This is a genomic window from Sphingosinicella sp. (assembly GCF_013911755.1).
Lineage (GTDB): Bacteria > Pseudomonadota > Alphaproteobacteria > Sphingomonadales > Sphingomonadaceae > Sphingosinicella.
On record NZ_JACESP010000001.1, the window covers coordinates 1 to 53,744 of the forward strand.

Sequence of the window (53,744 nt, forward strand, 5' to 3'; positions counted from 1 at the left end):
TGTTCGAGCTGATCTCCCAGCGTTACGAACGCGGCTCCACCTTCATCACCAGCAACCTGCCCTTCGACGAATGGACCGAAACCTTCGGATCTGAGCGTCTCACAGGCGCGCTCCTCGATCGCCTGACCCATCACGTCAGCATCCTCGAGATGAACGGCGAAAGCTATCGCCTCGCGCACAGCCGGGCCCGCAAGGCCAAAACCAGACCCTGAAAATTACACCAATGCCGGGGGGAGTGGCCCTCGGGCTACGCCCTCACGCCACTCCCCCCGGCATGTAACACGATGGCCTGGTTTTACGCCGCCGAATGGCCGACTTTTGCTCCGCCGTTGACATGGTCGAACGTGAGGCCGCAATCGTCGCCGGCAGTCCATACGACTTGGCCGCGCAATTTTTCACCGTGGGCAAGTTCCAACGTGAGGGCGTCGCCCAGCAAGAGGGGTACATTTGGCCTCGGAGAGGCTCCTTGGCCGAAATGATTTGCGGCGAGGGCCAAGGCGTTATCGGCATTCGCGTTTGCACGCCCGGCGTTGAGCGCCGTCTCTCCATGAGGGTTAGCCCGTTGGTGAGAAAATTGCAGAGTATTGACCAGGGTTGGCGGTGTTTGGACGGAATCAGTGAAACGCATGAGTTACTCTCCCCGCGCAATTGAGTTGCACGCAGCAATCGGCAGGGAAATCTGTGGATGCTACGGGGCGCGCGTTAACCAATGCGAAACCTGGCGCGGCGCGGATCAGGACGGCCGAGAACTGCAACGACTCGCGAGAACTTCCAATCGGCACAGTCGCGCAACACGGGTCCCGGAAAGTGGTGACCTGCTCTGGACACGACACGCTCGCTCGCTCCGGCCGGGCGGTGGACCGCAAGTAAAAAGCCCTCAGCTGAACGCTCTTTTTTGCTAATGTTTCAAATCCTTCGGCGCCGTTTGCGCAACATCTTCTTCATTCGCTATCGCTCAACATGGACAACGTTTCTACGGTCGGCTGCTCGTGCATAAGGCCGAGCGTAGGCCGCCCCGCTCCGCCCGCCGCAGCGGAATGTCTCGAGACATCGGGCAGACCGCCCGGACGGCCGCGCCCGTAAGAATGATGCCAGACGGCGTGAAAGTCAAAGATGCACCGAGGCGCCGGCGGGGGCAGGAGGTCCGGACGGCGAAGCGCACGTGTGGCCCCGACCGGATCAGCGCCGGCGCGGCTCGCGAGCGGGATTTAGCTCTCCAGCAGAAAGCGTTCGACGACGGCCAGTAAAGCTTTTTCCCGGAAGGGCTTCGTTAGATATGCATCGTATTTCGGTCTGACCGGCAGGTTCGCTTCGGGAATTGCTGTCGCGAGGACGATCGGCCCTTCGAACCCCCCGTCTCTCAGTTTCTCGATCATCTCCAAACCGTTCATCCGGGGCATCATGTAATCGGTGATAATCAGGTCCGGCTGCTCCTGGCGAGCTATTTTCAATCCTTCTACGCCATCGACCGCTTCCATCACGTGATGGCCGGCCTCTTCCAGTGCGATGCTGGCAACGAGCACAATGAGCGCCTCATCCTCGATGAGCAGAATGCGGAGCACGAGGCTACTTCCTCTCCACTATAGGTTCCGAAAATTCCGGATCCGGCCCGAATTCCACCCCTCTTTCGGTCACGTGGAATTCTGTCGCGCGCGGATCGAAATCGCTTTCGCGGAGCTTGACGATCGACAAGCTGCGGCGAAGCACCTGTTCGCGGCGCAAATACGTCAAAAGCAGGACATTATCCACAATGACGGAAAGCTCATCTGTCGGAAGCACCTCCGGCAAATGCATCTCGCGCACCTCCGACGTGTAGAGAATCGTCGCGCCGGATTTCCGAAGGTAGCCGTTCATCGCATTCATTATATAGGGCAATCTCTCAGGACGGATGAGATTGTCCCTCAGCGCTACCACGCCGTCGACAAACACCCTCTTGGCGCTGATCGATTTGGCCTGTTTCACGACCTCCCAAGCCAATTCGTCCACCAGATTCTCCGATGGAGGGTGCCGGCGAGGCAGAGTCGCAAACAGATGCGCGGCTTTTCGACTCTGGCGGGGTTCGGGGAATTTCGGCCATTCGAAGAGACGAAAATGGCCGGGAGCCGGGCATATGGAACACCGATCGAAGGGCGCGCAGCAGAAGCCCGGCCGCACAAGTCCCTATCTCAACACGCGGCAGGCGGCGTATTATCTGCAGGTCTCGGTCCGCTTTCTTGAACGCCTGCGCAGGCGCGGCGGCGGGCCGCGCTTTCGCCGTCACGGCCGCTTTGTCTTCTACCATCTCGACGATGTCGACGCCTGGTCGCTCGCAAGCGCCGGCGGGGACGGGCGATGACGGATGCGCGGTCGCTCGCGTCCCGTGTCGCGGCGCGTGGTCTGTGCGCGGCGGTCGCGGACCGGCGGCGATGTGCTGCGCTCGCACTCGGCGTTCTCGGCGCCGGCGCGCTGCTCGTGTCGTCGCTCTTTCCGCCAAGGCCGCGGCTCGTCTGGAATACCTCCGAGAGCGCGCCGGTCGGCCTCTACCGCGTCGATGACGCGCGCGTCCTCGCGTCCGGCGACATGGTGCTGGCGCGCGTGCCGTGGCGCTTTCGCCGTCTCGCCGCGGAGCGGCGCTACATTCCCTCCAACGTTCCGCTCGTCAAGCGCGTCGTAGCGGTCCCGGGTGACAGGGTGTGCGGGGTCCGCGGCGCGATCTTCATCAATGGCAAGTTCATTGCCGCGCGCGCGGCGCGCGATGCGCGCGGCCGTCCGATGCCCTGGTGGAACGGCTGCGTGGTCCTTGGGGGCGGCGCCTACTTTCTGCTCATGGAGAGTCCCGCCTCGTTCGATGGTCGCTACTTCGGGCCGACGCGCCGCGCGGACATCATCGGCGAGGCGACACCCCTATGGATGCGCTGAAGGTCCTCCTTACTCTCCTCGTGACGGGTGCTGCGTTGCCCGCCAAGGCCGAGGTGTCCCGCTGGGCGGCCGATATCGAGGCGGCGTCCGCGCGCTTCGACGTGCCCGCCGCATGGATCGCGCGCGTCATGCACGCCGAGAGCCGCGGGCGCACCGAATGGGCCGGGCGGCCGATCACCAGCGCTGCCGGGGCGATGGGCCTCATGCAGCTGATGCCCGGAACCTGGCGCGATATGCGTGAACGGCTGCAACTCGGCGACGACCCGCATCAGCCGCGCGACAACATCCTGGCGGGCGCGTTCTATTTGCGGCTGATGTACGATCGCTTCGGCTATCCCGGCCTGTTCGCCGCCTACAACGCGGGCCCCGCGCGCTACGCGCGGCACCTCCTCACCGGCGAACCGCTGCCCCGCGAGACGCGCGCCTATCTCGCGGACGTCGTTGGTCCGGGCGAGGCAGCGCCGCCAAAGCCGCCAAACTCCCCGCCGTCCGTGCGATTGTTCTTCGCGCTTCAAAGCGAGCCCGTGTCCGGCGGAAAAAGCGTCCGGGCGGACATGTTCGTGCGCTGACGCCGATCTGACGCGCCGGCGGCGCGACGGCGGGAGAGGTCGGCACTGACGGCAGAATTCACCGACCGCGATAAGGCTCGCACGCGATGCCGTCGCCGTCCCTGTCGAGATGCGGCCCATACCCCGGCTCGCCGATGCGGATCGGCGCGGCGCCCGCGGCGCGCGCCTCGCTGCAGTTCCGGTAGGCCCCGTCCGAGGCACCGAACAGCCGCGACGGCGTTGCGGATCGCGGCGATGCGGATGCACGGTGACAATGATAGTCACCGGTCTTGCGGTTGTTATGGCAACCTTCGGCGTTGAGACCGCCCGGATGCGAAAGCGCAGGTGCGGACGTAAGCGCAAGGCAGAGGATCGCGAGATAGCGCATGTCCGCTCCCAATATCGGAAGGGATGAACGTGACTCTGTTCGCATTAAGATCGGGTTTCTTCGTGGTCACTTGACCTTGTCGTGCGCATTTCGGATCGAACCTTGGCCGCGCCCCGATACAAGGCGCACGGGTGGTTATGCTGTCATGATCCGCCTTGTGGCGCGGTGATGCGGCGGGCTGGAGTGGGGCTTGCAGATGGCGTCGGAGATGCTGAGCGACTGGGAGCTCTGGGCCGTCGCGCGGCGGTTCATGGAGGCGCACGGCGATATGGCCGCCGGCTATGCAAGCCTGAAGGCGGCCGAGCTTGATGCGCAGGGCGATGCACGCGGGCGTGCGGTCTTCATGGAGGTGGCGGCGCGAATCAACCGACTGCGGTCGTCCGAAGGGACGCGGCATTAGCCGCTAGTACCCGGCATTCTCGATGCTTGCCGCGCGCGCGCGGATCGCCGCCGTCTTGAATGTTTCCTGTGCGGGCGGCGCAAAGCCGAGCGTGCGCGCGGCGAGCCACAGCTCCAGTCGCCGCGCTTCCTGCACTTCATTTGCAATTGCGGAAAGTAGCGAGGCAACACCACGATCGTATTCGGCAGTCGAAAGGCTCGCGACGTCCGATCGGCCAAAGTGCTCGGCAATGATGGTATCTGCAACCATCGGGCCTCCGCGAGACTTCAATCTCTTATTTTACGCTCCGAGCATATGAACAGCAAGTTAAAGCAGGCCGAGCGTCTTGAAGCTTTTTATGCCGGTCTCGCTGACGACGACGTGATCGTGAAGTTGAAGCCCGAGAACGCGCGCTGCATCGCGAACGTGGTTGGTGAGCCGGATATCGTCGAGGCTTGGGGTCGGATCGCCGGAGGGGTGGTTGTGGACGAGAATAAGCGCGGTTGCGCCGACGTCGAGCGCGCGGTGCATCACCTCGCGCACGTAAACGGGCGCCTGGTTGACCGTACCGACGCCCATCTCCTCGTCCGTAATGAGCGCGTTCCGGGAATTCAGAAACAGCACCCGGAAATGCTCGCGCCGGCTGTGCGCGAGGCTCACATGGAGATAGTCATTCAGCGCCTGCCATCCCGCGAGCACGTTGCCGTGCGTCAGTTCCCGGAAGAGCGCGCGCTCAAGGCTTTGCGCAACGATTGCTAGGATATCGAGGCCTTTGGGCGGAACCCCGAGCTTGATGAGCATCGAAGGCGCGCTCGTCAGCACGCGCGGATAGCTGCCGCGTTCCGCGATCAGCGTTTCGGCGAGCCGGGTCGCCCGCGCGGCCGGCATGACGAAGCCAAGCAAATGCGCGAGCAGCGCCCGATCCGCGTCCGCCGCGCGGTCGCGGGGACATGCACACGGTACGTCCCTGACATCCGATAAACTTCTCACGGCACGTCTCCCAGAATATCCAGGACGCGGCCGCGCAATTGTCGCCCCTCAATACGACTGGATGGATCCAGTTCGTCCCCGGACCCTCTCCAGGCCGGATTTCGTCAATGCGCGGTTTATTCAGTTCCCCGACTGTCAAACCGGTGAGAATTATACTTTGTAACGAAAACCCCTGGACCCTTCGCTTCCCAACGCGGTCCAGGCCATGATCACCAGCATGTTGCGCTCCTCCACTACATTTTTTTGATTTAGCGTTCAGGAGAAGGCGAGATCATAACTCAACCGTATCGATTCGCCAGACGTGAATATAGGTGCGTTGAAGATATGCGGCTTTCGATCGGAAAATCTTGAATGCACAGCTACCGGGATGTCTCTTTGCTTGCTTTGACGGCGGATGTTCTGTGCGATCGTGGCTTTTCTCTCAGCCTGGGGTGATGTCTGCCACAGACAGCCTGTCGAATCCGGTGCGCCATGCGGCGATCCGTACCCGGTGTCCCACAAGCGCCTCGGCGCTGCGCGGTGCGTCGAGCTGCCAGGTGCCGCCGTCATCGCGCCTCAGCACGAGTCCGGTTTCGCTGCGCAGCAGCAGGCCGATTTCGGTGACGCGTCTTGCCATCAGCGTGCGCAGCGCCGGTAGGCGCCTTTTGAGAACCGCGCCCATTCGCGCGCTGCGCCGAGCGCGATCAGGCGGCAGCCGAGATCGCTCCTGTCGGGGAGCCTGCACTGGGCGGCGGTGCGGTTGCCTCCCGCTCCGCCAGAACCTCGTTTTTAGGGGTTCGTAGCCGTCCACCGAGATTGACTTTTTTCCCCTAAAATCTGCAGCTTAGCCGTCAAAACCGTTCGCGACCGTTCGGAGGCCTCCGCTCGTGGCGTGGTCTCAAAACGTGGTCCTGGTGGGTCCAAAACGTGGTCCCAGATCGGAAAAAACGTGGTCCTGGAGATGGCATGCTGAACGAAGCAAAAATCCGCGCCGCAAAGGCGCAGCCCAAGCCTTACAAGCTTACCGACAGCCACCGGCTCTACATGCTGGTGAAACCTGGAGGCTCGAAGCTCTGGAAATGGAGCTACGCCTATGACGGCAAGCAAAAGACGTTGCACCTTGGCATCTACCCTATGGTCAGCCTTCTCGATGCCCGCGCCAAACGCGACGAAGCGCGAGCGCAGCTTCAGGAGGGCCGCGACCCAGCCGTGGTCAGGAAGCTCAAGATCGAGGCGAATCTGGAAGCGGCCCGAACCACCTTCGAGCTTGTTGCTCGCGACTGGCATAGCCTGTCCAAGCCGCAATGGGGCGCGATCCATGCCGACGACGTGCTGCGCAGTCTGGAGCGGGATGTCTTTCCGGAAATCGGACAGCTGCCTATATCGGAGCTGACTCCGCCCATAATCTACGATGTGCTTAAAGACATCGAGGATCGCGGCTCGATAGAAACCGCAAAGCGCATACGCCAGCGAATTTCGGCAGTGTTCGTTTATGCGATCGCGAAAGGCATGGCCGACAACGATCCGGCCGAGAAGCTTGGCGCGGCGCTGAAACCGGTGCGATCGGGACGGCAGCCGGCGATCACCGACCTTCCCCGACTGCGCAAGATGATTTCTGAAGCCGAAGAAGACTATGCCCGGCCCGTCACGCGCCTTGCCTTGCGCCTGCTCGCACTCACCGCCGTTCGGCCGAGCGAGCTGCGCAGCGCTTGTTGGGGAGAGTTTGAAGATCTGAACGGCAAGAAGCCGCTGTGGCGGATTCCGGCCCGACGGATGAAGGGTGGCCTTGACCGCAAAGACGAGACCGATGGCGATCACCTTGTTCCTTTGCCGCCGCAATGCATCGCGGTGCTGCGGGCACTATGGCCGCTTACGGGAAGCTGCGAGTTGCTGTTTCCAGGTAATCGGCACACCCATCAGCCGATGAGCGAGAACGCCCTCGGATATTTACTCAACCGGGCAGGCTACCATGGTCACCACGTTCCTCATGGCTTTCGCGCAGCGTTCTCGACGATCATGAACGAATGGGCCGAACGCCACGGCAAGGAGCACGATCGCAAGGTCATCGACCTCATGCTCGCGCATGTTCCCAAAGAGAAAGTCGAAGGTGCCTACAACCGCGCCGCCTACATGCCGCGGCGGCGCGAACTGGCGAAGGTATGGGCAGACATGCTTACCAAAGGTTTGCCAACACCTGTCGCACTCGTCGAAAGACCGTCCAAAGTGACCGGCGACCATTCGCGGCGGCGCGTACCGAAACCCGTCTCGGCGGATTTCCTGTTTCCGTTGCGGATGCTACCCGCGTGATGAACCGCGCCGGTTTTGCCGGAGGCGTTGGGTGGTGAGTCACGCGGCCATATCGATGTTATCCGCGGCAGCATAATATTGATATCGGCTTAGGCAGGCGGGATGTTGCCGATGAGTTTCAGCGGCCGGCCATGGTTGAACCAGTCGACCCAGTCGAGCGTGGTATACTCGACCGCTTGGAAGCTGCACTGCACACGTCGGTGGATCACCTCGGCCTTGTAGAGGCCGTTGATGGTCTCGGCCAAAGCGTTGTCGTAGCTGTCGCCCACGCTGCCGACCGACGGCTCGATCCCAGCTTCGGCGAGGCGCTCAACCCCATCGAGCGTCTCTTCAACAAGCTCAAGAACTGTCGAAGGGTAGCAACCCGCTGCGACAAACCCCGTGAATCCTACCTTGGCTTCGTCGCACTCGCTTCAATCAAACTGTGGATACCCTTTGTCCTGGAAACCTAGCCGGTTAAGAGCGGGAAACGGAAATCGGCAGGGACGGGATTTGGTATTCGCCTGCGGGAATGGGCTCCCATGTCCCGTGCAGGACGTTCCAGGAGGACGATCGGTGGAGAAAGCTGCGCTGTGAGCATGTCAGCCCAGATCTGCGCCAATTCCCGTCGTCGCGGCAAATAGGCGGCCCGATTGTAAGCGGACTCAACCTTTTCCTTGGGAACATGCGCCAGCATGAGATCGATGATCTTACGATCATGTTCTTTTCCGTGCTGCTCTGCCCACTCGTTCATGATGGTCGAGAAGGCTGCGCGAAATCCGTGAGGCACGTGGCGCCCGTGATAACCGGCGCGGTTGAGCAAATAGCCGATGGCGTTCTCGCTCATCGGGTGGTGGGCATGGCGGGAACTGGGAAACACGAGCGTGCCCGCACCGGTCAGTGGCCATATTGCCTTAAGAACGGCAACCGACTGATGTGCCAGCGGTACGAGGTGATCGCCGCCGATTTCTTCCTTTCGGTCCTGACCACCTTTCATACGGGAAGCAGGAATCCGCCAGAGCGGATTCTTCCCGTTTAGGTCTTCCAACTCGGCCCAGCGAGCGCCTCTGATCTCGTTCGGACGCACAGCCGTGAGCGCAATAAAACGCAGGGCGAGGCGTGTGATTGGACGCGCGTGATCTTCTTCAGCAGCAATGAGCATGCGTTGCAGTTCGGCAAGGTCCGTAATGGCCGGCTGACGGCCTTTCCGGAGCGGTTTCAGGACGACGCCAAGCCGTTCCGATGGATCATGCTGCGCAAGTCCCTGGGCGATCGCATAGACGAAGGCGGCGGATATGCGTTGCCGCACGCGCTTCGCCGTCTCCAGGGCGCCCCGATCCTCGATCCTGCGCAAGACGTCAAGGATGAGCGGCGGGGGAATTTCTGAGACAGGGAGCGGACCAATGGCGGGGAAGACGTCTCGCTCCAGGCTCCGGAGAACGTCGTCAGCATGCACGCGGGCCCACTGGGCTTTCGTAACTTCATGCCACTTTCTGGCGATACGCTCGAACGTGTTTTGCGCAGCCGCCAGATTTTCGTGAATCAGGAGCTTCTTGGCGATGACGGGATCTTTGCCCTGGGCAAGAACGGCGCGCGCTTCATCCCGTTTCTCGCGGGCATCGAGCAGGCTGACCACGGGGTAGGCGCCCAGCGCCATGGTCTTTTGCTTGCCGCCGAACTGGTAGCTCCAGCGCCAGAGCTTTCCGCCCGAAGGCGTGACGAGAAGATAAAGTCGATTGCTGTCGGTGAGCTTGTACGCGTTCGCGCGCGGCTTTGCCGCCCGCAGTTTTGCGTCACTTAGCATGGTCTGCCTCCGTACCACGTTTTCCTCGCGCCCGTACCACGTTTCGTACCACGCTCCGGGTCGGAGGCGTGCGAACGGCTACGGTCCGATCGACTCGCTAAGTCTTCGATTTCAGAGGAAAATTTGCAATCCTGGTGGACTGCTACGGCGCGCTACGGAAGGGGGTCTGGCGGAGAGGGTGGGATTCGAACCCACGGTACGGTTGCCCGCACAACGGTTTTCGAGACCGTCCCAATCGACCACTCTGGCACCTCTCCGCACCTGGTAGCGCCTTGCTTGGGGCAGGCGCCGGATCGACGAAAGCGGGCATATAGGCGAGGTGCCGGTGTTTTGCCAAGCCCGCAATCGTCGGTTTTGTCAGTTCAGCACCACGGTCTGGTTTCCGTTGCCGAGAATGCGGTGTTCGGCGTGCCAGCGGACGGCGCGGGAGAGCACGGAGGCTTCCACCTCGCGGCCGATGGCGACCATTTCCTCGGCGGTTGTGGCGTGGCTCACGCGGCGCACATCCTGCTCGATGATGGGGCCTTCGTCGAGGTCGGCGGTCACATAGTGCGCGGTAGCGCCGATCAGCTTCACGCCGCGAGCCTTCGCTTGGTGGTAGGGCTTCGCGCCCTTGAAGCTCGGCAGGAAGCTGTGGTGGATGTTGATGCAGCGGCCATCCAGCTGCCCCGCGAAGTCGTCCGAGAGGATTTGCATGTAGCGCGCGAGCACCGTGAGTTCGGCGCCGCTCTCTTCGATGATCTCGAGGAAGCGCCGTTCCTGTGCGGCCTTGTCCGAGCGGTCGACGGGGAGGTGGTGGTAAGGGATGTCGTGCCACTCGACGCGTTTGCGCTCCTGCTCGTGATTCGAGACGACACAGACGATGCGTATGGGCAGGGCGCCGATCTCGACCTTGTGAAGGAGATCGACGAGGCAGTGGTTGAACTTCGAGACGGCGATGAGGACGGGCATCGGCTGGGCGATGTCGTGGACTTCCCAATCGAGCCCGAGCGCCGCGACGGCGGGGGCGATGTGCTGCGCGAGGTCTGCGGTGCGGGCGCGGTCGCTCGCCAGTTCCATGCGCGCGAAGAAGGTGGCGGTGTCCGGGTCGCCGTATATGGCGGCTTCGCGGATGTCCCAGCCATTGTTGGTGAGAAGCGGGGCCAATCCCGCGAGGATGCCGGGGCGATCGGGACTGCAGAAGCGCAGGACGCAGCGGGTTCGGTTGGGTTCGGTCATGAAGGATTTCCGATGAGGTGCAGGATGTATCCGGCGTAGCTCTGATCAGCGATGAGCAGGAACGCAGGGTCATCGCCCGTGCGTGCGATGAACATGCCGATGTCGCCGAAGCGGGTGCGGATGGCGGCGCCGGTCGGGAGGTGCTCGGGGCGAAGGTCAAGGGGCGTGAAGGCCGCAAGCCAGTCGCGGCCCGCAGGCCCTTCCAGGCGCAGCGAGAGGCGCCCGTGCGTCAGGTCGATCGCGAGGACGGTTTCATTGGGAAACGCGGCCTCCGCGCGGGTCAGCGCGGCGGCAACGCCGTCCAACGTGCCTGTGAGCAGCCATTCGCCCGGCGCGACCGCGGAAAGCGCGATGTCGCCGTTGCTGGTGAAGCGATTGGGAGCGGGTACGCCGAGACCGAGCGCCGAGGCGAGTTGCTGCGGCGCGTCTTCCGCGCCGGTGATCTGGATCTTGGCGACGGCGAGGTCCGCATCGATGCGGCACCAATCCGGCATCAGGGGTTCAGGCATCGAGCCGGGCTCCTTCGGGGTCATAGCGGCAGAGGCCGGTGATGCGCGCCTCGCGCCACGTGCCGAGGTCCCAGACGCGCACGGTTTCGCCCATCCGCTCCTGCCCGCGTTCGATCAGGGCGAACGCAAGCGGCGCATTGAGTGTCGGCGACCATGTGCTCGACGTGACCCAGCCCTGGCTTGGCTGCTCGCCGGTAGCCGTCGCCGGAAGGACGTGCGCCCCGGTGGCGAGCGGGGCGCTCTTGCCGTCCGTGATCTCAAGACCCACGAGACTGCGCCGGTCGTCCCTCATCCCGTCAGGGCGGAGTGCCGATCGGCGGCCGACGAAATCCTGCTTCTTCTTTTGCATGATGCCGCCAAAACCGATGTCCTGCGGGAGCGTGGTCCCGTCGGTATCGGAGCCGACGTGCAGGAAGCCCTTCTCGATGCGCATTGTCATCAGCGCTTCGACGCCGAACGGGGTCATGCCGTGGGGGGCGCCGGCTTCGACCAGCGCTGTCCAGAGCCGCCCGGCATCGCGCCACGGCACGGCGATCTCGTAGGAGAGTTCGCCCGTGAAGCTGACGCGGGCGATGCGTGCGGGGAGCCCGCAGACATGCCCCGTGCGCGCGCTCATGTGGGGGAAGGCCGTGCTGGAGATATCCATGTCCGGTTCAAGCGCGGCGAGCACGTCGCGCGCCTTCGGCCCGGCGATGTTCGCGACCGCCCAGCAGGTCGTGACATCCTCGACGAGCACCTGCATCGTGATCCATTCGCATTGCAGCCATTCGCGGAAGGCTTCCGCCACGGCCGCTGCGTGGCCGCTCGTTGTGCCGACAAGGAAGTGGTCGTCCGCCAACCGCGTGACGACGCCGTCGTCGAACACCGTGCCGTTCTCGGTCAGCATGATCGCGTAGCGGCAGCGGCCGGGTTTCAGCGTGCTGATCGTGTTCACGTACATACGATCCAGGAACGCGGCGGCGTCGGGGCCTTTCACCTCGATCTTGCCGAGCGGGGAGGCTTCGAACAGGCCGACGCTGCTGCGCACGGCCAGAACCTCGCGGCGGACGGCGGCGTCCTCGCTCTCGCCCGGGCGCGGGTAGGCGGCGGGACGCATCCATCCGCCGTATTCGTCCAGCGCCGCGCCGTGTTCGGTGTGCCAGTCGTGGAGCGCGAGGCGGCGGCGCGGGCGCAGGCCTTCGCCGACACGGTGCCCGGCGAACACGCCGAACGGTGTCGGATCGTAGGGCGGCCGGAACTTCGTGGTGCCGATCGCCTGCATCGACTTGTCCAGCACCGTGCTTAGGATGCCGATGCCGTTTACGTTCGAGGTCTTGCCCTGATCGGAGGCCATGCCGAGCGTCGTGTAGCGCTTCAGATGCTCGACAGAGCGGAAGTTCTCGCGCGCGGCGAGCGCCACGTCTCCGGCGGTCACGTCGTTCTGGAAATCGACCCACGCCTCGGGATCGGGCGCGCCGCTTTCGGAGATCGACCAGAGCGCCGGGATCGGGGAGGGGGGTGCGAAATCGCCCGCCGCGCCGCCGACGCTTCGATGTCCCGCCGCGGCGATGGGCGTGAAGCTGTGAAGGTTGGCATCGAGCGCCAATCGGCCCGCGCCATGCGAATGCAGGTGCACGGCGGGATTCCAGCCGCCCGAAACGAGCAGCGTGTCGCAGCGAAGCGTCTGCGTGGCGCCCCCGATATGTCCGCCCTCTGATACGCGCCCGATCCGCACGCCGCGCAGCGACCGTCCGCCGAGCGCGGCGGCCGGGGCCATGCCGCTATGGATAGGGATGCCGAGGCTCTGCGCGCGTTCGATCAGCGCAGCGGGCGGCGCGCTACGTGCATCGACGATGGCGACCAGATGCGCGCCCGCGTCGGCCAGATCGAAAGCCGCCTGCCATGCGCTGTCGTTGTTCGTCGCGACAACGATGTGCCGCCCGGCGACGACGCCGTAGCGATGCAGATAGGCACGCGCCGCGCCTGCGAGCATCACGCCGGGGCGGTCGTTGCCCCGGAACACGAGCGGGCGTTCGATCGCGCCCGTGGCGAGGATCAGGTCATCGGCGCGAACCCGCCACAGCCGCTGGCGCGGGCCGCTGCGCCGCTCCAGCGGCAGGTGGTCGGTCAGGCGTTCGCACAGCGCGACCATGCCGTGGTCGTAGTGTCCCGTGGCAAGCGTCCGCGCCATCAGCGTGACGTTGGCCATCGTGGCGAGCGTTTGCAGCGTATCTTCGATCCAGACGCCCGCGGGCTTGCCTTCGATCGTGTCGCGGGTTCCGGCAAGCCTGCCGCCCCAATGCGCGCCGCCCGTCACCAGCATCACGGATTTGCCGGTCTGTGCGGCCTGAACCGCTGCCGAAAGCCCGGCAATGCCACCGCCGACGACGAGAACATCGGTATGCGCGGAGGTCTGCGTATACGTGTCCGGGTCGGGAAGCTGCGGCGACGTGCCGAGCCCAGCCGCCTTGCGGATCGCGGGTTCGAACAGCAGCCAATCCGGCCACATGAAGGTCTTGTAGTAGAACGCAGCTGGGATGAAGCGCTTCACGAGGCCGTTCACGGCCAGCAGATCAAAATTGAGGCTCGGCCATGCGTTCACCGGGTTCGCGTTCAGCCCCTCGTAAAGCTCCACGTAGGGCGCCTTGAGGTTCGGGATCGTCTGCGCGCCCTGTTCGAGCTGGACGATGGCGTTGGGCTCGTCGAGCCCGGCGGCGATGAGGCCGCGCGGGCGGTGGTATTTGAAGCTGCGCCCGATCATGCGCACGCCGCTCGCGAGCAGCGCGGAGGCGAGCGTATCGCCCGCGAAGCCTGAATAGCGTTTGCCCTCCCAATGGAAGGTAACGGGACGGCTGCGATCGATGTCACCGCCGGACGCGAGCCGGTAGCCGCTCATGCCTCGTTCTCCAGCGTCGGTCGCGGATCGGTCATGCCGTAAACGGCGAGAATGCGGTGCGAGACGGTATCGCGTGCGATGTTGAACCAGACCCCGCAGCCGAAGCGATGGTGCCAGCGTTCGAAACCGAGACCCTTCACGTTGTCGCGGAAGAACATGTAGTCCGCCCATGCGGTGTCGTCGGTCGCCGCCGGATCGGCGGGGCGGACGATCGGGCTTTCGCCGCCGCAGCGGAATTCGCTTTCGGCGCGCGGGCCACACCAGGGACAATCGATCAGCAGCATGGACGCCTCAATGCGCAATGCCGGAGGCGGCGGCTTCATCGATGAGCGCGCCGGTCCGGAAACGGTCGAGTGAGAAGGCGGCGGCAAGCGGGTGCGCCTCGCCGGTGGCGATGTTATGGGCAAGGCAGAAGCCGCCACCGGGGATCGCCTTGAAGCCGCCGGTGCCCCATCCGCAATTGAGGTACAGGCCCTTCACCGGGCTTTCGCCGAGGATGGGTGTCGAATCCTGGACGACATCGACGATCCCTGCCCACTGCCGGAGCAGCCGGGCACGCGAGAAGTGCGGGAACAGGTCTATGAGACCCGCCGCCGTCTGTTCAAGGACGGGCAGGCTGCCGCGCTGGGCATAGGACGGGAACAGATCGAGCGCGCTCCCCACGACGATCTCGCCCTTGTCGGACTGGCTGAGATAAGTGCCGGTGGACGGCGCCAGCACGACCGTGTCCAGCACCGGTTTCATGGGTTCGGACACGAACGCCTGAAGCGCATAGGACACGATCGGCAGGCGGAAGCCCGCGCGCGCCGCCATCACGCTGCTGTGTCCGGCGACCGCAAGGCCGACGCGATCCACGGCGATATCGCCGAGCGACGTCTCGACGCCCCTGATGCGGCCCTCGCGAATGTCGAAGCCGGTGACATCGCAGTTCTGGATGATATCCACGCCAAGCGCATCGGCGGCGCGGGCATAGCCCCATGCGACGGCATCATGGCGCGCCGTACCGCCGCGCGGCTGCAGCAAACCGGCGAGGATCGGGAAGCGGCCGGAGCGGCTGAGGCCCGGGATGCGCCGAAACACCTCTTCGCCTTCGTGATACTCGGCGTCGGCGCCATTCAGCCGCATGGCATTCGCCGAGCGGCGCAGCATTTCGATGCCGTGGCGGTCGTGCGCGAAGCTCCACATGCCGCGCCGCGAGAACATCACGTTGTAATTGAGTTCGCGCGACAGGCCCTCGTAGAGCGACAGCGAGAAATCGTAAAAGCGCGTGCTTTCCGGGAAGAAATAGTTGGAGCGGATCACGGTGGTATTGCGCCCCGTGTTGCCGCCGCCGATCCAGCCGCGCTCCAGCACGGCGATGTCGCGCAGGCCGTGTTTGCTGGCGAGATAATACGCCGTCGCGAGGCCATGGCCCCCGCCCCCGATGATGACGGCCTGGTAGCTCTTTTTGGGCTTCGCGTCGCGCCACGCGGGCGTCCACGTCCGCTGCCCGGAAAGGCCAGCGCGCAGCAGCGACCACGCCGAATATCGTGTCACCTGCCTGTCGCTCCCCGCTTGTGTCCCATCATGTGGAGGAGATTTACATACAGTTGTGTTTGGAATCAATCCTCCGAAATCTGAGGGAGGCAAAAGGGATGTGTTTCCGAAAGCACAAGCTCTCGGAAGAAAGATACAGGCTTGCACTGGGTTCGGACTAGTTTGCCGCCTTGCGGCCCGCGCGCTTGGCCGGTTGCGCCGTCGCGGCAAGATCGTCGAGCGTTTTCAGCAAATTTTTCGTGGGCTCACGGCCAGTCAGGACGCGATAGTAGAGCGGCACGAGACGCAGCCGTTCCGGATGCGGTTCGCGGAAGCCGAGCGCGTAATAGCCGATCTGGTGGAAGTGGGTGATGCGCGCGCGGACGAGGCTTTCATCGCTGTCGTAGCCGCTCTTCTCGAAAAGCTCCTGCAGCAGCCCGATCCACGCGGCGTCGGCGCGTTCGACCGCTTCGGCGACATCGTTGCTCTTGCGCGCCCAGGCACGCACGGCGACGTCGAAGGACGGGAAGGCGGGGTCCGCTTCCAGCCAGCTCGCCACGACTTCGGTGAGATCGGGCGCGGTCTTCGCCCAGCGCGCGCGGATCTGGGCGATCTCGAAATAGTTGCGGGCTTCCCAGTCGGTGAGCAGCGCATCCAGAAGGTCTTTGCGGTGCTGGAAGTGCCAGTAGAAGCTGCCGCGCGTCACGCGCATCTGCTTCGCCAGCCGATCGACCTTCACGTCATCGACACCGCGTCCAACAAGCGTCTTGCGCGCGCTTGCGATCCAGTCCTCTCGGGTGAGACGGCGCGTCGGGCGCGCCTTTGGCGTACCGGTCATGAGGCGAAGCGATGCGCGCTGGCGCCCGGATTGTCCAGTGCTTCCGTGCGGATGCCGGGCCTCACGCCCAGCCGGCGGTCTGTGCCACCACCCAGAGGCCGATCGCCAGGAACAAGAGCGCGGCGGTGATGTGAACGGCGCGCATCGGCACGCGGCGGATGAGCGCATCTCCGAGGAAAACCGCCGGTACGTTCGCGATCATCATGCCGAGCGTCGTGCCCATCGTTACCGGAATTACGTTCTCGAAACGTGCGCCGAGCGCGATGGTGGCGATCTGCGTCTTGTCGCCCATCTCCACGAGGAAGAAGGCGATGAGCGTGGTGAGGAACGCGCCGAAGCGGGCGGGCTTGTCTTCCACGTCGTCGAGCTTGTCGGGGATCAGCGTCCAGAGCGCCATGGCGATGAACGAGGCGCCGACAGCATAGCGGAACCATGTGCCTTCGAGGATCGAGGCGACCTGGCTGCCGACGAGCGCGGCAAGGAAATGGTTGGCGATCGTGGCGACGAAGATGCCCGCGATGATCGGCAGCGGGCGCTTGAAGCGGGCGGCGAGGACGATGGCGAGCAGCTGCGTCTTGTCGCCGATCTCGGCGAGCGCGACGACGACGGTCGAAACGAACAGGGCTTCCAAGGGATATCTCCGGGGTCGGGCAGTACGCGAATCCAACGACATCGCCTCCCCCGCCCGACCGGACAGGGAAGCGACGTCATTGGTCTCGCCCGAACGGTGGTCCCGTTCCCCTCGCACCATGGCCTCTCGACCAAGTATGTTGACGCGAAGGCCCGCCTCGTCGGCGGCTGGCTACTCCCCAGATGACGCAGTGGTGCTAGCCCGGTTTGCGCGCAGGTGCAAGCGGATCAGCCACAAAGGCTCCAAAACCCCGCGAGCCAGAGCATGGCGCCCTCGCCCTGCCAGAGCGCCCAGCCGGCCGTGGCGGCGAGCGCGCCGACCGCGACCGCCAGCAGGTGCACACGGCGGCTCACGCGGGCTGCAATCGCGCGACCGGCACGGCGCGGATCGGTAGATGGAGAAGCGTGGCGATCACCGCGAGCGCGATCGATGCGCCCCAGGCCGCGTCGTAGTTGCCGGTGATGTCGTAAAGCACGCCCGCCATCCACGCGCCGAAGAAGCTGCCGACCTGATGACTGAGGAAGACGATGCCATAGAGCATCGAGAGGTAGCGCACGCCGAAGATCTGCCCGATGAGGCCGCTCGTCAGCGGCACCGTGCCGAGCCACAGGAAGCCCATGGCAGCGGCGAAAACCAGCGACGAGACCGTGGAGACCGGCAGCAGCAGGTAGACGACGATGACAAGGCCGCGCGCCGCATACAGTCCGCTCAGCAGCAGCTTCTTGGGCGCATGGTCGCCCCACAGGCCGAAGATGTAGGAACCGAAGATGTTGAACAGGCCGACGAGCGCCAGCACCGTCGCGCCGATCGCGGCGCCGAGGCCCTTGTCGGCGAGGTAGGCGGGGAAATGGGTGGCGATGAACGCGATGTGGAAGCCGCAGACGAAGAAGCCCGCCGTCAGCAGCTGGAAGCTGCGGTTCGAAGCGGCCTCGGCGAGTGCGTTTCCGAGCGGCTGATCGCTCTGGGCCGGCTGTGGCTTTCCGGCGACGCCGAACGACAGTGCCACAGCGACGGCGACGAAACCGGCAAGGACCATGAGCGCGATCTGGTAGCCGAAGTTGCCGAGCAGCATCTGGCTGGCGGGTACGATGAGGAACTGGCCAAGCGATCCGCCTGCCGTGACAATCCCGAAAGCGAGCGAGCGCTGGGCTTCCGGCACGACGCGGCCGACCGCGCCCAGCACGACGACGAAGGTCGTCGCGGACTGCGCCATGCCGACGATCACGCCGAACGTGATGTGAAGGCCGAGCGCACTCGATGCCATCGCGGCGCCGATCAGGCCGAGGGCGTAGAGAATCGCGCCGAAGGCAACGACGCGCCCGGCGCCGTGGCGGTCGGCGATCGCGCCGACGAACGGCTGCACGAGCCCGAACAGCAGGTTCTGGAGCGCAAGAGCCAGCCCGAATGTGCCGCGTCCGATATCGAGCGCGGCGCTCATGTCGGGAAGGAACAGCCCGAAGGTCTGGCGGACACCCATGGCGAGTGTGACGATCAGTGCGCCGCAGGCGATGACGACGGCGGGCCGCTTCATGCGTGCGCCGCCGATTCAATGCGGTCGAGAAGCGCGAACAGCGCAGCGGTATCAACCTCGCGTGCCATTTCGGCCTGCGCGCTTTCCCAGAGCGGAGACGCCCGATCGATCGCTGCGCGGCCTGCGTCCGTCAGGGAGACCATGCGTTGGCGCTTGTCAGTGCCGGCGCAGGATCGCACCAGCCCTTCGCGTTCGAGCGCGCCCACGGTGCGGTTCAGCGTTGTCCGGTCATGGCCCGTGGCGGCGCCGAACGCGGTGAGCGAGCAGGTGCCCGTGCGGGCCAGCGTGCGGAGCAGCGCGAACTGCGGTGTGGTGAGGCCGGCGGGTTCGAGCGCGGCGTCGTAGAGGGTGTTCGCGGCGCGCGCGGCGCGGCGCAGACGGGTGCAGACACAGGGGGATGACATAATGCGTGCATATGCACGCATCACCCGTGCCGATCAACCCGCTTTATTTGGCGCCGGGCCCCATCGGCGTGCGGTACAGCAGCGTTACGCTGATGCGCCGGTTGCGCGGATCGTAGGGGTTCGCCTTGTTGAAGGGCTCGCGGTCGGCGACGCCCTCGAGGCGCGAGAAGCGCGTCGGATCGACGCCGGCGGAGGCGAGCGCCGCGCGTGTGGCTTCGGCGCGCTGCGCGGAGAGCACCCAGTTGTTCATGCCGCCGGCCGGCGCGCCGAGCGAGCCGCCGGCATAAGGCAGGCTGTCGGTGTGGCCGCGCATGGCGATCGGGTTTGGCATCGTCTGAACGGCGGTGGCGACGGCGCGCACGAGATCCTGCGCCTGCGGTGAAAGCCGGTTGGTGCCGAGCGAGAACATCGCGAAATCGGCTTCATCGAGAATGTCGATGCGCAGCCCTTCCTCTGTCACCGACAACCGTAGCTGGTCACGCAGCTGCGCCAAGTTCTTGTCGCTTGCCATGCGCTTTTCGAGCGCTTCTGCGGCGGCTTCGAAGCGCTTTACGTCTTCGCGCTGCAGCTGGTCGGCTGCCGCACGTTCCTCTGGCGTTGGCGGCGTCACGCGCGAAAAGCTGGTGACGGGCATCAACCGCTGCGTGCCCTTCGGCACGGCGTGGGGCGCGTTTCCATCGGGGGCCAGCATGGCGCGGCCGCCCATCACGCCGTTCGATCCGCCCGCCTTGGTGTGCTGGACGAGCGTCGGAGAGAAATAATCGGCGATGCCCTTGCGCTGGTCCTCGTTGGTCGCGCCGACGATCCACAGGAGCAGGAAGAACGCCATCATTGCAGTCACGAAGTCGGCATAGGCGACTTTCCACGCGCCGCCGTGGTGGCCACCGTGCGCTTCGATGGTGATCTTCTTGATGATGATCGGCGGCGGGACTTCCGCTTCGGCGACGAGCGGCTTGATCGGTTCGGCACTCATCGGCCGCGCAGCCCGTCAAACACCTCGGCGAAGCCGGGTTGGTTCTTGCTGCTGATGCTGGTGCGCGCGGCCTCGATGACCATGGCGGGCGCATTGCCGTGCAGCGAGGAGATGATGATCGCCTTGGCGACGTGATAGATTTCGCCGTCTTCCTCGAGGATCTGTTCCAGCCGGTTCGCCATCGGCGAGACGATGCCGTAGGCGAGCAGCACGCCGAGGAAGGTGCCGACAAGCGCGGAGCCGATCATGCCGCCAAGCACGGCGGGTGGCTGATCGATCGAACCCATGGTCTTCACGACGCCGAGCACGGCGGCGACGATGCCGAGTGCGGGGAGGGCGTCACCGGTGGATTGCAGCACCTTCACCGGCTTCATCGCGGTGTGGTGGTGCGTTTTCATCGCGTTGTCCATGATCTCCTCGACGGCGTGCACGTTGAGCGTGCCCGAGGAGACGACGACGAGGCGGATGGCGTCCGCCATGAAATCGATGAGGAAGTGGTCCTTGAGCAGCTTGGGATATTCCTGAAAGATGCTGCTCGATTTCGGGTCTTCGATGTGGGCTTCCATGGCGACCGGGCCATCGGTCTTCATGGTCTTCATCAGCTTTGAGGCGAGGAAGATCGCGTCGAGATAATCCTTCCTGTTGTAGGTCGGACCCTTGAAGATCTTGCCGATGCCGCCGCCGACCTGCTTCAGGATGGCGAAGCTGTTGCCGAGCAGCAGCGAGCCCGCCGCCGCGCCGCCGATGATGAGCATCTCGTGCGGAATCGCGTGCATGACCGGCTCGAGATTGCCGCCGGTGATTGCAAATCCACCGAAGACCATCGCGAAAAGGACGACAAGGCCGATCGCAGCGAACATCTAACGCACAACTCCATTGCCTGGCGGCATCACCGGGCCTCGCGATGCCGTCCACCCATTTTGCTTAACGACCTCAGGTGCCGGCCATTTAGGCATCCAAAGGTTGAGAAAGGCTTCCCCCTACTCAGATTTGTTGCGACGCAACACAGCGTTACAAGTAGCTGAAGAGTGACAATTTCTTGATCTGCGCGAAGCTCTGTTGCGACGCATCGAGCAATGTCATCGCGCTTTTCAGCTGGACGATGGCGGCTGCGACGTCGAGGCTTTCGAGATTGCTCTTCGCTGTCGTCATCGTGGTCTCCAGCGCCTTCAGGCGGCCGGTTTCCGTGTCCACCTGCGCCATGCGCGAGCCGAAGGTCGCACGCTGGTCGGCGAGGCGGTCGATGCCTGCCGTCGTGTCGCGTAGCGCCTTCTCCATGCCTGCCGTGAAGGTTGCGGCATCGGCGCCGGGGGCGTCGAGCAGCGCCTTGAATTCACTGAGCGAAGCGAGGATCGTCTGGCGTCCGCCGCTCGTTTCGATCGAAAGCATCGAGAGGCCGTTCGCGCCTGTCGAGACAGCCACGTCGGTGCTGATCGGCACTTTCGGCGCCTCGCCGCTGCCCTGCCACACGATCGCGCCGGTCGCATCGCGCGCGAAGGGCGCCGTGCCGACGGATGCGCCTGAAAACAGATAATTGTCCGCGGCATCACGGCTGTTCGAAAGCGACAGCATCTGGTCGATGATCTGCCCGAGTTCGGTGCTGATCACCTTCCGGTCGGCGTCGGTCAGCGTGCCGTTCGCGGCCTGTACGGCGAGTTCCTTCGCGCGCACCATCTGGTTCGACATGGCGTCCACGGCGCTGTCGGCAAACGAAAGCTGTGTGGTGATCGCATCCATGTTGCGGATGAACTGCTGGTTGTTGTCGATGCTGCGCTGCAGGTCCGCGACGCGGCTCGACCCCAGCGGATCGTCCGACGGATCGAGGATGCGCTTGCCCGACGCGATCTGCGCCTCGAGCTGCGCGAGTGTCGATTGCAGCGAGCCCATGCGGCTCACCTGCGATTGGAAGGACTGGAAGGTGCCGACGCGCATGTTGCGGTTCCTCGGGGAAGCTTAGCGAATGTCTATGATGGTCTGGAAGATCTCCCGGGCGGCCGCGATGATCTTCGCAGAGGCCTGATAGGCCTGCTGGAAACGAATGAGATCGGCAGCTTCCTCGTCGAGATTGACCGCGGAGGCCGCGTCGCGCGCTTCCAGCGCCTTGTCGCGCACGGCGAGCGTTGCCGACGCCAGCGCTTTCGTATCGTTGAGGTTCGTCGCAACCCGCGTCACCTCGCGCGCGAAGCGGCCCTCGAAGCCGGGATTGCCAAGCCGCGTGTCGACCATGCGCAGCATGTTGGCGTTGTCGGCCATGCCCGCCGCCGTCGGCGCGACGACGAAGCTGTCACCTTCCGCAATCGTGCCTGAAAGCTGCACGTCGAAGCCGTTCACCGGAATCCACGCGCCCGGCACATAGGCTCCGCTCGCGAGCACTGTGGGCGGAACGCCGGTGTCGGCGGTGTCGATGATTTCGTATGTGCTGCCGGCACCCATGCGAACCGTGAAGCTCGTCGGCACAGGCGCGGGGATCGTTGCGGAGGCGGGGTTGCTGCGCACCGAAACCGTGCCCGTGCCTTGGTTCGCCGCAGAAATATTAGCCGCCCACGGCGCTGCCGCTGCAACGTCTGCGCCATCCTCGATGAGAACGCGCATACCCGCAGCACCCGAAACGCCCTCGATCTGGAACCAGTCGCCGCCTTTTGGCGCGCCACCCAGTTCGAGATGGATGCCATCGAGATCGAGCGTGCCGCTGCCGGTTATGGAAGCGCTGCCATCGGCGCGCGAGAGCGTCCACTGGCTGGTGCCGCCATCGTACCAGAGCTCGTAGCCCCCGGCGAAGACAAGCGTCTCGTCGGTCACCTGCATGTCGAGCGTCGCCTGACCGGTGTTGGTCCGCGACGGTGTCGCCACCAGCGAACTTGCCGCGAACAGATCGCCGCCGGCGATGCCGTTCAGATCGACGCCCTGGCCGTGCGCGGCATTGACGCTGGTGATGAACTGCTGGGCAAGCGTATCGATCGCCGCCGCGCTGTTGCTGTTCTGCGTGTAGGCATCGGAAAGGCCGGCGAGCACGCCGCTGCCGGGCACCGGAATCGTGCCGCTGTTGCCGAACGGATCGAGCGTCAGCCGAATCTTGCCGTTCGCTTCGGTGGCGCCGAGGAGCTTTGCGCCCATCTGATCGAGCAGCATCGGGCCGGTCGAATTGTCGAGGCGCACATCGACCGTGCCGTCGCCGCGTGTGGTGACATCGATCTTGGTGAGCGACGCCAGCTCGTTCAGCAGGCGGTCGCGCTCGTCTTCAAGGCTCGCGGAAGCCGAGGTGCCGTCCGCTGTGCGGCGGATGGTGCCGTTCAGCGTTGAAAGCGCGCTGGTGAGATCGTTGATGCGATCGACGGTCTGGTCGACATCCTGCTTGATGCCCGTGCGCGTCGCATCGAACGATTGCGCGAGGCTGCGGAACTGCGCGGCGACCTCGCCGGCGGCTGACAGGAAGGCATCGCGCGCGGAAAGTGAGGTCGGATCGGATGCGACGTCCTGCGCGGTGTTGTAGAAGGACGTCAGCCTGCCGGAGAGGCCCTGCGAACCGGTGTTGAGGAACGATTCGATCTCGCTCAGCCAGTATTGCCGCGTCTGGGCGCGGGTATAATCGCCCGAGGCGGTGCGCGCATCGCTGGTGAGGAAGGCATCATAGGCGCGGGCAATGCCGCTGACGTTGACGCCGCTTCCCGCCGCGGTCTGGCGGGTCAGCGGGAAACCGCCGCCGGCAGAAGGATTCTCCGCGACCACGGCGGTGCGCCGCGCATAGCCGGGCACGTTCGCGTTGGCGATGTTCTCGCCGACGATGTCGAGCGCGGTCTGGTAGGCGCGGACGCCCGACGCGCCGAGGCCGAGGAGGTCGCTCATTTCGCTTCGCCTTCGTTGGTCGCGGGGGCTGCGGTTTCCCGGCCGCGCGCGAGGAAAGTCTTCAACGCCTCGGCGATACCGAGCGGGTTGTGCTTCGCGAGGCTACCCGCAAGCTCGCGATCCTGCATTTCGCGGAACGTCTTCAGGCCCTCGCTTTGGAAGAGGCCGCCGTCGGGCACGGCCTGCCGCGCCTGCTTCAGCATCAGGTTGACGAACACGGCCTCGAACTGCTGTGCGGCCTTGTCGAGGTTCGCATCGGTGTTCTTGCGGCTGCTGTCGACGGCCGCGGTTCCGCCGTTCTGAAGGCCGTTTATCGTCGTCATATCACGATCAGCTCCGCCTTGAGCGCGCCCGCCTGCTTCAAGGCCTCGAGGATGGCGACGAGGTCCGACGGAGTCGCGCCGAGTGCGTTCACCGATTTCACGATGTCGTCGAGCGCAACGCCCGGATCGAACAGGAACATGTGTGCGCCGCCCTGCTCGACCTCGATGCCGCTGTCGGGCGTCACGGTCGTCTGCCCGCGCGAGAGGGGGCCGGGCTGGCTGACCTGCGGGTTTTCCGTCACCTTCACCACCATGCTGCCGTGGCTGACGGCGGCGGGTGAGACGCGGACGTTCGCGCCGATCACGACGGTGCCGGTGCGCGAGTTGACGACGACGCGCGCGGCGGGTGCCGCGGGCTGCACTTCGATGTTCTCGATGATCGACACGAGACTGATGCGCTGATCCGCCTGCATCGGGGCGGTGACTTCGATGGAAACCGCGTCGAGGGGCGAGGCGGTGCCGCCGCCGAGCGTCTTGTTGATCGCGTCGGCGACACGCTGCGTCGTCGTGAAGTCCGCTTCGCGGAGGTTGAGCACCAGGCTGGGCGAGGTCGCGAACGGCGTGTCGACCATGCGTTCGACCGAGGCGCCCTGCGGAATGCGGCCGGTGGAGGGGACGTTGACAGTCACCTTCGATCCGTCCTGTCCCTCGACGCCGAGGCCGCCGACGGCAAGGCTGCCCTGCGACATCGCATAGACCTCGCCGTCCGCACCGACGAGCGGCGTCAGCAGCAGGTTGCCGCCGCGAAGCGACTTCGCTTTGCCGATCGCCGACACGGTGACGTCGATCTTCTGGCCGGGCTTCGCGAAGGGCGGCAGGTCCGCCGTGACCATCACGGCGGCGGCGTTCTTGAGGCTCGCCTTCACCCCCGGCGGGATGACGACGCCGAAGCGCGCGATGGCGCTCCTCATGCTCTGGATCGTGTATTCGAGATTGTCGTCGCCGGTGCCGTTGAGGCCCACGACAATGCCGTAGCCGACGAGCTGGTTCGACCGGATGCCGGCGAAATCGCCAAGATCCTTGACGCGCTCCGCCGCCGCCGGCGCGGCAAACCCGCAGGCGAGGACGAGAGCGATGAGGAAGCGGCGAATGCGCATGGCGAGTCCTTTGGACCTAGAAGGGTGTAATTGCGGTGAAGAAGCGCTGCAGCCAGCCCATGCGGGTCTGCTGTGCCAGTTCGCCGGTGCCGGAGTAGGCGATGCGGGCGTCGGCGACGCGCGTGGAGGCAACGCGGTTCTCCGGCGTCACGTCCTGCGGGCGCACGATGCCGGAGATCTGCAGATACTCCTCGCCGCGATTGAGCTTGATGAGCTTCTGGCCGCGCACCAGCATGGTGCCGTTGGTATAGACCTGCGCCACCGTGACGGTCATCTCGCCGGTCAGCTGGTTCGACTGCGCGGCGGAGCCTTGCCCCCCAAAAGTCTGGCCGCTGCCTCCCGAAAGCAGCCCGTCCGGCACCCACGAGAAGGGTTTCGCGTCGGGCAGCGTGAGCGACATGCTGCTGTTGCGCGAGCTTGCGCTCGAGACCGACTTCGCCGCTTGCGTCTTTTCGACGAGCACGATGGTCAGTACGTCGCCGACGCGGCGCGCACGATTGTCCTCGACGAGGCTCGCGAAGCGACCGGCCTGGTAGATGGCGCCCGTCGCCTGCACAGGCGGCGTCGGTGCAGGCGCGTGCGACGGCGCGAACTCCGCCATCGGCCGCTCGTACGGCGCCGCGCACGCGGCGGTTGCCGCGAGCAGCGCGAGCGCGGCGAGTTTACAGGTTCTGCGTGACATACTGCATCATCCCGTCGACCGTGGAGATCACCTTCGAGTTCACCTCGTAGGCGCGTTGTGTCTCGATCATGTTGACCATTTCCTCGACCATGTTGACGTTCGAGGTTTCGAGCATGTTCTGGTTGATCTCACCGAGACCATCGACACCCGGCGTGCCGACGATCGGCGCGCCGCTTGCCGCGGTTTCGGCGAACAGATTGTCGCCGAGCGGCTGGAGGCCGGCGGGGTTCAGGAAGTTCGCGACCTGGATCTGGCCGATCTGGCTCGGCGAGGAATCGCCGGCGTTGACGATGCTGACCGTTCCATCCTTGCCGATCGTCAGCGACCGGGCGCCTTCGGGCACCGTGATATCCGGCTGCAGCGGGTAGCCGTCGTTGGTGACGAGCAGGCCTTCCGCGCTCACCGTGAACGAACCGTCGCGCGTGTAGGTGATCGTGCCGTCGGGCTTCAGCACCTGGAAGTAGCCGGCGCCGTTGATTGCCATGTCGGTCGGATTGTCCGTCGACTGCATCGAGCCCTGCGTATTGATCCGCTCGGTACCGACGATGCGCACGCCCGTGCCGACGTTGAGGCCCGTGGCGTACTGCGTCGATTGCTCGCTGTTCGCGCCCGCCTGACGGTAATTCTGATACATCAGGCTCTGGAATTCCGCGCGGTCGCGCTTGAACCCCGTGGTGTTCACGTTGGCGAGGTTGTTGGAGATGACCCTCATGCGCATATCCTGCGCGTCAAGACCGCTCCGTGCCGTATGCAGTGCCGAACTCATCGTCTGGCTCCTTCTTCGTTATTCAAGGCGGAGCAGCGCCGTGCTGCTCAAATCCATGTCGCGCACGCTGGTGACGAGCTGTACCTGCACCTCGAAGGCGCGGGCCTGCTCGATCATCGTGATCATCGATCCCATCATGTTGACGTTCGACCCTTCGAGACCGCCGGTCTGGAGCCGGGCCGTATCGTCCTGCGCGAGCTGTCCGCCGCCCGCCGCGCGCATCAGGTTGTCGAGGCCTTTTTCCAGCTCGTCCGGCTGCGGCGTCACCATTTTAATGCGGCCGACTTCCGTCATCTCGTTGAGCTGACCGCCCTGCGGACGGATGCTTACCGTGCCGTCCGCGCCGATCTCGACCGTGTTCGCCGGGGGCACCGTGATCGGCCCACCCTGTCCGACGACGACAAGGCCGTCGCCGGTTTCGAGGATGCCGGTGGGGCTGATGCGAAGATCGCCGCGCCGGGTGTAGGCCTCGGTACCGTCCGGTGCCTGCACCGCCATCATTGATTCGCCCAGCATCGCCACGTCGAGCGCGCGGCCGGTCTGGTTGACCGTGCCCGGCGCCTGATCGGACTCGAGCGTACCTTCGGCCGCTTGAATGCGGCTGGCGAAGCTCTGCCCGCCGACGAGATGACGGCTCTGCGCGGCGCTGACATCGCGCTTGAAGCCGATCGTGCTCGCGTTGGCGATGTTGTGCGCCGTCACGTCCTGCGCAGCCATGGCGCTGCGCAGGCCGGAGAGGGCGGTATAGACGAGACGGTCCATCAGTGGTTCCGGTCAGGCCGTGTGCGCTTAGCTTCGGATGTTGATGATTGCGCTGGTCATCGCACTGTCAGTTTCGATCGCCTTGGCGTTCGCCTGGAAGTTGCGCTGCGCAGTGATGAGGTTGACGAGTTCCTCGGTGATATCGACGTTCGCCATCTCGAGCGCGCCCGAACGGATCGTGCCCACGCCGCTCGAACCCGCCTCGCCGAGGATCGGTTCACCGGAAATGCCCGTCGAGGTATAATGCGCGTCGCCGGTCTGCTTCAGGCCGTTGGCGTTGGCGAAGGTCGCGACGGCAATCTTGCCGAGCGCCTGCGTCTGACCGTTGGTGAAGCTCGCGCGCACCACGCCGTTGTTGTCAACGGTGACGCTATCGAGACGGCCGGACGGGTAACCGTCCTGCGTCATGGAGACGATCGAAAAAGGATCGGAATACTGCGTCGTCGAAGTGCCATGATCGAGCGAGATAAGCAGGGGGTCGCCGCCCGGAATGGCCAGAGGATCGAAGCCTACGCCTGTGGTCGGCGAGACCAGCTGGCCGAAGTTGTCGAAGCTGAGTTCCATGGGCGACGGGCCCGACGACGGCGTCAGTTCCGTGCCATCGACGATCACATGGACATTCCAGTCGTTCGTTGTTGAGGCCGAGTTCGAACTCGACGTGCGCACGTAGTAGATTTCCGCGGCCATCGGGTTGCCCAGCGAGTCATACACGGTCGTCGACGTGGACCGGTTGTAGGTCGTCGGGTTGTTTGGATCGAACGCATACGGGTTCGAAGGCGTATAGATCGGATTGTTCGGGATCACCTCGGCGTCCGACGGCAGGTTGAGCGCGAGGTTTATGCCCGTCGTCGCGCGCGGTTGTCCCGACGTCAGCGGCAGGCGCAGTGCGCGCGTGTCATTGATGCTGGTCGAAATTACCGTGCCTGAATCGTTGACAGGATAGACCTGCAGTGCCTGGCCACCGCTATCCACGACGAAACGCTCGTTGTTCACGGAAAACGAACCGTTGCGCGTGAACTGCATGTCGGTGGTGCCCGAGGTTGACTTCACCATGAAGAAGCCTTCGCCCATCATCGCGACGTCCATGACGTTGAGGCTCGACTGGATCGCGCCCTGCGTGAACTGCTGCTTGATCGTCTTCAGCGCAGTGCCTGAACCGGCGACGCGACCGGCGCTCTGCAGCGCGGAGCTGGAGATGATGTCGCCGAACTCGGCGCGCGAGCGCTTGAAGCCGACGGTGCCGACGTTCGCGATGTTGTTCGAGGTCGTGGAAAGATCGGTCTGCGCGGCGTTGAGGCCGGTGAGCGAGGTATACATGGCCATGGGTAGGGTCTCCTCAAGAAATGGTGAGAACTAGCTGCTGATCTTCTGAACCTTGTCGAAGGTGACGGAGCCGATGCCGAGCAGATCGAGCGTCATCGGTGTGTTTGCGGTCGCCGTGCTGACGGACTGGACGAGCGCGTAAACGGAAGTGGAAAGCGCCTCGCGCTTGCCGCCCACGTTCGCCGTCGCCTCGATGGTCACGGGCCCCGGCTCAACGGCTTCGCCGGCGTCGTTCTTGCCGTCCCACGCGAATTCGTGGATGCCCTCTTCGACCGCGCCGAGCTTCAGCGTGCGAATCGTCGCGCCGGTGGAATCCTTGATCGCGATCGTCGTATCCGTCGCGCCCTCGGGGATCGTGATCGCCCCGTAGACGTTGCCGGTGCCGTCCGGCACCGCCTTGGTGCCCGATGTCAGCACATATTTGCCGACGAGGCCGGTGGCCGTGGAAAGCTGATTGTTGTTCAGTGAATCGAGGATGCTGCCAAGCTTGGTATTCATCTCCGAGATGCCGGCCAGCGACGAGAACTGCGCCATCTGCGCGACGAACGCTTCGTTCTCGACCGGGTTGAGCGGATCCTGGTTCTTCAGCTGCGTCGTCAGCAGCTTCAGGAAGTCGCTCTGATCGAGCTGGCTCTTCTGCGTGACGGTTTTGCCGGAATCGTAGCTCTTGATGCCGAGCGCATTGAGATCAAGGCTGCTGCTGGTGCTGGTCATGCCTGCCTCACTGTCCGAGTTTCAGGGTGTTCAGCATCAGCGACTTCGCGGTCTGGATGACCTCGACGTTGTTCTGATACTGGCGGGAGGCCTCGAGCAGCTCGACCATCTCCTGCGTCTGGTCGACTGCGGCCTCGTAGATATAGCCGTCCTTGTCGGCCATCGGATGGCCGGGATCGTAGCGCTTCACGGGCGTGCCGCCCGCGGAGACGACATCGACGACGTCCACCGTGGCCGTTGCGCCGCCGTTCGCCTGATCGAAAAAGGTCTCGAAGATCGGCTTGCGCGCCTTGTAGGCCTCTGCCTCGCTGCGCGCGACGGAGCCGGCATTCGCAAGGTTGCTCGCCGTGGTGTTGAGACGCACGAGCTGCGCCGACATGGCGCGGCCCGAAATGTCGAAGATCGAAAGCCCGGCCATCGTCATTCGCCTTTCAGCGCACGCGAGAGCGTGTTGATGCGGCCGTTTAGGAACGCGAGCGTCGTCTGGTACTGAACGGCGTTTTCACCAAAGCGCGTCTGCTCGGTCGAAAGCTCGACTGTGTTGCCGTCGAGCGAGGCCTGGTTCGGAATGCGATAGAGTGCGCCGCCGGCCGCGCCGGGACCGCCCATGCCGATATGGTTGCCGGCGGTGACGGTCAGCGCGCCGCCGCCGCTCTGTGCGGACTTCAGCTGCGCAGCGAAATCGATGTCGCGCGCCTTGTAGCCGGGAGTGGCCGCGTTGGCGATGTTCGAGGCGAGCAGTTCGAGGCGCTTCGAACGGAGTTCAAGCGCCTGTGCGTGCACACCGAAATAATTGTCGAGTACGTCCATAGCGGCACGTCCTGATGGTTTTGTCCGCTCCCGCTCCAGCAAGGGGCGTGCCAGATCGATAACAATATGATTTTAAGCGATATAATTTCAGGTTGAGGGCGTGTTGTCAGAGCCTTGACAGCCCTCCGTCGGTTTCCCGACGCGTTTGCGCGCCCACTTAATCTTAACCCGAAGCTGTCGTTATTCAGACCATGAGACTCATGACGCCCCGGACCGCGTTTGCGGTGCTTGCCCTGTTTGTTCTGCCGGCGCACGCGCAGGAAGCAACGCCCGCCGTGCTGACCGGCGTTGGTTTCGCCCCGATTTCGTCACAGCCCGCGAAAACCGACGAGGAGCGCCGCTTGCTGGCGATCCGCGCCTCGCACCTTGCCGCGCTGCGTAATCTTGCCGAGCAGGTCTATGGTGTGAAGCTGCAGTCGCAGTCGTCCGCGTCGAACACGTCGCTGCAGTCGGATTCGATCCGAGCCACGGTCAGCGGCACGGTGTCCGGCGCGCGCATCGTCAAGATCACGCCGAAGGGCGACGACACTTACGAAACCGTCGTCGAGATGCGGCGGCCAGCGGGCGGGGCCGATTGATGCGCCGCGGGGCCGCCCTTCTTGCCGTTGCCGCCGTTCTTGCAGCCTTTCCGGCGGCAGCAGACGTGCGCGTCGATGTGGAGGGTGCCGCGCCGCTCGGCGCGGATGCGGCTCGTGCGCGCCGCGCGGCGATCGGCGATGCGCTTCGCCAGGCGGTGGCGGCGGGCGGCATGGATGTCGAGGCGCGTACGATCATCGACCGCAACATTGTGCGGTCCGACACGCTCTGGGCGACCGCGCGCGCGAAGGTGACCGCGTTCGAGGTGACGGACGAATGGCGCGAAGCCGGCCTACTGCGCGTTGCTGTATCGGCAACGCTGGCGCCGCTTGAAGCCAATAAATGCGACGCATCGGTGCGTCCCGCGATGCATGTCGCCACGCTGCGGGTCGATATCGACCCGGCGATCGATCCCGCGATCGCGGAGCCGGTACGCGCCGATGCCGAGCGCACGTTCCGGGACGCCTATGGTGAACCTGCAGCCCTGCCGCTTGCCGTCGCGCGGCGGTCGTCGGAGCGTTATATGGCGCTCGCGCACGGCGGCGCACCCGGTTACGGCCTTTTCGTGCAGCCATTCATTGAGATGCGCACGCGCCGGGTCGAAGGCGCCGGGCTGATCACGGGCAAGCGCGCGGAGGCCGTGCTCGGCGTGGAGGTTTACGATTCCGTGCGGGGCACGCTCCTCGGGCGGATCACGCGGGACAGCGGCTGGACGCTCTCGGCGCGGACGTGGGAGTATGTTCCCGCAGACTATCGTCCCTCGCGCCGCGCCGTCGCGCCCGATTTCGGAGGGAAGCTCGCCGATCTCGTCGAGGAAGCGGGGGCGTTCGCGCGCTGCCGCCCGCTCGAAGTGGCGGTAAACGGCGCCTCGGGCGACGAGCTTCTGATCTCGGCAGCGGGCGGCGACCTCGTCGTCGGCGACCTCCTCGGGCTTGGGGACGCGCGTGTCGCGGCAGGCGCAGGGCCGGGTTGGACGTTTGCCGAGGTGGTCTCGGTGTCGGGCAGCGCCGCGCGTGCGCGCGTGCTCGGCGATGGGGTGCCTCCCGGAACGCGGACGGCGCTGCGTCTGCGCTGACGTTTCGGGCTTGGCATGGACATTGCTTTGAAATGTGTCATGCAAGGCTGGATGAACAGAACGACGGTTTCCCGACGCTTGTGGGCATTGGCGGCAATATTTGTCGTCGGTGCGCCCGCGGCGGCGGCACAGCCTGTGATTTTCGAAAACCTCGATCGCCTTGAAGCGCAGATTGGCGACTTCGCCGGGCCGAACCGCGCGCCGCGCGTCGATCGCCGCCTGAAGCTTGGCGCCTGTTCCATTCGGCCGGAGCTGATCTGGTACGGCACGGGGCAGACAACCGTGCTCGTCCGCTGCGGCGGGCCGAACGGATGGCAGATTTACGTTCCCATCGACATGAAGCCGGCGGGGCAGGGAGCTGTGCAGGGCGGAAGCGGCGCTGTCGTCGTCGTTCGCCCGGTGCCGCGCGGCGGCACGATCACGGCCGGCGACGTCGATTTCCGGCCCGATACCTATGTGCCCGGCGGCGTTACTGCGGTCGATCAGGTGGTCGGCAAGGTGGTCATTCGTGCGCTCAGCCCTGGCGAGGCGGTGCGCGCCAACGTTCTGATCGCCGCGAATGCCGTGAAACGCGGCGACCCCGTGCAGATCAAGAGCGGGGGCGCGGGCATCGAGGTCGCGGTCGAGGGGGTCGCCGAACAGGACGCGCCCGTCGGCGGCCGCGTGCGCGTTCGCAACGTTGCGTCCGGCAACCGGATGCAGGCGATTGTGGTCGCTCCAGGAATTGTTGCGCTTCCGGGCTATAAAAATCCGGAAGACGGTCGTGAATGAATTTATAATGGGCTTTTGCGCCGCACAGGCGATGATGAGGCGATAGGATGGTAGACGGAATTTCTGGCCGCCCGGCAGGGCTGAACGGAGCGTCGGTGCTTCTGGACCCGGCTGCCGCGAAGGCGGCGGGGGCCGCGAAGACCGCCACGGCCGAAACCGCGCCGACGCCAGCGCGCGCCGAGCTTTCCGAGCTTGCCACCGCAGCGCGCGATGCCGCCGCCGCACCGATCGATGCCGCGCGCGTTGCCGAGCTTCGCGCCGCCATCGCCAATGGCAGCTACAAGGTCGATCCCGAACAGATCGCGCGCAAGATGGTCGATCTCGATCTCGGCTGGACGGCCGAATGATGGATGCCCCTGCCTACCGGCAGACACTGAAGACCCTGAACGAGACGCTGCGCGCTGAGATCGCGGCGCTGGAAAGCGGGGACATCAGCGTCCTCGAATCCTCGACACCCGCGAAGCTCGCCGCGATTTCTGCGCTGCAGCTCTCGCCCATCGTCGCCAGCGATGCCGAAACCGATGCGCTTATCCGCGAAGGCGCCGAGCTTTGCGAGCAGGCCGCGCTCCGCGTGAACCTGCTGCTTGCGGGCGTCGAACGCCGCCTCGCCGTGCTTTCGCGCGCGGCCGGGCATGCGCCGCAGATCCGCTATGGCCGCAACGGCCGGATGGACGGCGGCTATCGGTCGCTGGACCTCGACTGCGCCTGAGCGCGCTAACTATCTAACACTGGCACGGCCCTTGCTTTGTCTCCCGCAAAGGAGACGAAGCCGTCATGAATCCGACGCCCCTTTCTACGATCGCTGGAGGCGCTGACCGCGTCCGCACGGCGATTGCCGAAGCGAGCCGGCGAACCGGCGTCGATTTCGATTATCTCTACAATCAGGCGAAGGTCGAAAGCGGCCTCCGGCCCGATGCGAAGGCGCGCACAAGCAGCGCGACGGGCCTTTATCAGTTCATCGACCAGAGCTGGCTCGGCGCGCTGAAGCGCCACGGCGCTGAGCACGGCCTCGGTTGGGCCGCGAACGCCATCAAGACCGACGCGCGCGGGCGGCTTACGATTGCGGATGCGGGGCTTCGTCCCGCGATCATGAATCTCAGGAACGAGCCCGAAGCCTCCGCGCTGATGGCGGCGGAGACTGCGCGCGAGAACGGGGCGGCGATCGAGGCGGCAACCGGCCGCACGGCAAACGCCACCGACCTCTACATGGGCCATTTCCTTGGGCCGCGCGGCGCCGCGAAGTTTCTTGGCGCAATGGCGGCGGACCCGGGCCAACGTGCCGATCAGGTCATGCCCGCGGCGGCTGCCGCGAACCGCGCTGTGTTCTACGCCGCGAATGGCACGCCGAGGTCACTGTCGGACGTCTACGAGCGTTTCGCCGCCAAGATGGGTGACGATGCGCCGGATCAGGCGCTCGCGGCCCGCGCCCCTGTCGTGCCCGCCGAACCGCCGCTGCCGATGAGCCTCGCGCTCGCGCTCGCGGGGGAAGATGCATCGGCGCTGGACGGTCTGCTCTCGATCCCGAAACCGGAAGCCGCCCGGCTTGCCTATCTCACGCTCGCCAGCCTCGGCTGAGCGCTTTCACACGGAGTTTGAAGCCTTGAAGACCAGCGCCCGGAGCCGTTCGTGACTGCCGCAACGCTCCAGATGAACCGCTCGATTTGGGCCGGCGCGGGCCGCGCCGCCGTGCTGCCCATCGGCATTCTGCTGCTTGTCGTGCTGATGGTGGTGCCAATCCCGCCGTTCATGCTCGACACGTTCTTCATCTTCAACATCATGATCTCGCTCGCCGTGCTCATGGTGGCGCTGAACACGCAGAAACCCCTCGATTTCTCGTCGTTCCCGACCGTGCTGCTGTTCGCGACGCTGCTCCGGCTCGCGCTCAACGTCGCGTCGACGCGCGTCGTTCTGGTGAATGGCCATGAAGGCCCCGACGCCGCCGGACACGTTATCGAGGCGTTCGGCAATTTCCTGATCGGCGGCGATTACATCGTCGGTATCTTCGTTTTCGCGATTCTGATGATCATCAACCTCGTGGTGATCACGAAGGGCGCGGGCCGCGTTTCCGAAGTGTCCGCGCGCTTCACGCTCGATGCGTTGCCCGGCAAGCAGATGGCGATCGACGCCGATCTAAACGCCGGGCTGCTGACCCCCGACGAAGCCAAGGCCCGCCGCCAGGAAGTGGCGACCGAGGCGGATTTTTACGGCTCCATGGACGGCGCCTCGAAGTTCGTGAAGGGCGATGCTGTCGCTGGCATCCTCATTCTGTTCGTCAACATCATCGGCGGCCTCATCCTCGGCACGGTGCAGCATGATCTGACGCTGGCGCAGGCGGGCTCGAACTACGTGCTGCTCGCGATCGGCGACGGCCTTGTGGCGCAGATCCCGGCGCTGCTGCTTTCGATCGCCGCGGCGATCATCGTCACGCGCGTGTCGTCGCCGCTCGATCTCACCGGACAGATGTCGAGCCAGTTCGGCTCGGCGGGGGCGTGGACGCCGGTTGCGGTGATCCTTGCGCTGCTGGGCGTCGTGCCGGGAATGCCCCACGTCATCATCCTGACGGCGGCCGCGATCGCCGCTGCCGTGGCATGGCACCTGAAGCGGGCGAAGACCATCGCCGATGCTGCGCCCGTCGTCGAGGCGCCGGTCGTCGATCCCAATGCGGAATCGCAGATCAGCTGGGAGGACGTTACCGACAACGTCCAAATCAGCGTGGAGATTGGCTACGGCCTCATCGGCCTCGTCGACGAGAAGCTCGGCGCACCGCTCATGGGGCGCCTCACCGGCATCCGGCGTCAGCTCTCGCGCGAGCTCGGCTTCGTCATCCCGATGATCCGCGTACGCGACAACATGGCGCTGCCGCCCCATGCCTACCGCGTGCTCGTTTCGGGCGTCGTTTACGGCGAGGACGAGGTGGCGCCGCAGGAACTGCTCGCACTCGATTCCGGTCTCGTCCACGCGTCGGTTTCCGGACGTGCCGTCAAGGATCCGACGTTCGGACTCGATGCACTCTGGATTCAGCCGGAAGAAAAGGACCAGGCCATCGCGAACGGCTACACCGTCGTCGACCCGTCGACGGTGATGGCAACGCACGTCAACCAGATCCTCAGCGGCCAGTCGCGCCAGCTCCTCGGGCAGGACGAGGTGCAGAAACTGCTCGACACATTGCAGACCTCCGCGCCGCAACTGGTGGGCGGCGTCACCAAGTCGCTCTCGCTCCAGACGATCACGAACGTCTTGCAGACGCTGCTCGACGAGGCTGTGCCGATCCGCGATTTCCGTCGGATTATCGAGGCTTTGTCGGGCGTCGCGCATCGCACGCAGGATGCCGGCGATCTCACCGAGCTGGTGCGCCCGGCGCTCGGTGGGCTCATCGTCCAGAAGCTCTGCGGCATCCGCGAGCAGCTGAAGATCATCACGCTCGACGGCGAGCTGGAGCAACTTCTTGTCGCCTCCGTGCGCGCCGATCCCACGGGCGCCTATCCGCTCGATCCGGCACTGTCGCAGCGCATCCTTACAGCGCTCGGCGAGGCGGCGCGCCCGCTGTTGTCGGATGGCACGACATTTGCAGTTGTCACGACGCCGCTCGTGCGCAGGCCGCTGTTTCAGCTCCTGCGCCAGCATCTGCCGGATGTGACGGTGCTGTCCTTCTACGAGATTCCGGACAGTCGTCAGGTTCAGGTGGTGGCCGTCGTCGGCCGCGGCAACGAACACTAGGGGAGTTGAGTTCGCGTTATGCAGACCACGACCATCGTAGCGCCGAGCAGCCGCATCGCGCTTGAACGCGTCGCCGAAATGTTCGGTCCTGACGCCATCGTTTACGAGACCCGCACCACGCGCCACGGCGTCGAGGTTGTCGCGGGCGGTATCGAACGGCCGGACCCGCGCCGCGCGGCGGAAATCAAAACGCCCCCCGTATTCACGCCTGCGCCTCAGCCGAAGGGCAAGGATCCGATGGTGCGCTTCATCGCGCAGTCGCGCGCGGTCGGCATCGATCCCGAATTCCTCACCGGCGAAATGGCAGCGGCTGGTGCCGACCTTGCCGATGCCTGGTCGCGCTTCCTCATCCGCGTCGAGCGCGAAGTGAAGATCACGCCGCCGCCGCACACCGATCTCGCGCACGTTTGCGTGGTCGGTGACAGTGGTAGTGCCAAGACGACGACGCTGGCGCAGCTCGCGGCGATGGCGCGTGCGTCGCGCCCTGGCGAACGCATCACGCTGCTTTCCGGCGACCGCCGGCCCGGCGCGCGGGAACAGCTTCGTGTGATCGGCGCCATTCTGAAGATACCGGTCGCCGATCCGGCGCGTGGAGAGAGCCTCGCCGAAGCGGCGCGGCGTCTCTCGCGCAAGGAGCGCCTGTTTATCGATATGCCGAGCGACCCGCGCCTTGCCGCCTGCGAGGTGGAAGAATTGCGTGCCGTGCTAAGCCGTGCCGGCACGCTCACCGTGCTGTGCACGATGCCGCTCAGCGGCCAGCTCGCACGGCATCGCCAGATCGCGGAGATGTTTTCGCAAGGTTTCGATGCCTATGTTCTCACCCATGCGGGTGAAACCCTGCCGCCGGGGGCGGTGCTGACAATGCTGCTTTCAAGCGGAGTGCCGCTTGCCGGGATAGGGCGTTCGGCCGATTTCGGAAGCGGCTACGACGCGGCGCGGGCGACCGGGCTGTGCCGGATGGTCGCTGCGTCTCTCTCCACCGGCGCGACGGCGACGCTGCAATGATCGCCGCTCTCAAGCGTGTGCCAACGGAAGGCTTTTCCCGAATGACTTCGCCCGTGCCGACCGGTCAGGATATCCGCAATCGCCCCGTCGTGGTGGCGGTGGCCAGCGGCAAGGGCGGTGTCGGCAAGACCCACGTGTCGGTCAATCTCTCGGTCGCGCTCGCCAAGTCCGGCAAGCGGGTGATGCTGTTCGATGCCGATCTCGGCCTTGCGAACGCGGGCGTCATGCTCGGCCGCCCGGCGGGCCGCACCGTGCGCGATGCGCTGAAGGACGGCGTGCCGCTCACCGAGATCGTGCAGCCGGGCCCGGCCGGGATCGGGCTCGTCAGCGGGGGATCGGGCGACGCCAGCCTTGCCGTGATCGAGGACGACGTGCTCGACGGTTTCTGCCGCGAGTTCCGCGTATTCGAAGACGATCTCGACTATCTCGTTATCGATACGGCGGCGGGCATCGCCCCCAACGTGACGAGCCTTGTTGAAAAGAGCGATTTCGCCGTCGTCGTGCTCACCGACGAACCGGCATCGTTCATCGACGCCTACGGCCTTCTGAAGGCGCTGGCGCAGCGCGGCCGCTGCCGCGACGTGCTCGTTGTCACCAACATGGTGCCGAACGCGCTGGCGGGCCGCAGGCTGTTCGCGCGCTTCAAGCAGGTGGCGAGCAATTTCCTCGACATCAATCTCGAACATTTGGGTTCGATCCCGCACGACAACCATGTGCACAGCGCCGCGATGCGCAAGCGCTGTCTTGTCGAGGCCTATCCGCTGTCGGCGGCGGGGCAGGCGTTCAATACGCTCGCACTCGACATCGCGAAGCGCACGCGCACGGAAATCCTCGCGGTGCCCAACACCGCATTCTTCGGAGAAGAACGCGATGCACGCGCGGGCTGAGCTTGCCGGAGGTCTTGTTTACGCGCGGCGCCAGGCGGCGCCGACGCCGCAGCAGCGCGTCGAGGCCAACCTCGGTCTTGTGCGCAAGATCGCGTGGCATGTTTTCGGGCGGGTCAGCTCGGCGATCGAGATCGGCGATCTCGTGCAGATCGGCACGATCGCGCTGCTCGAAGCCGCGCGCAATTTCGAGGAGCGCGGCGTTGCCGCCTTTACCACCTACGCCACCACGCGCATCCGCGGCGCGATGATCGACCAGCTTCGGCGGCAGGCGAACATGTGCCGCAGCGCGCTCGTGCGCCGCAAGCAGCTGAACGATGCCCGCCGCGAGGCGGAACTGGCGCTCGGACGTCCCGCAACGCAGATGGAACTCGCCGCACACATGGGCATCACGTTGGAGGCATTGCAGGCCGAGATCGATGCGACGCAGGGTGTGCACTACGAGAATATCGACGAGGTCTATTCGGATCATTCGCAGTGGTTCGCCGATGAAGGCGAGACGCCGGACGAAACGCTTGAACGCAAGGATCTCGAACGCGCGCTCGCCGAGGGGATCAAGTCCCTCCCCGAGCGCGAGGCGATGGTGCTCCAACTCTATTACGTTGAGGAACTGAACCTCGACGAGATCGGGGCCGTGCTCGGCGTCGGCGCCGCACGCGTCTGCCAGATCAAGAAGTCCGCGCTCGACCGGATGCGTCAGGGCCTTTCGGAGTGGGCGGCGTAACCTAAACCCGGCGCAGCAGCACCTTGCCGCCAAGCGCAAGGAACCCCGCGAGCAGTCCCCAAAAAGCCGCGCCGAGGCCGAACAGCGCAAGGCCCGATCCGGTGGCGAGGAAGGTCACGATCGCTGCATCGCGATCCTCCTTGACTGACAGCATCGTTTCCATCGTGCCGATCAGCGCCGGAATGAGCGCGATGCCGGTGAGCGTGACGATCACGGCTTCCGGAAGCGCGAGGAACAGGCGGACGAGTGCAGGCGAAAAGAGCGCAAGCACGAGATAGAAGCCCGCGTACAATATACCCACCACCCAGCGCAGGCGCCTATCGGCATGTGCATCGTCGGTGGTGCAGATCGTGGCCGTGATCGCGGCAAGGCAGACCGCATGTGCCCCGAACGGCGCCGTCACCAGCGAGGTCAGCCCGGTTCCGACGATCAGCGTGCGGGCGTTTGGCGTGTAACCCGCTGCCTGAAGCACGACGAGGCCGGGCAGGTTTTGCGAGACGAGCGAAACGAGGAAGAACGGCACGCCGATGCTGAGGATCGTGCGGATATCGAACGCAGGCATCACGGGCGTCAGCGCGCCGAACGTCGCCCCGGGTGGAAGCGGGGCAACGTCGCCGCGGACAAGTGTGATCGCAATCCCGGCCGCAAGGACCAGAAGCAGTGCGTAAAGCGGTACGCGTTGACGCGCGAGGAGGAAAACCGCCACGAGCAGCACGACGAGCAGGGGGTCGGTCGCGCCCGCTTTGAAAAGCCCAAGGCAGAAGGGGAGCAGAACGCCGGCGAGCATCCCCGACGCAACGGTCGTGGGAATGCGCGTGGCGAGCCGTCCGAGCGCCGGGACCGCGCCCAGCACCACCATCATCAGGGCGGCAGCCAGAAACGCGCCGATCGCTGCGGGCCATGCGATCCCGGGTGCTGTCGCGGCGAGCAGCGCCGCCCCGGGCGTAGACCAGGCGAGCACGACGGGCATCCGCAGTTTCAGGGAGAAAAAGCCGCCGGTCAGCGCAATGCCGAGGCAAAGCGCGGTGAGGGCGGAGCCTGTCTGCTCGACCGATGCGCCGAGCACGCGCATCGCCTGCACCACGAGCGCGACCGTTCCGCCGAATCCGATGAGGGCGGCAATGAGGGCGGCGGACCATGCGGGGACAGGTGGCAGGCGAAGGCTCATCCCTGCCAGCTAGCAGCATCTCCGGGTTCTGCCAGCCCTGTTTGCGTCTGGCTCAGGGGTAGCTGATCTCTTCGCCCGCGGGGCGCTTCTTCTCGGCGACCACGGGCACAATCGGTGTGCTGAGAACCCTGGCGGCCTCGGTGCTTCGCACGGGTGCGCGCTTCGGTGCCGTGCTGCGCTGAACCGCCGGACGCGCGGCTTGCGGCCGTGCGCTGGCAGGTGCTGCGCGGCGAGGCTCGACGCGCGCGAGGCGGGCGTCGACCTGTTTCATCACGACCGACGGCAGCTGCTCGGCCATTTGCTGGTTGGCCTTCACCGCCGCGGCCAGCGCATTGATCTGGCCATCGACCGACTGCGGCGAGGCTGATGCCGCAGCGAGACCGGGGCGCGTCGACAGTTCGTCGATGGCGTCGCGCTGTTGTTCCATCAGTGTCTGGAGCGCATTCAGTTTAGCGATCACATCCTTCGTCGATCCGGCGCTGCTGGCGTCGGCGGCGATGCTCGCCGCGCGCCAGGACTGGACGGCGGCGATGGTGGACGTGAGCACGCAGACACCCAGACACGCGGCGATCGCCATGCCGGACCGGGAGGGCTTGCGCGAGGGCGGCGCGGCGGCTTCGGCCGGTTTCGCTTCTGCAGCGGGTGCTGCCGCCGGGGTCGGCGTAGGCTCCGGAGCCGGAGCTTCGGCTTCAACCTCCGCGGGGGCCGGCTCGGGCTGTGGTTCCACCTTCGGCTTTGCCGCCTGCGGCTCTTCCGCGTCGAACGTCAGCTCCTCGTCGTCATCGTCTTCGGTTGCCACGGAAAAACCCCCAACGTCTCTGGTCTTCAAGAAAACGGCCCCGGCGTTCGGATGAGCGCCGGGGCCGAACCCGTACTAGCTTACAACGCTAACCCTTAACGAAGCAGCGACAGCACGTTCTGCTGCGTCTGGTTCGCCTGAGCGAGCATGGCGGTCGCCGCCTGGCTCAGAACCTGCGAGCGGGCGAGGTTGGTGCTCTCCGCCGAGAAGTCCGCGTCTTCGATACGCGAGCGGGCTTCGGTGAGGTTCGTCGAGGTCGTCGTCAGGTTGCTGACGGTCGATTCGAGGCGGTTCTGAAGCGCACCGAGATCGCCGCGGCTCGAAACGATCGAGTCGATCGCCTTGTCGAGGACCGTGAGCGCCGCAACCGCAGCTTCCTGGCTGCTGATGTCGAGCGTCGAGGTCATGTTGGCGCTGCCGCCCTGGGCGACGAAGCCGATCGCCGCCGCACCGGCACCTTCGACGCGGACGCCGCTACCGTCGACCGAGGTCAGCACGATGCTCGTGCCGCTCACCGTCGCCTTGACGCCCGTGTTGTCGCTCGCCGCGTTGATCGCCGTCGCCTTGTCGGCCGCAGAGGCTGTCGCCGAAGCGCCGATTTTCACGCCGTTGATGACAAGCGCATCTGCCGCCAGCGCCGCACCGGAAACCGCGCCGCCCGAGAAGGACACGCCGTCCGCAGCCACGTTGAGGCCCATCAGCTGCACGTCGGCGATGGCGGTTGCCGCCGTCGAGTTGGTGCCGACGACCTTGATGTCGCTGCCGTCGTTGCTCTGCAGGCTCACGAAGCCCTGGTAGGTGCCGGCCGTGAAGCCGCCAGCCGCGGTGCCGCCGACCGTGATCGCCTCGCCGGTCGTGTTCGACAGGGTGATCGTCTTGTCGGAGTTCAGCGTCGCGGTGACACCGAAGTCGTTGCGGTTGATGTTGGCGACCAGTTCCTCGACGCTGGCGGCCGCACCGACGGAGACGCCGCCGATGGTGATGTCGCCCACGGCGAACTCTTCAGCCGTGATCTTGGCGCTGGTGACGTTGTTGGAGGCGGTGGCCTTCACGCCCGTCTTGTCGCTGTTTTCGTTGATCGCGGCGGCAAGCGCTTCGGCGGTGTCGGCGGTCGGCACGCTGCCGAGCGCATTCACGCCGTTGAACGTCACGTCGCCAACGGCGAGACCCGAGACGGCGCCGACGCGGCCCGTCGTGATCTGGCCCGGCGCGCCGCCGCTCGTGAGACCGAGCGCGTTCGAGGACACGTTCACCATCGAGATGCCGACCTGGTCGCCAGCGTTGACGCCCGTCTGCAGCTTGAGGTCGGTGACCGAACCGTCAAGCAGCTTGAGGCCGTTGAAGTTCGCCGTCTTCGAGATGTTGTTGACTTCGGCGAGCAGCTGGTTGGTTTCCGCCTGCAGGCTCGAACGATCCTGAGCGCTGAACGTGCCGTTCGCCGACTGCACGGTCAGCTCGCGGATGCGCTGCAGGATGTTGGTGACTTCGCCGAGTGCGCCTTCAGCCGTCTGCGCCATCGAGATGCCGTCGTTGGAGTTGCGGATGGCAACGGCCATGCCGCGGATGTTGGCGGTCATGCGCTGCGAAATGGCGAGGCCGGCGGCGTCGTCCTTCGCGGAGTTGATGCGCTTGCCGGTGGACAGACGCTCCATCGCCTTCGACAGCGAGGATTCAGCCATCGCAGCGCCGCTCTGCGCGCGAAGGGCCGAGATATTCGTATTGATGACAGTCATGGCTCTCTCTCTCTTTCCCGCTCTTAATAAGCCGGCTCAGCCATGCGCCGAAGGTGGCGAAGCATCTGCCGTACCCCAGTTCACGACCGATGCGCGGCAAAGTTTAATCACGAAAATTTGCGTGCTGCTTTCCGTCGGATTTCCGACGTCGCTCCGCATTGGGCATGTCCGGATTTCGACGCGTGCGCCGCCACGCCCCTGTTTTCCGCGATTGGCACGGCGGTTGCATTGCAGTGCCGGCTATGACGATCGATGCAAAAGGCCTTCTCGCGATCCGCTCCCAGATCCTGGAGCGGAACGACGTGCTTTCCCGCGCCGGCACGCCGCAGGCCGCGACGAAGCCGGATTTCGGGAACGTGATGCAAAGCGCGATGCAGGCTGTGAACACGCAGCAGACACGCGCCGCCGAAGCCTCCGCCGCCTATGAGCGCGGCGAGACGACGGACATCGCCGCGGTGATGCTGCAGCGCCAGAAGGCATCGATCGGCTTTGAGGCGACACTGCAGGTGAGAAACCGCCTGCTGACCGCCTACAAGGACATCATGAACATGCCCGTCTGATTTCGCATTCTGACCCCGTCCAACTCTCCAGAAAAAGACTGACGAGCCCCATTCATGAGTGACGCCGCTTCATCGCCAGCCGTATCCGCGCCGCCGCCCGCCGCATCATTCGGTCCGGGGGTCGATCGTTTTCAGGCGCGGGTGAAGGCGATGCTCGCGCAGCCCGCTGTCCGCCGCAGCCTGCCGATGGTGATCGGCACGCTGGCGATCGCCGCGGTTGCCATGGCCTATATCCTCACGCGCACGCCCGAGATGCGGACGCTGTTTCCGGGGCTTGCCGAAGCGGACAAGGCCGCTGTCGTCGAGGCGCTGCAAGCAGCGGGGATCGCGCCCGGCATCGATAACATGACCGGCAGCGTGCAGGTGCCCGCCGGCGACTATCACAAGGCGCGGATGTTGCTCGCGGGGCAGGGGCTGCCGAAGGCTGCGGCCGAAGGTTATGCGCTGCTCGACGATATGCCGCTCGGCACCAGCCGCGCGATCGAGCAGGCCCGCCTGAAGCAGAGTCAGGAAAGCGAGCTTGCGCGCAGCGTCGCTGAAATCGCCGCTGTCGAATCCGCGCGCGTCCATCTGGCGCTTCCCGAACAGTCCGTTTTCGTGCGCGATCAGGCGCAGCCCACAGCTTCCGTATTCCTCAAGCTGTCGCCGGGCCGCGCGCTCGGCGAGGCGCAGGTGCGCTCCATCGTCAATCTCGTCGCCTCGTCGGTTCCGGGTTTGCCGGCGGATCGCGTCTCGGTCATCGACCAGATGGGCACACTGCTCACCCCCGATGCTTCGGGCGATGAATTCGGCGAAAGCCGCCGCCGCATCGCTTACCAGTCCAAGATGGAAAGCATGTACCGTGAGCGGCTGCTCGCATTGCTGACGCCGATCATCGGCAGCGACAACTTCACCGCCGAAGTGCATCTCGACCTCGACTTCACCGAGACCCAGCAGACGAACGAGGCGTGGGACAAGGACAACGCCGTCATCCGCAGCGAACAGGGATCCTCGCAGTCGAGCGGCGGCGAACTGGCGCCGCGCGGCATTCCGGGCGCGCTCTCGAACGTCGCGCCTCCGGCCGCGACGGCGGCAACGCCGGAACAGGCACAGGCGCAGAATCCCGCCGATCCCAACGCTGCCCCCGCCGCGCCACCTTCGGGCCCGCGCAGCGAGAGCTACACGCGAAACTACGAGATCGGAAAGCAGGTCTCCGTCACCAAGGCGCCGATTGGCGAGGTCCGCCGTGTTTCCGCCGCCGTCGTGCTGCGCGAAAACGGCAAGGCGATGACTGCCGCCGAAACGAAGGCGATCGAAAAGCTCGTGCAGAGCAGTATCGGTTTCAACGCGGAACGGGGCGATCTCGTCGCCGTCACATCGCGGCCGTTCGTCGATCCCACCGCGGAAACGCAGGCTTGGTATCAGGTCGATTTCCAGAGCAACGCCTGGATCGGCGACATCCTCAAGATCCTAGCGGCGCTCCTCATCTTCGTGGTCGTGTTCTTCATGGTGCTGCGGCCGTTTCTGAAAAAGGCCCTGGCTGCTGCCGATGCTGCGCCCATGCCCGGCGGCGGCGTCCTCGGTGCGCCGCGCTCCATCGTACTCGATGGCGGCGACCTGCAGACGATGGAAGCACTCAAGGCCCGCCTGAAGCCGCGCGGCGGCCTGCCGCCCGAGGTGCTGACGATGGCGAACAGCTATGACGACAAGGTCGCCGTGGTCCGCATGTTCGTCGCCGAGGATACCGCCCGCGCATCGAACGTCGTCCGCCAGTTGATCCGCAGTGAAACCGCAGCCCAGGGAAATGCCAATGAGTGAGGAACTCGCACTTGCGCCGCGTCATCTGTCCGGAACCCAGAAGAGCGCCATCCTTATGCTGTTGCTGGGTGAGGACGAAGCCGCTGACCTTCTGAAGCACATGGGTCCACGCGAGGTACAGAACCTCGGCCAGGCGATGTATTCGGTCGCCGATGTTGATCAGGACACGGTGAACGTGGTCCTTGATGAGTTCATTCTCGCCGCGCGCGAGCAGACCAGCCTTGGCCTTGGCACCGGGCCTTATGTGAAGAACGTGTTCGTGAAGGCGCTCGGCGAGGAGAAGGCGGGCAGCGTGCTCGGCCGCATGAGTTCCTCGTCGCCGCAGAAGGGCATCGAAATCCTCGACTGGATGGACGCGCGTTCGATCGCGGCGACGATCTCGTCGGAACATCCCCAGGTCATCGCGGCCGTGCTCTGCCATCTCGAGCCGGGCCTCGCCGCTGAAGTGCTGCAGCTGCTTCCCGAAGAGACGCAGCCCGACATGATGCTGCGCGTCGCGACGCTCGATTCGATCCAGCCCGACGCGCTCGCCGAACTTGAGCGCGTGATGCAGAAGCAGATCAAGACCAACGCCGCCGTGCGCTCCGCGACGGCAGGGGGCACGACCACGGCTGCGCGCATCATGAACTATGTGCGCGGCGGTGCGGATCGCCGTATCATCGAACAATTAACCACAATGAACGAGAATATCGGCCAGAGCATTCAGGATCAGATGTTCGTGTTCGAAAACCTCCTCGCACTCGACGACCGCAGCATGCAGACGCTGCTTCGTTCTGTGGACAACACGCTGCTCGTCGCCGCGCTCAAGGGCTCCGACGAGCGGATGCGGGCCAAGATGTTCGCTGCCATGTCGCAGCGTGCAGCCCAAAGCGTGCAGGACGAGATCGAATCGCGCGGGCCTATGAAAGTGAGCGAGGTACAGGACGCGCAGAAGCGCATCCTCGCGATCGCGCGCCAGCTCGGCGAAAGCGGTGCTATCATGCTCGGCGGTTCGGGGGATGATTATGTCTAGTGTTTTCAGTGCAGATGCCCGTCCCGTGGCACTTGCCGATCTGTTCGCACCCAGCCGCGGCGACTTCACACCGATGTTCGCGCCCCGGCCGGCGGGCGATTTTGTGCCGCGCCTGGATTTCGCTCACCCCTCGTCGGAATTCACGCGCGGCACAATCCACGAAACCATCGAAACGACCGAAGAAGAGCTTGCCGCCGCGCTCGCCGAAGCCGAAGCGCAGGGGCACGCCGCCGGGCTCGAGGCCGGCCGCGCGGAAGTGCGCGCCGAGGCGGAGCGCGCCCGCGCGGAATGCCGCTCGCTGCTGCGTAGCCTCGACGACGCGCGCGCGATCGACAAGGCTGCGCTGGGGCCGAAGCTGCGCCGCGCCGTGCTCGATCTCGTCGAGCGCATCGTCGGCGCACACGTCGCCGTTGATCCCGCGTTCGTCAACGGCTGCATCACGCGCGCGCTCGATACGCTGAAGGAAACCAGCGAGGCCGCGAAGCTGTTCCTGCACCCGGATGATCTTGCGGTCATCGATGATGGCAGCCTTAAGGACTACACGAACCTCACGCTTGCCGCGGATCCCGAATTGCAACGCGGCAGCGTGAGGCTCGAAGCCGGTGGCGGCGAGGTGGAGGACGGCGTCCGTCCGCGCATCGCCCGGCTTGAAACAGCACTGCGCGCGGCAGGCATCGCCGCGTGAACACGGCGACCGAGGATATTGCCGATCTGCTCGGCGGCATCGGCAGGACGCCGGTTGACACCGCGCCGCTCCAGATCGGGCGGCTCACCAGTTATGATGGCACGCTTCTGGAAGCCTCCGGCCTCGCGGCGCCGGTCGGCACCGTGTGCCGCATCGAAACGGCCAGCGACGAAGCGGCCGAGGCGGAAGTCATCGGTTTCAAAAACGGCCGCTGCATTTTGATGTCGCTCGGCCAGCGCGCCGACGTGCTTCCCGATGCGCGCGTGTTTCCGCAAAGCAACCAGTCGCGCGTCGAGGTGGGCGACGGTCTTCTCGGCCGTGTCATCGATGGTGCGGGCCTGCCGCTCGACGGGCTGGGGCCCATCGAGGCGGAGCGGGACTGGCCGCTCGTCGGGCGGCTGCAGAACCCGCTCGAACGCGCGCGCGTGACCGAAGCTTTCGACGTCGGCGTGCGCGCGCTCAACGGTCTCTTCACCTTCGGGCGCGGTCAGCGTGTCGGCATCATCGCGGGGTCTGGCGTCGGCAAATCGGTGCTGCTCGGCATGATGACACGCTATTCGAAGGCGGATGTCGTCGTCGTCGGGCTGATCGGCGAACGCAGCCGCGAGGTCACCGATTTCCTGGCGACCAAGCTGCACGGGCCCGCGCGCCAACGGTCGGTCGTTGTCGCGGTTCCCGCAAACCATTCCCCGATCATGCGCATCCGCGCCGCGCACCGCGCCACGGCGATCGCCGAATACTACCGCGGGCAGGGCAAGAACGTCCTGCTCATCATCGACAGTCTCACCCGCGTCGCGCACGCGCAGCGCGAGATCGGTCTTGCGCTTGGCGAACAGCCGACCGCGAAAGGCTATCCGCCGTCAGTCATCTCGCTGCTGCCGAACCTCATCGAGCGCGCCGGTAATGACGCGAAATCGGGTGGTTCGATCACGGCCTTCTACACCGTGCTCGCCGATGGCGACGACACCGTGGGCGATCCGGTCGTCGATGCGGCGCGTGCGATCCTTGATGGGCATATCGTGCTCTCGCGCAAGCAGGCGGAGCGCGGCGTCTATCCGGCGGTAGATATTGCCGCCTCGATCAGCCGCGTGATGAGCGACGTCGCCGAGCGGCCGCACATCCGCGCCGCGCAGATGCTGAAGCGCCTGTTCTCGCTCTACGAAGAGAACCGCGACCTTATTCTGATGGGCGCCTACAACCGCGGCAGCGACCCGGCACTCGACGCCGCTATCGCCGCTCAGGCGAGCCTCACTGCCTACATTGTGCAGGCCGAGGATGCGCCCGTCGACCTCACGGCGTCGGTCGCGGAACTCACGCAGCAGTTCGGCGAGCACTGAGTTGGCGGGGAAGGCGGATCGTCTCGCGCGTGTCGCGCGCATTCGCGGCCTCCAGAAGCAGCGCGCGCTTGCCGAGGAGGGCAAGGCTGCCGCGGATCTCGACCAGTTGCGCCAGATGCGCAACCGCATCGAGACACTGCGCCATTCCTACACGCCCGTCGCCGACGACGCGGCGGCCTTCGCGCTCAAGTCCATGGCACATCAATACGACCGGCTGGGCAAGGCGCTTGCCAACACGCTTGACCGCGCCGCCCGCGCCGAGGTGCGGCTCGAAGATGCCCGGCAGGTGACGCTCAGCGCGCATCGCCGCAAGCGCGCCGCCGAAGAACTCGCGGACCGCGCCGAGGCCGCCGAGGCCCGCGAGGTTGAAGCGCGGCTGGAACGCGCCGCACCACCGCGACGCATCACGCGCGCCTGAAGGGCGTCGCACCGACCCGCCCCAAAATGGCACGCTTATTGCTGAGTGTTCGCCTGAGTAAGCAATGGGGGTCAAATGTCCGTCACCGCGACTGGTCTTGGGGAACTTCTGGGGATGCCGGATTTGTCGGTGCAGACCGCCATCCGCCCCGGAATCCCGGCATCCGTGCCCGATTTCCTGTCGATCATGGCCCTGAAGGCCGCGCCGCCCGCCAAGGGCGCCGTGCCGGGCCTTCCTGTCGGACTGCCGTCGGCCGGCGACGGAAACCCGACGGCGGAAAGCGTGCAGGCCGTTCCCGTGCCGGGCGCAGCGCTCGACCAAACCGATGAAGGCGCCGACATGGCATTCGATCTCCAGCTTCCCGCAATGCCCGCGCAGCAATCGCCGGCGCCCGAGCCGAAAACGCAGAGCGCCCGCTTCGCGGCGATCGCGGCGCGGCATCGCCTTGCCGCTGACGCACAGCCCGAAACCGATACGGCGGTTCCCGCGCTCGACACGGATATGGAGAGCGACACGCCTGAAGCCCCGGCCATATCGCCGGAGGTCCTGGCCGCACCCCAGCCCGCTCCGCTTCCTGTTCCGCCCGCGGCCCCGGTGGTCGTGGCTGCACCAACGGTCGCGGCAGCGAACACTGTTTCACCGGATCAGGTGGAAGCCGAACCCGTCGTGGTTCCCGGTCGCGCCTCTCCCGATGATGCCGCGCGCGCGGCTCCGTTGCCGCAGGTAGCGAACGTGGCGGCCGATGCGGAAGCCGGGGAAGCGGCGCCCTTGCCCGCGACGAATACGAATGCCCCGGCCGTCCAGGCACCCGTCAAGCAGCATCCTGAGATGCCGATGCAGGCGATGCGCGGCGAAATGCGCGCTGTCGTCGAGGCGGCCGAAAAGGCCGATCCGGCGCTGCGTGCGCTCGTCGAGCGCACCGATTCCGAAACGCCCGGCACGCCCGCGCCGCTGCGCGAGGTGCTCCCAGCGTCGCAGACCGCACAGGCCGTGCTTGCCGCGATCCACAATCCTGTGGCCGAGACACGCCCGCAGATCGCGGATGTGGCGCACGGACAGATCGCTTCGAACGAGGCGCTGCTCAATGATCTGTTCATCGGCAACGCGGTCGAGGATCAATGGGTCGATCAGCTCGCCGCCGATGTGCAGACGCTGGTGAACGGCGACCGCCGCGAGGCGCAGCTGCACCTGAAGCCGCGCGAACTCGGCGATCTCTTCATCCGGCTGGAGACGAACGGCAATCAGGCGAAGGTGCATTTCACTGTGGAAACCGCCGCTGCGCAGGGTTTCCTCGCTGACGCCGCGCCGCGCCTCCAATCGATGATGGAAAGCCGGGGAGTTCGCCTCGAGGAGGCCTCCGTCGATGTCGGCAGCGGGCGCCAGGATCGCGGCGAGCAGCCACGCGAGGTGCCGACCGAGCCGTCGTTCGGAGGGCGCCCGCGCGGCGCCGCATCGCAGGCCGAAACCGTTCGCGCTATTGTTCGCCAGACCGCCATCGAGCGCTTTGCCTAGGAAAGATTGAAATGAGTGACACTCCCGCACCTGCCCCAAAGAAGAAGAGCGGCCTTGTCGGCAAGCTCATTCCCGTGATCGGCGCGCTCGTTCTGCTCGGCGGCGGCGCGGCGGGCGGCTGGTACGCGACGTCGAGCGGCCTCATCGGCGGCGGCGACCATGCGCCCAAGGAGGACAAGAACAAGCCGCAACTCGTCGAGCGTGAAGGCGCCGACGAGGAGGCGCCGGCGCAGACCGATGCCGATGGCGACGGTCAGTACGAGACGACCTATTTCGAGATGAAGCGCGAGTTCACCGCGAACCTCACCGATCCCAATCGCTACATTCAGGTCGGGCTCGGCGTCGCCACGAACTACGACAGCCGCGTGATCGAGGCGGTCGAGAAGAACGAGCCGGCGATTCGCAGTGCGGTGCTCGGCGTGCTCGGCGAGCAGTCCGCGGATCATGTCGCGACGGCTGCGGGCAAGGAAGACCTGCAACGCCGCCTGCGCGCCGCGATCAACAAGACGCTTCAGGACAAGGTCGGCTTCGGCGGCATTTCGCAGGTCTATTTCACCAGCTTCGTTATCCAGTAGGACACGCAATGAGTTCCGAACTCAATCTCAGCAAGGAAGAGATCGAAGCGCTGCAGGCGGGCATCGCCGACGGCAGCATCGCATCCGGCGCGGGGGTGATGCCCGATGGCGTGATCGCGCCGTGGAGCTTCGACAGCGGCGACGAGCGCGAGTTCGGGGATCTTCATGCGCTGCATATGCTGAACGAGCGCCTGGCGCGCGGGATGCGGCAGGTTTTCCAGCCGATGCTGCGCGTCGCGCCCAAGGTGGACTGCGGTCTCACCTCGCTCGAATCATTCGGCAGTTACGCCGAAGGCTTCGGGGATTTTCTCAGCCTCACCATCGTTCGCATGGAGCCGCTGCGTGGCCACGGCCTTGTGGTGATGAAGCCCGATCTCATCGGCGCGATCGTCGACGCGTATTATGGTGGCCGGGGCGAAGCGCCCGCAGTGCGCGCCAACGAGTTCACCGCCGCCGAAGACCGCGTGCAGCAATCGCTGCTCGGTCGTCTGTTCGCGCAGCTCGATGCGGCGTGGGCGGATATCTTCCACCTCCAGTTCAGCCGCATTTCAAGCGAAAGCCACCCGCAATTCCTCTCGTTCCTTGAAACCAACGACATGGTGGTGGTCACGCGTTTCCTCGTGCATCTGCCGCGTGGCGGCACGTCGGCGGTCGATGTTGTCTACCCGCTGAATGCGCTGAAGCCGCTGATGCCGCTGCTGCGCCTGCGCGTCATCACCGATCAGAGCGAGACCGATCCGAGCTGGAAAGGGCGGCTGAAATCGGCGCTGCTCGATGTCGAGCTGCCGGTGCGCTCGATCCTTGCGGAACCGACGATGTCGCTGAGCGCCATCATGGCACTGAAGGTCGGCGACGTCGTGCCGATCCATGTGCCCGAAGAGCTGCACATGCTCGTCGAGAAAACCACCTTCGGGATCGGTGCGCCCGGCGAGGCCAACGGCAACGCCGCGCTCAAGATCCGTTCCATTGCGCGTCCCCGCGCCACCACCAACCGATAATATTCCAAGGAGTCCGACATGAGCGAGACTGAAACCGCCGAAACCCAGAAGGCCGACGATCCCTGGAAGCCGGGGTCGGCGAACCTTCGCCTGCTGCAGGAAATCGATGTTCGCCTTTCGGTCGAAGTCGGCACCAGCCAAGTGAAAATTCGCGATCTGCTGAATCTCAATGAGGGCAGCATCGTGGAACTCGATCGCCCGGCGGGCGCCCCGCTCGACCTGTTCGCAAATGGCACACTCTTTGCGAGGGGCGAGGTGGTGACGGTCGGCGGACGCTTCGGCGTACGGATTACCGACATTGTGGCACCGGGAGAACGCGTCAAGGACATCTGACGCGTCAAGATTTTGACGGGGGTGGACCTTGATCGGGGACTATGTGTTGCGGCTGGCGATCATGCTGCCGCTGGTATGCGGACTGATCGTCGCCGGATTGTGGCTCGCAAAACGCTATAACCTCGGCGGCCTCACGGGTGGGCTCAAGTCCCGCACCACTGTTCGCTCCGCTGCCCGGCTTTCCGAGACGGTGTTCCTCACCCCGGCGGTCAAGCTCGCCGTCGTCGATTTCGAAGGCAAGCGCCTGCTGCTCGCGGTAACGAAGCAGGGCGCGAACCTTCTCTCCGAAGTTCCCGCTCTCAGCTTCACCGTCGAGGATGACGACGATGCGAGCTGATCGCCTGATGCGCCTCGCGCCGTTTCTCGTCGCCGTGCTGTTCGTGCTCGCCGCGCCCGCGCTTGCCCAAACAACGGCCCCTGCCGGACCTTCGCCCGTTCAGTTCGCCGCCGATACGCTGACCGGCGCTGCCGCGCCTGGCGCGCGCCAGCCGCTTTCGCTTTCGCTGCAAGTTCTCGTTCTGATGACGCTGCTGTCGGTTCTGCCGGCAGTGATCCTGATGATGACGGCGTTCACGCGCATCATCATCGTGCTCTCGATCCTGCGGCAGGCGCTCGGACTTGCGCAGACGCCGCCCAATCAGGTGCTGATCGGCCTGTCGCTGTTCCTCACCTTCTTCGTGATGAGCCCCGCGCTGACCGAGATCAACGAAACCGCCTTCAAGCCCTATGCCGCGAACGCGATGCCGATCGATACGGCGGTGGAGAAGGGCGGCACCGTGTTGCACCGCTTCATGATGGCGCAGACGCGGCAGAAGGACATTATCCTCTTCGCCAACCTCAAGAAGGACGGCGCCTACGAGCAGGCTTCGGATGTGCCGTTTTCGGTGCTGCTGCCCGCGTTCGTGACCAGCGAGCTGAAGACGGCGTTCCAGATCGGTTTCCTGATCTTCCTGCCGTTTCTCGTCATCGATCTCGTCGTCGCCGCCGTGCTGATGTCGCTCGGCATGATGATGCTGTCGCCGACCTTGATCTCGCTTCCCTTCAAACTGCTGCTGTTCGTTCTCGTCGACGGCTGGGCGCTCACCATGGGCTCGCTCGCCGGCAGCTTCTTCACGAGTTGAGGAGACAGGCGATGGACGCAGCCTATTTCACCGCCGCCGCCGGACAGGCGCTCTGGATTCTCGTGCTGGTCTCCGCGCCGGTCATCATCCCGGCGCTCGCCATCGGCGTGCTGCTCGGCATGGTGCAGGCGGCAACCTCGATCAACGAGGCGACGCTCAGCTTCGTGCCCAAATTGCTCGGCGTGCTCGTCTGCCTCGGCCTCTTCGGGGGCCTGATGATGGGGCTGCTTGTTGATTTCACGCAGGACATTTTCTCGCGGATTCCGGACCTCGTCAGATGACGAGCGGACTTGACGTCGTACGTCCCTCGACTTCGCTCGGGATGAAGACTGTATGGAGCACCACGTCCATCATCCCGGGCGAAGTCGAGGGACGCACCAACGGACTTGAAGCATGAGCGCTATTCTCTCCGTCGGGATAGAGGCGTGGCTGATGCAGCTGATGTTCGCCATGCTGCGCATCGGCGGCACGCTGGTGGCGGCGCCGATCTTCTCCGCGATCGGCGTGCCTTTGCAGGTGCGCATCGTGCTTGCGGGTGCGATCGGCGTGCTTGTGCTCTCCGTGTATCCGGTGGACGTGCCCTACGATATCCTGTCGTTGCAGGGCCTGGTGATCGTGATTCAGGAGCTGATGATAGGGCTCTCCGTGGGCTTCATCCTCCAGCTCGCCTTCGCTGCGCCGCTGCTCGCGGGTGAGTATATTGCGAATTCGATCGGCCTCGGTTTTGCCAACATGGTCGATCCGCAGAGCGGCAACAACAGCGCCGTCGTCGGCCAGTTCCTGATGATCCTCATGACGCTGCTGTTCCTGGCGCTGAACGGTCACCTCATTCTCGTGCGGCTGATCGTGGAGAGCTAT

General features: G+C 65.2%; 62 protein-coding genes, 1 tRNA gene, 5 pseudogenes and 1 riboswitch (1 of these 69 running past the window's edge). Of the genes and pseudogenes, 31 read left to right on the plus strand and 37 right to left on the minus strand.

Translation table 11 applies throughout. The annotated features are described in order from the left end of the window. Positions 1-212 (plus strand): annotated as a pseudogene (gene istB / locus H2052_RS00005) (IS21-like element ISSsp5 family helper ATPase IstB); the annotation flags it as partial. Positions 213-295: 83 nt separating this feature from the next. Here the strand turns inward: istB and H2052_RS00010 are convergent. The 3 genes from H2052_RS00010 to H2052_RS00020 form a co-directional block, all read right to left on the minus strand. Beyond that, the gene (locus H2052_RS00010; RefSeq protein ID WP_293776385.1) at positions 296-628 is read right to left on the minus strand and encodes a hypothetical protein; all 333 of its coding nucleotides are present in this window, start codon (positions 626-628) and stop codon (positions 296-298) included. A 580-nt stretch (positions 629-1,208) separates the two neighbouring features. Beyond that, on the minus strand, positions 1,209-1,562 hold the full coding sequence (locus tag H2052_RS00015) for a response regulator (RefSeq protein ID WP_293776388.1): 354 nt from the start codon (positions 1,560-1,562) through the stop codon (positions 1,209-1,211). Positions 1,563-1,566: 4 nt separating this feature from the next. Next, the gene (locus H2052_RS00020) at positions 1,567-1,986 is read right to left on the minus strand and encodes an ATPase domain-containing protein (RefSeq protein WP_293776391.1); all 420 of its coding nucleotides are present in this window, start codon (positions 1,984-1,986) and stop codon (positions 1,567-1,569) included. Positions 1,987-2,110: 124 nt separating this feature from the next. On the opposite strand from H2052_RS00020, the gene H2052_RS00025 reads away from it, so the two are divergent. The 3 genes from H2052_RS00025 to H2052_RS00035 are packed head-to-tail and all read left to right on the plus strand — an operon-like array spanning position 2,111 to position 3,467. Next, on the plus strand, positions 2,111-2,335 hold the full coding sequence (locus tag H2052_RS00025) for a helix-turn-helix domain-containing protein (protein ID WP_293776393.1): 225 nt from the start codon (positions 2,111-2,113) through the stop codon (positions 2,333-2,335). Continuing rightward, complete coding sequence (locus H2052_RS00030; RefSeq protein WP_293776396.1) at positions 2,332-2,898, plus strand: S26 family signal peptidase; 567 nt, start codon at positions 2,332-2,334, stop codon at positions 2,896-2,898. Before H2052_RS00025 ends, H2052_RS00030 begins: the two co-directional genes overlap by 4 nt. Continuing rightward, a complete protein-coding gene (locus tag H2052_RS00035; protein ID WP_293776398.1) occupies positions 2,886-3,467 on the plus strand; it encodes a lytic transglycosylase domain-containing protein in 582 nt (193 codons plus the stop codon). Before H2052_RS00030 ends, H2052_RS00035 begins: the two co-directional genes overlap by 13 nt. Positions 3,468-3,525: 58 nt before the next feature. On the opposite strand, the gene H2052_RS00040 is transcribed toward H2052_RS00035, so the two are convergent. Continuing rightward, positions 3,526-3,834, minus strand: a complete 309-nt coding sequence (locus H2052_RS00040; RefSeq protein ID WP_293776400.1) for an excalibur calcium-binding domain-containing protein — start codon at positions 3,832-3,834, stop codon at positions 3,526-3,528. Between the two features lie 196 nt (positions 3,835-4,030). On the opposite strand from H2052_RS00040, the gene H2052_RS00045 reads away from it, so the two are divergent. Further along, complete coding sequence (locus H2052_RS00045) at positions 4,031-4,234, plus strand: hypothetical protein (RefSeq protein WP_293776402.1); 204 nt, start codon at positions 4,031-4,033, stop codon at positions 4,232-4,234. Positions 4,235-4,237: 3 nt separating this feature from the next. On the opposite strand, the gene H2052_RS00050 is transcribed toward H2052_RS00045, so the two are convergent. The 3 genes from H2052_RS00050 to H2052_RS00060 form a co-directional block, all read right to left on the minus strand. Beyond that, a complete protein-coding gene (locus H2052_RS00050; protein WP_293776404.1) occupies positions 4,238-4,483 on the minus strand; it encodes a hypothetical protein in 246 nt (81 codons plus the stop codon). 57 nt (positions 4,484-4,540) lie between these two features. Continuing rightward, on the minus strand, positions 4,541-5,203 hold the full coding sequence (gene radC, locus H2052_RS00055) for a DNA repair protein RadC (RefSeq protein ID WP_293776406.1): 663 nt from the start codon (positions 5,201-5,203) through the stop codon (positions 4,541-4,543). A 421-nt stretch (positions 5,204-5,624) separates the two neighbouring features. Further along, complete coding sequence (locus tag H2052_RS00060; RefSeq protein WP_293776408.1) at positions 5,625-5,864, minus strand: DUF5818 domain-containing protein; 240 nt, start codon at positions 5,862-5,864, stop codon at positions 5,625-5,627. Between the two features lie 284 nt (positions 5,865-6,148). Here H2052_RS00060 and H2052_RS00065 point away from each other — a divergent pair, with 284 nt between their 5' ends. Then, entirely contained in the window at positions 6,149-7,489 is a 1,341-nt protein-coding gene (locus tag H2052_RS00065) for an integrase arm-type DNA-binding domain-containing protein (RefSeq protein WP_293776410.1), read from the plus strand. An 89-nt stretch (positions 7,490-7,578) separates the two neighbouring features. Here H2052_RS00065 and H2052_RS00070 read toward each other — a convergent pair. Then, positions 7,579-7,800: pseudogene (locus tag H2052_RS00070) on the minus strand (integrase core domain-containing protein); the annotation flags it as partial. Here H2052_RS00070 and H2052_RS00075 point away from each other — a divergent pair. Next, positions 7,801-7,941 (plus strand): annotated as a pseudogene (locus H2052_RS00075) (IS5/IS1182 family transposase); the annotation flags it as partial. Here the strand turns inward: H2052_RS00075 and H2052_RS00080 are convergent. The 25 genes from H2052_RS00080 to flgB all read right to left on the minus strand — a co-directional run bounded on the left by H2052_RS00080 (position 7,938) and on the right by flgB (position 30,086). After that, positions 7,938-9,272 (minus strand): integrase arm-type DNA-binding domain-containing protein, encoded by a 1,335-nt coding sequence (locus H2052_RS00080; protein ID WP_293776413.1) that lies wholly within the window; start codon positions 9,270-9,272, stop codon positions 7,938-7,940. The pseudogene H2052_RS00075 and the gene H2052_RS00080 sit on opposite strands and share 4 nt — an antisense overlap. A gap of 167 nt (positions 9,273-9,439) precedes the next feature. After that, a tRNA-Ser gene (locus tag H2052_RS00085) sits at positions 9,440-9,529 on the minus strand. A 100-nt stretch (positions 9,530-9,629) separates the two neighbouring features. Continuing rightward, entirely contained in the window at positions 9,630-10,490 is an 861-nt protein-coding gene (purU, locus tag H2052_RS00090) for a formyltetrahydrofolate deformylase (RefSeq protein ID WP_293776415.1), read from the minus strand. Beyond that, positions 10,487-10,999 carry a sarcosine oxidase subunit gamma family protein gene (locus H2052_RS00095; protein WP_293776418.1) on the minus strand — a complete coding sequence of 171 codons (513 nt, stop codon included), beginning with the start codon at positions 10,997-10,999 and terminating at the stop codon, positions 10,487-10,489. The genes purU and H2052_RS00095 overlap by 4 nt, the downstream gene beginning before the upstream one ends. After that, complete coding sequence (locus tag H2052_RS00100) at positions 10,992-13,874, minus strand: 2Fe-2S iron-sulfur cluster-binding protein (RefSeq protein ID WP_293776420.1); 2,883 nt, start codon at positions 13,872-13,874, stop codon at positions 10,992-10,994. The genes H2052_RS00095 and H2052_RS00100 overlap by 8 nt, the downstream gene beginning before the upstream one ends. Next, positions 13,871-14,158, minus strand: coding sequence for a sarcosine oxidase subunit delta (locus H2052_RS00105; RefSeq protein ID WP_293776423.1), 288 nt, complete (start codon positions 14,156-14,158; stop codon positions 13,871-13,873). The genes H2052_RS00100 and H2052_RS00105 overlap by 4 nt, the downstream gene beginning before the upstream one ends. A 7-nt stretch (positions 14,159-14,165) precedes the next feature. Then, positions 14,166-15,410 (minus strand): sarcosine oxidase subunit beta family protein, encoded by a 1,245-nt coding sequence (locus tag H2052_RS00110; protein ID WP_293776425.1) that lies wholly within the window; start codon positions 15,408-15,410, stop codon positions 14,166-14,168. A 157-nt stretch (positions 15,411-15,567) separates the two neighbouring features. Then, positions 15,568-16,227, minus strand: coding sequence for a TetR/AcrR family transcriptional regulator (locus H2052_RS00115; RefSeq protein WP_293776427.1), 660 nt, complete (start codon positions 16,225-16,227; stop codon positions 15,568-15,570). 61 nt (positions 16,228-16,288) lie between these two features. Then, positions 16,289-16,858, minus strand: coding sequence for a TMEM165/GDT1 family protein (locus H2052_RS00120; RefSeq protein ID WP_293776429.1), 570 nt, complete (start codon positions 16,856-16,858; stop codon positions 16,289-16,291). A gap of 12 nt (positions 16,859-16,870) precedes the next feature. Next, positions 16,871-17,051: riboswitch (yybP-ykoY riboswitch) on the minus strand. A 34-nt stretch (positions 17,052-17,085) separates the two neighbouring features. Continuing rightward, positions 17,086-17,211: a hypothetical protein gene (locus tag H2052_RS00125; protein WP_293776431.1), complete on the minus strand. Its 126-nt coding sequence runs from the start codon at positions 17,209-17,211 to the stop codon at positions 17,086-17,088. After that, on the minus strand, positions 17,208-18,389 hold the full coding sequence (locus H2052_RS00130; protein WP_293776433.1) for an MFS transporter: 1,182 nt from the start codon (positions 18,387-18,389) through the stop codon (positions 17,208-17,210). Before H2052_RS00130 ends, H2052_RS00125 begins: the two co-directional genes overlap by 4 nt. Continuing rightward, entirely contained in the window at positions 18,386-18,793 is a 408-nt protein-coding gene (locus H2052_RS00135; protein ID WP_293776436.1) for a MarR family winged helix-turn-helix transcriptional regulator, read from the minus strand. The genes H2052_RS00130 and H2052_RS00135 overlap by 4 nt, the downstream gene beginning before the upstream one ends. Before the next feature lie 43 nt (positions 18,794-18,836). After that, a complete protein-coding gene (locus H2052_RS00140) occupies positions 18,837-19,766 on the minus strand; it encodes a flagellar motor protein MotB (RefSeq protein WP_293776439.1) in 930 nt (309 codons plus the stop codon). Beyond that, a complete protein-coding gene (motA, locus tag H2052_RS00145) occupies positions 19,763-20,626 on the minus strand; it encodes a flagellar motor stator protein MotA (RefSeq protein WP_293776441.1) in 864 nt (287 codons plus the stop codon). Before motA ends, H2052_RS00140 begins: the two co-directional genes overlap by 4 nt. Before the next feature lie 151 nt (positions 20,627-20,777). Further along, positions 20,778-21,698 (minus strand): flagellar hook-associated protein FlgL, encoded by a 921-nt coding sequence (flgL, locus tag H2052_RS00150; protein WP_293776443.1) that lies wholly within the window; start codon positions 21,696-21,698, stop codon positions 20,778-20,780. A gap of 21 nt (positions 21,699-21,719) precedes the next feature. Next, positions 21,720-23,609 carry a flagellar hook-associated protein FlgK gene (gene flgK, locus H2052_RS00155; RefSeq protein WP_293776445.1) on the minus strand — a complete coding sequence of 630 codons (1,890 nt, stop codon included), beginning with the start codon at positions 23,607-23,609 and terminating at the stop codon, positions 21,720-21,722. Further along, on the minus strand, positions 23,606-23,932 hold the full coding sequence (locus tag H2052_RS00160) for a rod-binding protein (protein ID WP_293776447.1): 327 nt from the start codon (positions 23,930-23,932) through the stop codon (positions 23,606-23,608). Before H2052_RS00160 ends, flgK begins: the two co-directional genes overlap by 4 nt. Further along, entirely contained in the window at positions 23,929-25,029 is a 1,101-nt protein-coding gene (locus H2052_RS00165; RefSeq protein ID WP_293776450.1) for a flagellar basal body P-ring protein FlgI, read from the minus strand. The genes H2052_RS00160 and H2052_RS00165 overlap by 4 nt, the downstream gene beginning before the upstream one ends. Positions 25,030-25,045: 16 nt before the next feature. Next, the gene (locus H2052_RS00170; protein WP_293776453.1) at positions 25,046-25,711 is read right to left on the minus strand and encodes a flagellar basal body L-ring protein FlgH; all 666 of its coding nucleotides are present in this window, start codon (positions 25,709-25,711) and stop codon (positions 25,046-25,048) included. Beyond that, the gene (gene flgG / locus H2052_RS00175; protein ID WP_293776456.1) at positions 25,692-26,477 is read right to left on the minus strand and encodes a flagellar basal-body rod protein FlgG; all 786 of its coding nucleotides are present in this window, start codon (positions 26,475-26,477) and stop codon (positions 25,692-25,694) included. Before flgG ends, H2052_RS00170 begins: the two co-directional genes overlap by 20 nt. A gap of 18 nt (positions 26,478-26,495) precedes the next feature. Next, positions 26,496-27,239 carry a flagellar basal body rod protein FlgF gene (gene flgF / locus H2052_RS00180; RefSeq protein WP_293776459.1) on the minus strand — a complete coding sequence of 248 codons (744 nt, stop codon included), beginning with the start codon at positions 27,237-27,239 and terminating at the stop codon, positions 26,496-26,498. Between the two features lie 27 nt (positions 27,240-27,266). Beyond that, positions 27,267-28,562 carry a flagellar hook protein FlgE gene (locus H2052_RS00185; RefSeq protein WP_293776462.1) on the minus strand — a complete coding sequence of 432 codons (1,296 nt, stop codon included), beginning with the start codon at positions 28,560-28,562 and terminating at the stop codon, positions 27,267-27,269. Positions 28,563-28,592: 30 nt separating this feature from the next. Next, positions 28,593-29,276 carry a flagellar hook assembly protein FlgD gene (locus H2052_RS00190; RefSeq protein WP_293776464.1) on the minus strand — a complete coding sequence of 228 codons (684 nt, stop codon included), beginning with the start codon at positions 29,274-29,276 and terminating at the stop codon, positions 28,593-28,595. A 7-nt stretch (positions 29,277-29,283) separates the two neighbouring features. Then, positions 29,284-29,694: a flagellar basal body rod protein FlgC gene (gene flgC, locus H2052_RS00195; protein ID WP_293776467.1), complete on the minus strand. Its 411-nt coding sequence runs from the start codon at positions 29,692-29,694 to the stop codon at positions 29,284-29,286. Positions 29,695-29,696: 2 nt separating this feature from the next. Then, the gene (gene flgB, locus H2052_RS00200; RefSeq protein WP_293776470.1) at positions 29,697-30,086 is read right to left on the minus strand and encodes a flagellar basal body rod protein FlgB; all 390 of its coding nucleotides are present in this window, start codon (positions 30,084-30,086) and stop codon (positions 29,697-29,699) included. A gap of 200 nt (positions 30,087-30,286) precedes the next feature. Between flgB and H2052_RS00205 the strand changes: the two genes are divergently transcribed. From H2052_RS00205 to fliA, 10 genes are all read left to right on the plus strand, one after another. After that, positions 30,287-30,664 carry an LPP20 family lipoprotein gene (locus tag H2052_RS00205; protein WP_293776472.1) on the plus strand — a complete coding sequence of 126 codons (378 nt, stop codon included), beginning with the start codon at positions 30,287-30,289 and terminating at the stop codon, positions 30,662-30,664. Continuing rightward, complete coding sequence (locus tag H2052_RS00210; RefSeq protein ID WP_293776474.1) at positions 30,664-31,737, plus strand: flagellar assembly protein T N-terminal domain-containing protein; 1,074 nt, start codon at positions 30,664-30,666, stop codon at positions 31,735-31,737. Before H2052_RS00205 ends, H2052_RS00210 begins: the two co-directional genes overlap by 1 nt. A gap of 51 nt (positions 31,738-31,788) precedes the next feature. Continuing rightward, a complete protein-coding gene (gene flgA, locus H2052_RS00215) occupies positions 31,789-32,508 on the plus strand; it encodes a flagellar basal body P-ring formation chaperone FlgA (RefSeq protein ID WP_293776476.1) in 720 nt (239 codons plus the stop codon). Positions 32,509-32,555: 47 nt separating this feature from the next. Continuing rightward, complete coding sequence (gene flgM, locus H2052_RS00220) at positions 32,556-32,855, plus strand: flagellar biosynthesis anti-sigma factor FlgM (RefSeq protein ID WP_293776478.1); 300 nt, start codon at positions 32,556-32,558, stop codon at positions 32,853-32,855. Further along, a complete protein-coding gene (locus tag H2052_RS00225) occupies positions 32,852-33,217 on the plus strand; it encodes a hypothetical protein (RefSeq protein ID WP_293776480.1) in 366 nt (121 codons plus the stop codon). Before flgM ends, H2052_RS00225 begins: the two co-directional genes overlap by 4 nt. Before the next feature lie 65 nt (positions 33,218-33,282). Next, the gene (locus H2052_RS00230; protein ID WP_293776482.1) at positions 33,283-34,083 is read left to right on the plus strand and encodes a lytic transglycosylase domain-containing protein; all 801 of its coding nucleotides are present in this window, start codon (positions 33,283-33,285) and stop codon (positions 34,081-34,083) included. Between the two features lie 72 nt (positions 34,084-34,155). Next, positions 34,156-36,225 carry a flagellar biosynthesis protein FlhA gene (gene flhA / locus H2052_RS00235; RefSeq protein ID WP_293777203.1) on the plus strand — a complete coding sequence of 690 codons (2,070 nt, stop codon included), beginning with the start codon at positions 34,156-34,158 and terminating at the stop codon, positions 36,223-36,225. Positions 36,226-36,243: 18 nt separating this feature from the next. Continuing rightward, positions 36,244-37,230, plus strand: a complete 987-nt coding sequence (locus tag H2052_RS00240) for a hypothetical protein (RefSeq protein WP_293776484.1) — start codon at positions 36,244-36,246, stop codon at positions 37,228-37,230. Positions 37,231-37,271: 41 nt separating this feature from the next. After that, complete coding sequence (locus tag H2052_RS00245) at positions 37,272-38,117, plus strand: MinD/ParA family protein (protein WP_293776486.1); 846 nt, start codon at positions 37,272-37,274, stop codon at positions 38,115-38,117. After that, complete coding sequence (gene fliA, locus H2052_RS00250) at positions 38,101-38,838, plus strand: RNA polymerase sigma factor FliA (RefSeq protein ID WP_293776488.1); 738 nt, start codon at positions 38,101-38,103, stop codon at positions 38,836-38,838. The genes H2052_RS00245 and fliA overlap by 17 nt, the downstream gene beginning before the upstream one ends. A 1-nt stretch (position 38,839) precedes the next feature. Here fliA and H2052_RS00255 read toward each other — a convergent pair whose 3' ends face one another. The 4 genes and pseudogenes from H2052_RS00255 to H2052_RS00270 form a co-directional block, all read right to left on the minus strand. Next, a complete protein-coding gene (locus tag H2052_RS00255; protein WP_293776490.1) occupies positions 38,840-40,006 on the minus strand; it encodes a benzoate/H(+) symporter BenE family transporter in 1,167 nt (388 codons plus the stop codon). A 52-nt stretch (positions 40,007-40,058) separates the two neighbouring features. Then, positions 40,059-40,805, minus strand: a complete 747-nt coding sequence (locus tag H2052_RS00260; RefSeq protein WP_293776492.1) for a hypothetical protein — start codon at positions 40,803-40,805, stop codon at positions 40,059-40,061. Between the two features lie 95 nt (positions 40,806-40,900). Beyond that, a pseudogene (locus tag H2052_RS00265) lies at positions 40,901-41,164 on the minus strand (flagellin); the annotation flags it as partial. 669 nt (positions 41,165-41,833) lie between these two features. Continuing rightward, a pseudogene (locus H2052_RS00270) lies at positions 41,834-42,538 on the minus strand (flagellin hook IN motif-containing protein); the annotation flags it as partial. Between the two features lie 242 nt (positions 42,539-42,780). Here H2052_RS00270 and fliE point away from each other — a divergent pair. From fliE to fliR, 14 genes are all read left to right on the plus strand, one after another. Then, the gene (fliE, locus tag H2052_RS00275) at positions 42,781-43,098 is read left to right on the plus strand and encodes a flagellar hook-basal body complex protein FliE (protein ID WP_293776495.1); all 318 of its coding nucleotides are present in this window, start codon (positions 42,781-42,783) and stop codon (positions 43,096-43,098) included. Between the two features lie 54 nt (positions 43,099-43,152). Beyond that, a complete protein-coding gene (gene fliF, locus H2052_RS00280) occupies positions 43,153-44,895 on the plus strand; it encodes a flagellar basal-body MS-ring/collar protein FliF (RefSeq protein WP_293776498.1) in 1,743 nt (580 codons plus the stop codon). Beyond that, positions 44,888-45,907 carry a flagellar motor switch protein FliG gene (fliG, locus tag H2052_RS00285; RefSeq protein WP_293776501.1) on the plus strand — a complete coding sequence of 340 codons (1,020 nt, stop codon included), beginning with the start codon at positions 44,888-44,890 and terminating at the stop codon, positions 45,905-45,907. Before fliF ends, fliG begins: the two co-directional genes overlap by 8 nt. Continuing rightward, positions 45,900-46,592 carry a FliH/SctL family protein gene (locus H2052_RS00290; protein ID WP_293776504.1) on the plus strand — a complete coding sequence of 231 codons (693 nt, stop codon included), beginning with the start codon at positions 45,900-45,902 and terminating at the stop codon, positions 46,590-46,592. The genes fliG and H2052_RS00290 overlap by 8 nt, the downstream gene beginning before the upstream one ends. 17 nt (positions 46,593-46,609) lie before the next feature. Next, positions 46,610-47,929, plus strand: coding sequence for a FliI/YscN family ATPase (locus H2052_RS00295; protein WP_293777205.1), 1,320 nt, complete (start codon positions 46,610-46,612; stop codon positions 47,927-47,929). A 1-nt stretch (position 47,930) separates the two neighbouring features. Further along, the gene (locus H2052_RS00300) at positions 47,931-48,347 is read left to right on the plus strand and encodes a hypothetical protein (protein WP_293776507.1); all 417 of its coding nucleotides are present in this window, start codon (positions 47,931-47,933) and stop codon (positions 48,345-48,347) included. Between the two features lie 75 nt (positions 48,348-48,422). Continuing rightward, on the plus strand, positions 48,423-49,859 hold the full coding sequence (locus H2052_RS00305) for a flagellar hook-length control protein FliK (protein WP_293776510.1): 1,437 nt from the start codon (positions 48,423-48,425) through the stop codon (positions 49,857-49,859). Positions 49,860-49,870: 11 nt separating this feature from the next. Continuing rightward, positions 49,871-50,434, plus strand: coding sequence for a flagellar basal body-associated FliL family protein (locus H2052_RS00310; RefSeq protein WP_293776513.1), 564 nt, complete (start codon positions 49,871-49,873; stop codon positions 50,432-50,434). 8 nt (positions 50,435-50,442) lie between these two features. Then, the gene (fliM, locus tag H2052_RS00315) at positions 50,443-51,432 is read left to right on the plus strand and encodes a flagellar motor switch protein FliM (RefSeq protein WP_293776516.1); all 990 of its coding nucleotides are present in this window, start codon (positions 50,443-50,445) and stop codon (positions 51,430-51,432) included. Between the two features lie 18 nt (positions 51,433-51,450). Then, the gene (fliN, locus tag H2052_RS00320; protein ID WP_293776519.1) at positions 51,451-51,765 is read left to right on the plus strand and encodes a flagellar motor switch protein FliN; all 315 of its coding nucleotides are present in this window, start codon (positions 51,451-51,453) and stop codon (positions 51,763-51,765) included. A gap of 28 nt (positions 51,766-51,793) precedes the next feature. After that, positions 51,794-52,102 carry a flagellar biosynthetic protein FliO gene (locus H2052_RS00325; RefSeq protein ID WP_293776522.1) on the plus strand — a complete coding sequence of 103 codons (309 nt, stop codon included), beginning with the start codon at positions 51,794-51,796 and terminating at the stop codon, positions 52,100-52,102. After that, positions 52,092-52,886 carry a flagellar type III secretion system pore protein FliP gene (gene fliP / locus H2052_RS00330; RefSeq protein WP_293776524.1) on the plus strand — a complete coding sequence of 265 codons (795 nt, stop codon included), beginning with the start codon at positions 52,092-52,094 and terminating at the stop codon, positions 52,884-52,886. Before H2052_RS00325 ends, fliP begins: the two co-directional genes overlap by 11 nt. An 11-nt stretch (positions 52,887-52,897) precedes the next feature. Then, positions 52,898-53,167, plus strand: a complete 270-nt coding sequence (fliQ, locus tag H2052_RS00335; RefSeq protein WP_293776527.1) for a flagellar biosynthesis protein FliQ — start codon at positions 52,898-52,900, stop codon at positions 53,165-53,167. Between the two features lie 112 nt (positions 53,168-53,279). Further along, positions 53,280-53,744 carry the 5' portion of a flagellar biosynthetic protein FliR gene (gene fliR / locus H2052_RS00340; RefSeq protein WP_293776530.1) on the plus strand. The gene runs 315 nt beyond the window's last position, so the window shows 465 of its 780 coding nt (coding positions 1-465); its start codon is at positions 53,280-53,282; its stop codon lies beyond the right edge, outside the window.

Coding starts and splice junctions, on each gene's coding strand:
- H2052_RS00010 (WP_293776385.1), bottom strand. CDS start 628: ATGCGTTTCACTGATTCCGTCCAAACACCGCCAACCCTGGTCAATACT.
- H2052_RS00025 (WP_293776393.1), top strand. CDS start 2,111: ATGGAACACCGATCGAAGGGCGCGCAGCAGAAGCCCGGCCGCACAAGT.
- H2052_RS00030 (WP_293776396.1), top strand. CDS start 2,332: ATGACGGATGCGCGGTCGCTCGCGTCCCGTGTCGCGGCGCGTGGTCTG.
- H2052_RS00035 (WP_293776398.1), top strand. CDS start 2,886: ATGGATGCGCTGAAGGTCCTCCTTACTCTCCTCGTGACGGGTGCTGCG.
- H2052_RS00040 (WP_293776400.1), bottom strand. CDS start 3,834: ATGCGCTATCTCGCGATCCTCTGCCTTGCGCTTACGTCCGCACCTGCG.
- H2052_RS00045 (WP_293776402.1), top strand. CDS start 4,031: ATGGCGTCGGAGATGCTGAGCGACTGGGAGCTCTGGGCCGTCGCGCGG.
- H2052_RS00050 (WP_293776404.1), bottom strand. CDS start 4,483: ATGGTTGCAGATACCATCATTGCCGAGCACTTTGGCCGATCGGACGTC.
- H2052_RS00060 (WP_293776408.1), bottom strand. CDS start 5,864: ATGGGCGCGGTTCTCAAAAGGCGCCTACCGGCGCTGCGCACGCTGATG.
- H2052_RS00065 (WP_293776410.1), top strand. CDS start 6,149: ATGCTGAACGAAGCAAAAATCCGCGCCGCAAAGGCGCAGCCCAAGCCT.
- H2052_RS00080 (WP_293776413.1), bottom strand. CDS start 9,272: ATGCTAAGTGACGCAAAACTGCGGGCGGCAAAGCCGCGCGCGAACGCG.
- purU (WP_293776415.1), bottom strand. CDS start 10,490: ATGACCGAACCCAACCGAACCCGCTGCGTCCTGCGCTTCTGCAGTCCC.
- H2052_RS00095 (WP_293776418.1), bottom strand. CDS start 10,999: ATGCCTGAACCCCTGATGCCGGATTGGTGCCGCATCGATGCGGACCTC.
- H2052_RS00100 (WP_293776420.1), bottom strand. CDS start 13,874: ATGAGCGGCTACCGGCTCGCGTCCGGCGGTGACATCGATCGCAGCCGT.
- H2052_RS00105 (WP_293776423.1), bottom strand. CDS start 14,158: ATGCTGCTGATCGATTGTCCCTGGTGTGGCCCGCGCGCCGAAAGCGAA.
- H2052_RS00115 (WP_293776427.1), bottom strand. CDS start 16,227: ATGACCGGTACGCCAAAGGCGCGCCCGACGCGCCGTCTCACCCGAGAG.
- H2052_RS00130 (WP_293776433.1), bottom strand. CDS start 18,389: ATGAAGCGGCCCGCCGTCGTCATCGCCTGCGGCGCACTGATCGTCACA.
- H2052_RS00135 (WP_293776436.1), bottom strand. CDS start 18,793: ATGTCATCCCCCTGTGTCTGCACCCGTCTGCGCCGCGCCGCGCGCGCC.
- H2052_RS00140 (WP_293776439.1), bottom strand. CDS start 19,766: ATGAGTGCCGAACCGATCAAGCCGCTCGTCGCCGAAGCGGAAGTCCCG.
- motA (WP_293776441.1), bottom strand. CDS start 20,626: ATGTTCGCTGCGATCGGCCTTGTCGTCCTTTTCGCGATGGTCTTCGGT.
- flgL (WP_293776443.1), bottom strand. CDS start 21,698: ATGCGCGTCGGCACCTTCCAGTCCTTCCAATCGCAGGTGAGCCGCATG.
- flgK (WP_293776445.1), bottom strand. CDS start 23,609: ATGAGCGACCTCCTCGGCCTCGGCGCGTCGGGCGTCCGCGCCTACCAG.
- H2052_RS00160 (WP_293776447.1), bottom strand. CDS start 23,932: ATGACGACGATAAACGGCCTTCAGAACGGCGGAACCGCGGCCGTCGAC.
- H2052_RS00165 (WP_293776450.1), bottom strand. CDS start 25,029: ATGCGCATTCGCCGCTTCCTCATCGCTCTCGTCCTCGCCTGCGGGTTT.
- H2052_RS00170 (WP_293776453.1), bottom strand. CDS start 25,711: ATGTCACGCAGAACCTGTAAACTCGCCGCGCTCGCGCTGCTCGCGGCA.
- flgG (WP_293776456.1), bottom strand. CDS start 26,477: ATGAGTTCGGCACTGCATACGGCACGGAGCGGTCTTGACGCGCAGGAT.
- flgF (WP_293776459.1), bottom strand. CDS start 27,239: ATGGACCGTCTCGTCTATACCGCCCTCTCCGGCCTGCGCAGCGCCATG.
- H2052_RS00185 (WP_293776462.1), bottom strand. CDS start 28,562: ATGGCCATGTATACCTCGCTCACCGGCCTCAACGCCGCGCAGACCGAT.
- H2052_RS00190 (WP_293776464.1), bottom strand. CDS start 29,276: ATGACCAGCACCAGCAGCAGCCTTGATCTCAATGCGCTCGGCATCAAG.
- flgC (WP_293776467.1), bottom strand. CDS start 29,694: ATGGCCGGGCTTTCGATCTTCGACATTTCGGGCCGCGCCATGTCGGCG.
- flgB (WP_293776470.1), bottom strand. CDS start 30,086: ATGGACGTACTCGACAATTATTTCGGTGTGCACGCACAGGCGCTTGAA.
- H2052_RS00205 (WP_293776472.1), top strand. CDS start 30,287: ATGACGCCCCGGACCGCGTTTGCGGTGCTTGCCCTGTTTGTTCTGCCG.
- H2052_RS00210 (WP_293776474.1), top strand. CDS start 30,664: ATGCGCCGCGGGGCCGCCCTTCTTGCCGTTGCCGCCGTTCTTGCAGCC.
- flgA (WP_293776476.1), top strand. CDS start 31,789: ATGAACAGAACGACGGTTTCCCGACGCTTGTGGGCATTGGCGGCAATA.
- flgM (WP_293776478.1), top strand. CDS start 32,556: ATGGTAGACGGAATTTCTGGCCGCCCGGCAGGGCTGAACGGAGCGTCG.
- H2052_RS00225 (WP_293776480.1), top strand. CDS start 32,852: ATGATGGATGCCCCTGCCTACCGGCAGACACTGAAGACCCTGAACGAG.
- H2052_RS00230 (WP_293776482.1), top strand. CDS start 33,283: ATGAATCCGACGCCCCTTTCTACGATCGCTGGAGGCGCTGACCGCGTC.
- flhA (WP_293777203.1), top strand. CDS start 34,156: ATGAACCGCTCGATTTGGGCCGGCGCGGGCCGCGCCGCCGTGCTGCCC.
- H2052_RS00240 (WP_293776484.1), top strand. CDS start 36,244: ATGCAGACCACGACCATCGTAGCGCCGAGCAGCCGCATCGCGCTTGAA.
- H2052_RS00245 (WP_293776486.1), top strand. CDS start 37,272: ATGACTTCGCCCGTGCCGACCGGTCAGGATATCCGCAATCGCCCCGTC.
- fliA (WP_293776488.1), top strand. CDS start 38,101: ATGCACGCGCGGGCTGAGCTTGCCGGAGGTCTTGTTTACGCGCGGCGC.
- H2052_RS00255 (WP_293776490.1), bottom strand. CDS start 40,006: ATGAGCCTTCGCCTGCCACCTGTCCCCGCATGGTCCGCCGCCCTCATT.
- fliE (WP_293776495.1), top strand. CDS start 42,781: ATGACGATCGATGCAAAAGGCCTTCTCGCGATCCGCTCCCAGATCCTG.
- fliF (WP_293776498.1), top strand. CDS start 43,153: ATGAGTGACGCCGCTTCATCGCCAGCCGTATCCGCGCCGCCGCCCGCC.
- fliG (WP_293776501.1), top strand. CDS start 44,888: ATGAGTGAGGAACTCGCACTTGCGCCGCGTCATCTGTCCGGAACCCAG.
- H2052_RS00290 (WP_293776504.1), top strand. CDS start 45,900: ATGTCTAGTGTTTTCAGTGCAGATGCCCGTCCCGTGGCACTTGCCGAT.
- H2052_RS00305 (WP_293776510.1), top strand. CDS start 48,423: ATGTCCGTCACCGCGACTGGTCTTGGGGAACTTCTGGGGATGCCGGAT.
- H2052_RS00310 (WP_293776513.1), top strand. CDS start 49,871: ATGAGTGACACTCCCGCACCTGCCCCAAAGAAGAAGAGCGGCCTTGTC.
- fliM (WP_293776516.1), top strand. CDS start 50,443: ATGAGTTCCGAACTCAATCTCAGCAAGGAAGAGATCGAAGCGCTGCAG.
- fliN (WP_293776519.1), top strand. CDS start 51,451: ATGAGCGAGACTGAAACCGCCGAAACCCAGAAGGCCGACGATCCCTGG.
- fliP (WP_293776524.1), top strand. CDS start 52,092: ATGCGAGCTGATCGCCTGATGCGCCTCGCGCCGTTTCTCGTCGCCGTG.
- fliQ (WP_293776527.1), top strand. CDS start 52,898: ATGGACGCAGCCTATTTCACCGCCGCCGCCGGACAGGCGCTCTGGATT.